At 31.4% G+C, this 57,671-nt stretch carries 49 protein-coding genes (1 of these 49 running past the window's edge); 33 read left to right on the top strand and 16 right to left on the bottom strand.

The features are described from left to right. The 3 genes from EJ01_RS14110 to EJ01_RS14120 all read right to left on the bottom strand — a co-directional run. Nucleotides 1–726 (bottom strand): class I SAM-dependent methyltransferase (locus EJ01_RS14110; protein WP_048192898.1); only part of this gene is annotated, 726 nt, incomplete at its 3' end. A gap of 37 nt (nucleotides 727–763) precedes the next feature. Beyond that, a complete protein-coding gene (locus EJ01_RS14115) occupies nucleotides 764–1,741 on the bottom strand; it encodes a hypothetical protein (protein ID WP_052376230.1) in 978 nt (325 codons plus the stop codon). A 222-nt stretch (nucleotides 1,742–1,963) separates the two neighbouring features. Beyond that, the gene (locus EJ01_RS14120; RefSeq protein WP_084689242.1) at nucleotides 1,964–3,343 is read right to left on the bottom strand and encodes a nucleotide sugar dehydrogenase; all 1,380 of its coding nucleotides are present in this window, start codon (nucleotides 3,341–3,343) and stop codon (nucleotides 1,964–1,966) included. Between the two features lie 577 nt (nucleotides 3,344–3,920). Here EJ01_RS14120 and EJ01_RS14125 point away from each other — a divergent pair. The 16 genes from EJ01_RS14125 to EJ01_RS14200 all read left to right on the top strand — a co-directional run bounded on the left by EJ01_RS14125 (nucleotide 3,921) and on the right by EJ01_RS14200 (nucleotide 24,798). Beyond that, the gene (locus EJ01_RS14125) at nucleotides 3,921–4,298 is read left to right on the top strand and encodes a hypothetical protein (protein ID WP_048082381.1); all 378 of its coding nucleotides are present in this window, start codon (nucleotides 3,921–3,923) and stop codon (nucleotides 4,296–4,298) included. Between the two features lie 321 nt (nucleotides 4,299–4,619). Next, nucleotides 4,620–6,107: an ABC transporter permease gene (locus EJ01_RS17880; protein ID WP_245611223.1), complete on the top strand. Its 1,488-nt coding sequence runs from the start codon at nucleotides 4,620–4,622 to the stop codon at nucleotides 6,105–6,107. Nucleotides 6,108–6,141: 34 nt separating this feature from the next. After that, a complete protein-coding gene (locus tag EJ01_RS14135; protein ID WP_245611224.1) occupies nucleotides 6,142–6,876 on the top strand; it encodes an ABC transporter ATP-binding protein in 735 nt (244 codons plus the stop codon). Nucleotides 6,877–6,920: 44 nt separating this feature from the next. Further along, nucleotides 6,921–8,078, top strand: a complete 1,158-nt coding sequence (locus EJ01_RS14140) for a CDP-glycerol glycerophosphotransferase family protein (protein WP_048082382.1) — start codon at nucleotides 6,921–6,923, stop codon at nucleotides 8,076–8,078. A gap of 98 nt (nucleotides 8,079–8,176) precedes the next feature. Further along, nucleotides 8,177–9,949, top strand: a complete 1,773-nt coding sequence (locus tag EJ01_RS16750; protein ID WP_052376231.1) for a CDP-glycerol glycerophosphotransferase family protein — start codon at nucleotides 8,177–8,179, stop codon at nucleotides 9,947–9,949. A 598-nt stretch (nucleotides 9,950–10,547) separates the two neighbouring features. Next, a complete protein-coding gene (locus EJ01_RS16755; RefSeq protein WP_052376233.1) occupies nucleotides 10,548–13,514 on the top strand; it encodes a CDP-glycerol glycerophosphotransferase family protein in 2,967 nt (988 codons plus the stop codon). Between the two features lie 339 nt (nucleotides 13,515–13,853). Then, on the top strand, nucleotides 13,854–14,558 hold the full coding sequence (locus tag EJ01_RS14155; RefSeq protein ID WP_048082383.1) for an IspD/TarI family cytidylyltransferase: 705 nt from the start codon (nucleotides 13,854–13,856) through the stop codon (nucleotides 14,556–14,558). Nucleotides 14,559–14,560: 2 nt separating this feature from the next. Further along, on the top strand, nucleotides 14,561–15,586 hold the full coding sequence (locus EJ01_RS14160; RefSeq protein ID WP_048082384.1) for a ribitol-5-phosphate dehydrogenase: 1,026 nt from the start codon (nucleotides 14,561–14,563) through the stop codon (nucleotides 15,584–15,586). Nucleotides 15,587–15,828: 242 nt separating this feature from the next. After that, nucleotides 15,829–16,842, top strand: coding sequence for an acyltransferase family protein (locus EJ01_RS14165; RefSeq protein WP_048082385.1), 1,014 nt, complete (start codon nucleotides 15,829–15,831; stop codon nucleotides 16,840–16,842). A 128-nt stretch (nucleotides 16,843–16,970) separates the two neighbouring features. Continuing rightward, entirely contained in the window at nucleotides 16,971–17,981 is a 1,011-nt protein-coding gene (locus tag EJ01_RS16760) for an acyltransferase family protein (RefSeq protein ID WP_052376235.1), read from the top strand. A 128-nt stretch (nucleotides 17,982–18,109) separates the two neighbouring features. Next, nucleotides 18,110–18,796, top strand: coding sequence for a DapH/DapD/GlmU-related protein (locus tag EJ01_RS17885; protein WP_052376237.1), 687 nt, complete (start codon nucleotides 18,110–18,112; stop codon nucleotides 18,794–18,796). A 110-nt stretch (nucleotides 18,797–18,906) separates the two neighbouring features. Beyond that, on the top strand, nucleotides 18,907–19,977 hold the full coding sequence (locus EJ01_RS14180) for an acyltransferase family protein (RefSeq protein WP_048082386.1): 1,071 nt from the start codon (nucleotides 18,907–18,909) through the stop codon (nucleotides 19,975–19,977). A 41-nt stretch (nucleotides 19,978–20,018) separates the two neighbouring features. Further along, nucleotides 20,019–20,978 (top strand): glycosyltransferase family 2 protein, encoded by a 960-nt coding sequence (locus tag EJ01_RS14185; protein ID WP_048082387.1) that lies wholly within the window; start codon nucleotides 20,019–20,021, stop codon nucleotides 20,976–20,978. 622 nt (nucleotides 20,979–21,600) lie between these two features. Continuing rightward, nucleotides 21,601–22,536 (top strand): glycosyltransferase family 2 protein, encoded by a 936-nt coding sequence (locus tag EJ01_RS14190; protein WP_048082388.1) that lies wholly within the window; start codon nucleotides 21,601–21,603, stop codon nucleotides 22,534–22,536. 25 nt (nucleotides 22,537–22,561) lie between these two features. Further along, the gene (locus EJ01_RS14195; protein ID WP_048082389.1) at nucleotides 22,562–23,962 is read left to right on the top strand and encodes an undecaprenyl-phosphate glucose phosphotransferase; all 1,401 of its coding nucleotides are present in this window, start codon (nucleotides 22,562–22,564) and stop codon (nucleotides 23,960–23,962) included. A gap of 104 nt (nucleotides 23,963–24,066) precedes the next feature. After that, complete coding sequence (locus tag EJ01_RS14200; RefSeq protein WP_245611225.1) at nucleotides 24,067–24,798, top strand: DUF4012 domain-containing protein; 732 nt, start codon at nucleotides 24,067–24,069, stop codon at nucleotides 24,796–24,798. A gap of 359 nt (nucleotides 24,799–25,157) precedes the next feature. On the opposite strand, the gene EJ01_RS14205 is transcribed toward EJ01_RS14200, so the two are convergent. Continuing rightward, nucleotides 25,158–25,421, bottom strand: a complete 264-nt coding sequence (locus tag EJ01_RS14205; protein ID WP_048082390.1) for a hypothetical protein — start codon at nucleotides 25,419–25,421, stop codon at nucleotides 25,158–25,160. Nucleotides 25,422–25,890: 469 nt separating this feature from the next. On the opposite strand from EJ01_RS14205, the gene EJ01_RS14210 reads away from it, so the two are divergent. Beyond that, a complete protein-coding gene (locus EJ01_RS14210; protein ID WP_048082391.1) occupies nucleotides 25,891–26,499 on the top strand; it encodes a hypothetical protein in 609 nt (202 codons plus the stop codon). Between the two features lie 91 nt (nucleotides 26,500–26,590). Here the strand turns inward: EJ01_RS14210 and hemL are convergent, their stop codons facing one another. Together hemL and EJ01_RS14220 are read right to left on the bottom strand one after the other, a co-directional pair. Continuing rightward, complete coding sequence (hemL, locus tag EJ01_RS14215; RefSeq protein WP_048082392.1) at nucleotides 26,591–27,844, bottom strand: glutamate-1-semialdehyde 2,1-aminomutase; 1,254 nt, start codon at nucleotides 27,842–27,844, stop codon at nucleotides 26,591–26,593. A 93-nt stretch (nucleotides 27,845–27,937) separates the two neighbouring features. Beyond that, nucleotides 27,938–28,579 (bottom strand): cobalt-precorrin-8 methylmutase, encoded by a 642-nt coding sequence (locus EJ01_RS14220; RefSeq protein WP_048082749.1) that lies wholly within the window; start codon nucleotides 28,577–28,579, stop codon nucleotides 27,938–27,940. 488 nt (nucleotides 28,580–29,067) lie between these two features. On the opposite strand from EJ01_RS14220, the gene EJ01_RS14225 reads away from it, so the two are divergent. Next, the gene (locus EJ01_RS14225) at nucleotides 29,068–29,523 is read left to right on the top strand and encodes a MarR family winged helix-turn-helix transcriptional regulator (RefSeq protein ID WP_048082393.1); all 456 of its coding nucleotides are present in this window, start codon (nucleotides 29,068–29,070) and stop codon (nucleotides 29,521–29,523) included. 139 nt (nucleotides 29,524–29,662) lie between these two features. After that, complete coding sequence (locus EJ01_RS14230) at nucleotides 29,663–31,564, top strand: YhgE/Pip family protein (protein ID WP_048082394.1); 1,902 nt, start codon at nucleotides 29,663–29,665, stop codon at nucleotides 31,562–31,564. Nucleotides 31,565–31,860: 296 nt separating this feature from the next. Here the strand turns inward: EJ01_RS14230 and EJ01_RS14235 are convergent, their stop codons facing one another. Continuing rightward, entirely contained in the window at nucleotides 31,861–33,342 is a 1,482-nt protein-coding gene (locus EJ01_RS14235) for a pseudomurein-binding repeat-containing protein (RefSeq protein WP_052376239.1), read from the bottom strand. A 1,285-nt stretch (nucleotides 33,343–34,627) separates the two neighbouring features. Between EJ01_RS14235 and EJ01_RS14240 the strand changes: the two genes are divergently transcribed. Further along, on the top strand, nucleotides 34,628–36,760 hold the full coding sequence (locus EJ01_RS14240) for an acetate--CoA ligase family protein (RefSeq protein WP_048082395.1): 2,133 nt from the start codon (nucleotides 34,628–34,630) through the stop codon (nucleotides 36,758–36,760). Between the two features lie 205 nt (nucleotides 36,761–36,965). Here EJ01_RS14240 and EJ01_RS14245 read toward each other — a convergent pair whose 3' ends face one another. The 4 genes from EJ01_RS14245 to EJ01_RS14260 form a co-directional block, all read right to left on the bottom strand. Continuing rightward, nucleotides 36,966–38,711, bottom strand: coding sequence for an ABC transporter ATP-binding protein (locus EJ01_RS14245; protein ID WP_052376241.1), 1,746 nt, complete (start codon nucleotides 38,709–38,711; stop codon nucleotides 36,966–36,968). Further along, on the bottom strand, nucleotides 38,702–39,571 hold the full coding sequence (locus tag EJ01_RS14250) for an energy-coupling factor transporter transmembrane component T (RefSeq protein WP_048082396.1): 870 nt from the start codon (nucleotides 39,569–39,571) through the stop codon (nucleotides 38,702–38,704). Before EJ01_RS14250 ends, EJ01_RS14245 begins: the two co-directional genes overlap by 10 nt. Continuing rightward, nucleotides 39,568–40,725 (bottom strand): adenosylcobinamide amidohydrolase, encoded by a 1,158-nt coding sequence (locus tag EJ01_RS14255; protein ID WP_052376243.1) that lies wholly within the window; start codon nucleotides 40,723–40,725, stop codon nucleotides 39,568–39,570. The genes EJ01_RS14250 and EJ01_RS14255 overlap by 4 nt, the downstream gene beginning before the upstream one ends. Before the next feature lie 143 nt (nucleotides 40,726–40,868). Further along, a complete protein-coding gene (locus tag EJ01_RS14260; RefSeq protein WP_048082397.1) occupies nucleotides 40,869–41,507 on the bottom strand; it encodes an ECF transporter S component in 639 nt (212 codons plus the stop codon). A gap of 305 nt (nucleotides 41,508–41,812) precedes the next feature. On the opposite strand from EJ01_RS14260, the gene cbiM reads away from it, so the two are divergent. The 5 genes from cbiM (at nucleotide 41,813) to EJ01_RS14285 (ending at nucleotide 45,527) form a co-directional block, all read left to right on the top strand. After that, nucleotides 41,813–42,511 (top strand): cobalt ECF transporter S component CbiM, encoded by a 699-nt coding sequence (gene cbiM / locus EJ01_RS14265; protein ID WP_048082398.1) that lies wholly within the window; start codon nucleotides 41,813–41,815, stop codon nucleotides 42,509–42,511. Then, nucleotides 42,512–42,850 carry an energy-coupling factor ABC transporter substrate-binding protein gene (locus EJ01_RS14270; protein ID WP_048082399.1) on the top strand — a complete coding sequence of 113 codons (339 nt, stop codon included), beginning with the start codon at nucleotides 42,512–42,514 and terminating at the stop codon, nucleotides 42,848–42,850. A gap of 22 nt (nucleotides 42,851–42,872) precedes the next feature. Then, nucleotides 42,873–43,661 (top strand): cobalt ECF transporter T component CbiQ, encoded by a 789-nt coding sequence (gene cbiQ, locus EJ01_RS14275; RefSeq protein WP_048082400.1) that lies wholly within the window; start codon nucleotides 42,873–42,875, stop codon nucleotides 43,659–43,661. 117 nt (nucleotides 43,662–43,778) lie between these two features. Next, on the top strand, nucleotides 43,779–44,618 hold the full coding sequence (locus tag EJ01_RS14280; RefSeq protein WP_048082401.1) for an ATP-binding cassette domain-containing protein: 840 nt from the start codon (nucleotides 43,779–43,781) through the stop codon (nucleotides 44,616–44,618). A gap of 234 nt (nucleotides 44,619–44,852) precedes the next feature. Continuing rightward, the gene (locus EJ01_RS14285; protein WP_084689244.1) at nucleotides 44,853–45,527 is read left to right on the top strand and encodes a HoxN/HupN/NixA family nickel/cobalt transporter; all 675 of its coding nucleotides are present in this window, start codon (nucleotides 44,853–44,855) and stop codon (nucleotides 45,525–45,527) included. Between the two features lie 524 nt (nucleotides 45,528–46,051). On the opposite strand, the gene hmdC is transcribed toward EJ01_RS14285, so the two are convergent. The 5 genes from hmdC to EJ01_RS14310 form a co-directional block, all read right to left on the bottom strand. Beyond that, complete coding sequence (hmdC, locus tag EJ01_RS14290; RefSeq protein WP_048082402.1) at nucleotides 46,052–47,557, bottom strand: 5,10-methenyltetrahydromethanopterin hydrogenase cofactor biosynthesis protein HmdC; 1,506 nt, start codon at nucleotides 47,555–47,557, stop codon at nucleotides 46,052–46,054. Between the two features lie 239 nt (nucleotides 47,558–47,796). Continuing rightward, complete coding sequence (locus EJ01_RS14295) at nucleotides 47,797–48,201, bottom strand: hydrogenase iron-sulfur subunit (protein ID WP_048082403.1); 405 nt, start codon at nucleotides 48,199–48,201, stop codon at nucleotides 47,797–47,799. A 17-nt stretch (nucleotides 48,202–48,218) separates the two neighbouring features. Next, the gene (locus EJ01_RS14300; RefSeq protein WP_048082404.1) at nucleotides 48,219–49,367 is read right to left on the bottom strand and encodes a Coenzyme F420 hydrogenase/dehydrogenase, beta subunit C-terminal domain; all 1,149 of its coding nucleotides are present in this window, start codon (nucleotides 49,365–49,367) and stop codon (nucleotides 48,219–48,221) included. Then, nucleotides 49,364–50,494: a molybdopterin oxidoreductase family protein gene (locus EJ01_RS14305; protein ID WP_048082405.1), complete on the bottom strand. Its 1,131-nt coding sequence runs from the start codon at nucleotides 50,492–50,494 to the stop codon at nucleotides 49,364–49,366. The genes EJ01_RS14300 and EJ01_RS14305 overlap by 4 nt, the downstream gene beginning before the upstream one ends. Nucleotides 50,495–50,541: 47 nt before the next feature. Continuing rightward, nucleotides 50,542–50,934, bottom strand: coding sequence for a hypothetical protein (locus EJ01_RS14310; protein WP_048082406.1), 393 nt, complete (start codon nucleotides 50,932–50,934; stop codon nucleotides 50,542–50,544). A 614-nt stretch (nucleotides 50,935–51,548) separates the two neighbouring features. On the opposite strand from EJ01_RS14310, the gene hmd reads away from it, so the two are divergent. From hmd to EJ01_RS14345, 8 genes are all read left to right on the top strand, one after another. Then, nucleotides 51,549–52,586, top strand: coding sequence for a 5,10-methenyltetrahydromethanopterin hydrogenase (gene hmd, locus EJ01_RS14315; RefSeq protein ID WP_048082407.1), 1,038 nt, complete (start codon nucleotides 51,549–51,551; stop codon nucleotides 52,584–52,586). A 334-nt stretch (nucleotides 52,587–52,920) separates the two neighbouring features. Further along, nucleotides 52,921–53,907, top strand: coding sequence for a 5,10-methenyltetrahydromethanopterin hydrogenase cofactor biosynthesis protein HmdB (hmdB, locus tag EJ01_RS14320; RefSeq protein ID WP_048082408.1), 987 nt, complete (start codon nucleotides 52,921–52,923; stop codon nucleotides 53,905–53,907). A gap of 14 nt (nucleotides 53,908–53,921) precedes the next feature. After that, complete coding sequence (locus EJ01_RS14325) at nucleotides 53,922–54,401, top strand: DUF3236 domain-containing protein (protein WP_048082409.1); 480 nt, start codon at nucleotides 53,922–53,924, stop codon at nucleotides 54,399–54,401. Continuing rightward, nucleotides 54,398–55,165: an SAM-dependent methyltransferase HcgC family protein gene (locus EJ01_RS14330; RefSeq protein ID WP_048082410.1), complete on the top strand. Its 768-nt coding sequence runs from the start codon at nucleotides 54,398–54,400 to the stop codon at nucleotides 55,163–55,165. The genes EJ01_RS14325 and EJ01_RS14330 overlap by 4 nt, the downstream gene beginning before the upstream one ends. Continuing rightward, nucleotides 55,152–55,862 (top strand): Nif3-like dinuclear metal center hexameric protein, encoded by a 711-nt coding sequence (locus EJ01_RS14335; protein WP_048082411.1) that lies wholly within the window; start codon nucleotides 55,152–55,154, stop codon nucleotides 55,860–55,862. Before EJ01_RS14330 ends, EJ01_RS14335 begins: the two co-directional genes overlap by 14 nt. Before the next feature lie 442 nt (nucleotides 55,863–56,304). Continuing rightward, complete coding sequence (locus tag EJ01_RS18005) at nucleotides 56,305–56,433, top strand: hypothetical protein (RefSeq protein ID WP_269221209.1); 129 nt, start codon at nucleotides 56,305–56,307, stop codon at nucleotides 56,431–56,433. A 163-nt stretch (nucleotides 56,434–56,596) separates the two neighbouring features. Then, complete coding sequence (locus EJ01_RS14340; RefSeq protein ID WP_245611226.1) at nucleotides 56,597–57,259, top strand: ThiF family adenylyltransferase; 663 nt, start codon at nucleotides 56,597–56,599, stop codon at nucleotides 57,257–57,259. A 5-nt stretch (nucleotides 57,260–57,264) separates the two neighbouring features. Further along, nucleotides 57,265–57,671, top strand: the 5' portion of a protein-coding gene (locus tag EJ01_RS14345; RefSeq protein ID WP_048082412.1) for a UPF0254 family protein. Its footprint extends 142 nt past the window's final position; 407 of the gene's 549 nt are visible here — the first part of the coding sequence; it begins with the start codon at nucleotides 57,265–57,267; its stop codon lies beyond the right edge, outside the window.

Below are 57,671 nucleotides of genomic sequence, written 5' to 3' on the forward strand. Positions count from 1 at the left end.
AGAATCTAATTTCTTTTCATATTCAGTTACTTTATTTTTATAAATTTGTTTTTGAAGTTTAAATTCACCAAAGTAACTGTTGTTAAGTTGTTCTAATGTAAAATTGCTGGTATCTATATTTTTGGTATTGGCATAGATTAAGATTAATTGTTCTTTTCCCCAATAACCTCCAGCATCAAAAAATAGTCTATCTATTTCTTTATAATGAACTAGTTTATGATTTTGGATATTTATAGGAAAGGAATTATAATCAAAAGAGTAAAAATGTTCTTTATGGAGATCTTTTTCTTGAAATGGAATTATTAAAATAAAATATTTATCTGCCAAACTTATCATATGACTTAAAAGTTCAAATGGATTTTCAAAATGTTCTAATGTATGTGAAGATATTATTACATCATAATGATTATTGAAGTTAGTGATATCTGAGCGTATAAATGAATTATCAGGATATACTTTTTTAGCTTTTTCTATAGCATAATCAGAAAAATCTACACCTGTAATTTCTGATTTTTTGAAATATTTTTTAAATAAATCAACACCTTCCCCCATTCCACATCCTAAATCACATATATTAAAGTTATTATCATATATTTCATTTTTTAACCAGTCTGGTATATGCTCTAACAAAATATTATAATGAAATAAAGTCTGTTCATTTCCTTTATTTAATTCCCAATCTCCTGACTTAAATCTATTATCCCAATATTTTTTATTATTAATCATATTAACCTCATTTTGTTAATTTAAGATTGTTTTTAGGTTATTTCACTTTTTTAGCTAGTTTATTTTTGAATTTATTAACCATACCTTCATAATTTTTTTTATTTAACAAATAATCTTGATATTCAATGCTTGAACTGACTTCATCTATATTATTTTTACATTTGATAGCATGTTCATTTGTCTTAAAATGATCTTTAATCATTTTAATAGTCTCTTCCTTGTCCATTACGCCATTATGTCCATCTTCACTTTGATATAATACTACATTTACTCTATTATCAAATTTCAGCGAAGGTAAACTATTAATAAAAGGAACAAAATGATCTAATAAATCAATTTCAGAATTCACGTTAAGTAAGTAAGTAATGGGAGGTATATAGTTTTCACGTTTAAACATTTCTATAACATCAAATCTATATTTATATTGCGTTAAAGCTGTTTCTGAGTCCAAATCATCAAAACAAGTTTTTATAATATTATCAAAATGATCTTTCAAATTTTTACAGAATATTTGGGGATTGTTAGCTATAGCTGCGGAATTTTTAATTAAAGTAGCTAAAATAATTGAAGTAAAACCTCCACCTGAACTACCAAAAAATAGTATATTTTCATGCTTAATATTTTTTTTAAGGGCTAAACTATGTATTATATCTGCTATTATTGATAAATACCATTCCTCTGATTTCCCAACACCCCATCCTAATGATAAATTTGTAGCACCCCACTTCAAAGGTACTTTTGGATTAATATACAATGTGGGGTCATTGTAATAAATTACTGACTCATCGAATTGAGTTTGCCAGCTGAATCTATTATAAATTGGGGGTGAAATTTTCTTTGGATCGAATGCTCCCGAACCGAAGCATATTAAATTTTTGTTATTGCTTGAAAATCTAATGAGAAACTCATATTTAACATTATTATGATTAATCTGTAAAGAAAATAACTCATTCAAAGGAAATTCAGCATTTTCTAAATCATACATGTCCAAAATAAACTCTTTAATTCCATCCATAACCGTGAACTCCATATTTTAGCATATCTATTCCTTTTATTTATTAAATTTTCAATATCCCTATTTAAATTCATTATTTACATACTGTATTTAGTATTAATCAACTAGTTGAAAATATAAAGAGTCAAATGAATTTCTATTTATGTATTTTTAAGTGTTAACGTAATGGTTGTAATTATAGCTTATTCGACAGCTAGTTTTGAAAAAATTTAAAATCAAATATTAAGGCTTTTCGGCCCCATCTAATATGATTCTTTTATCTTCAAAATCATTTGAATCTAAAAGAGAATAATTAGGAACATATGGCCGTCCAACTCCTTTAAAGATAATTCCTTCATTTTTAAATCTTTCTGGGTCTAAAATAGGACGAGTACATATAAAAATATGACTTTTTATCATTGCAGGAGTTAAGTCACAGTATTGATCATGGTCAGTTATCAATACAGTGCAGTCACAATTAAGGGCTTCTTCTATTTTTACAGGTTTTGCTCCCATGTTAATAATCACTTCGGGACTAACGTAAGGATCATGAACAAGAACTTCTGCCCCTTGAGAAATTAAATCATTAATAAGTGGTTTGGCAGGAGTTTCTCTGGTGTCTGCAGTATTACCTTTATATGCGACTCCCAATATGCCGATGTTTGAGTGTAAAGTAGATTTTCCAATTTCATCTAAACTATTTTCAACCATTTGGGCCACATGATGAGGCATGTGGTTATTTATATCTCGGGCAGTTTTAATAAGCCTGGCTTCGATGCCCTGCTTTTCAGCCATTTCTATTATGAAATAGGGATCAACAGAAAGACAGTGTCCCCCTACTCCAGGGCCTGGAGAAAGTATATTGACTCTAGGATGGAAATTAGCTGCTTTTATAGCTTCAATGGCATCTATGCCTAATGATTCACATACCATGGCAAGTTCATTTGCTAGGGAAATGTTGGTATCTCGGTATGTATTTTCCATTAACTTAACCATTTCAGCAGTTACTAGATTTTCAACGGTTATAATTTTTCCCTGGGTAATTTTTCCATAAAGAAAAGCTGCTTTTTCAGCGCTTTCTTCATTAAGTCCCCCTATAACTCTAGCATTATGAGTCATTTCATAAAGAGTGTTATTGGGTAATGCTCTTTCAGGTGTATAAGCTACTCCAAAGTCTACGGAAGCTTTAAGGCCACTTTGCTCAAGTATTGGAATCACCGTTCTTTCACAAGTATATGGTGGAACAGTGCTTTCAATTATTACCAGATCTCCTCTCTTTAATCCATGAGAAACAGTTTCGCATGCAGAAATAACTGCTGTGAGATCAGAACAGTTATTTTCATCTATAGGAGTAGGTACTACTATGATCATGACATTAGATTCTTCGGCGGCTTCAATACCGTCAGTACTTGCCGATAATAGTTTTTTGGTTACTCCATCTTTAACTAGCTTAGCTAAACCCGGTTCTAAGATTGGTGAACATCCTGAGTTAATTGAATCTACTATTTTTTGGTTTATATCTACTCCTATTAGTTTAAAGCCATTTTTTGCAAATAAGGCAGCGGTAGGAAGTCCTATATATCCTAAACCAAATAGAGCTATTTTGTAATTTTTTTCTGCCATTGTATCCCATCCCCTTATTAAGAAAATTTATTGATAATCAGTATACTAATATAAATCTTAATTTTTTATTTACTTTATTAAATATTTCGATTATAATAATGCTGTGTGGCCTAATCATACTTTAGTTTGAATATGGGCTAATTTAATTATTATTTAAACTTTGTTTTATCATAAAATGTTGAAAGTAGTTTTTAGTTAACTAATTCAATCTTTTTTTATAAATTAAATTTAATTTGGCACTGTTTTTTTTTTAACATTACGTATAGTTATATTATTTTTTAAATTTTAATTTACAATTTAACTGCATTTTTGGAAAAAAGATAATAATCAAACTTATGTTTATATTAATATGTTTTTGTATACTTTAACTAATTAAAAGTCAAGTATACTGTCAATTTATGAATAGATTAATAAAAATATGTATATTTTGCTAATAAATAACATATTAGGTTAATCATGATACTTAAGTTTGATATTTAATGATTTACTTTAATTTGAGTACATATTAAAATAGAAAATAATAAATAAAATGGAATTATAGATATCTATTTATAAAACTAAAAAAAGAAGGACCTATATGAAAATACAAGATAAAATAATTGTATTATTTGTATTAGTAAACTTTATAGTTATGGGGCTGTATTTTAGCACAGTAATAGCTTCCACTGACGGAAATAACAGCCAAAATACCATAAATACAAGTCTAAATAATAGCAATTCAACTTTAAATCAGAGCAATGAAACAAATGGCACTGAAAAATTGAATAGCAGCAATGTAACATCACAGTATTCTTCAAGCAGAACCTATAGAAGTAGTACTCAGTACAGTCAACGAGACAACACAGGGTATACTGGTAATTATAGAAGTAATTCGGGTGGAACATCTCGAGATAGCTCTGATAGGAACTCTCAAGTTGATACAGGGACTGATGATTCTGGTGAGATTTTACAATAATCAGATACCTATCAATCTGTACTAACTGCTTAATTAGAAATATATTAGATCCATTTAAGATTCAATGCTGGAAATTTGCATATTTTATTTTTAAGTTTTTAAATTAATTAATCTTAGATAATATGAAAAGATATATCACTCTAAAGTAAACATTATATAGGCGATTATTCCATTTAATATAAGAACTGTAATTTAAATTCTGTTTTTAACAGTTGGATATTATTACAAATCTAAACTAATTTAACATGGAAAAAATTTTATATTAAAATAATCTGTTCCTAGTATACAGTGATTACAAATACGAATATTCAAAGGTAAAGCATGAATGAAATTAAAACATCTAATACTGACATTGGAATTGTAGTTATTCTTACTACTTTAAGCATTATTCTATTCAACATTCATGCGCTAAATAATATTGAAATAATGATATTTCTTAAAATTATCGTATTTTTCTTGCTTGGATATTCATTACTAGCTATAATATTTCCATATAACAATATTAGTAAAACTAAATTTTTTTTAGCCAGCGGATTATGGAGTTTAATAATTGTTTTTGCCCTAGCATTAGTACTGGGAGTAGTTTTAAATTTTAGCAGTGAAACATTTATCAATATTTTACTTATAATTACCAATGTCTTTATTGCAGTTGCTTTTATAAGAAGAGCTAAACTGTCAAAGAAAATAGAAAATGAATATATTGTCTGTGAAAACTGCAGAAGCTACTATAAGCTCAAGGAAGGTGAATCATTAGATGATTTTGAAGCTTGCCGCTGTGGGGGTAGGCTGAAGTATGCTGATGAAACATTTTCACCTGCACCTGTAAATAATAATGCTGTAAATATTTCTAAAGGTACCAAAACTAATGAAAATTTCTCTAAACTTAAGTTATTGCTGGCTGCATCACTAATTATAGTTTTGGGGATTATTTTAAACTTTTTGGTTGGTATTCAACTAACTTCAATTAGTTTATCTTTAATTATCTTGTCTTTGGCTGGTTATTTACTTAAAGTGAATTATAACGTTATATCTAAACACAGGTTTATTGCTAACTTTTCAAAATACAGGTTTCTCCTTTTAGAGCTTGTAAAAAGGGACATTAAAATAAAGTATAGAAGGTCTGTACTTGGAATATTCTGGAGTTTTTTAAATCCATTATTAACTATGGTAGTATTAACTGCTATATTTACAGCTCTTTATAAAAGCAATATACAGAATTTTCCTGTTTATGTATTAGTTGGAAAAATAATATTTGATCTATATGCTCAGGGAACTAGTGCAGCTATGAATTCAATTAAAAAGAATGCATCTATCATTAAAAAAGTATACGTGCCAAAATACATGTATACTCTGGGTGTGGTTCTATCCAGTTTCGTAACTTTTGCACTTTCTCTTATAATTCTTTTCTTAGTAATGGTTGTTACAAATGCTCCTTTTACAATATACATATTATATGCAGTTTTACCGATTTTATTACTTCTCATATTTACAGTAGGTATGGGCCTCATACTTGCCACAGTAACGGTGTTCTTTAGAGATATAGAACATTTATATGGAGTTTTTACAATGCTTTTAATGTATGGAAGCGCAATTTTTTATCCTATAACAATTATTCCAGATAACTATCGTTTTATATTTGAGCTAAATCCGGTATATGCATTTATAAGTTTATGCAGGGATTCTTTCTTATATGGACAAATATTTAATCTAAATACTTTGTTATATGCATCAGTTATGGCAGTAATAGCGCTAGTTTTAGGGATTATTTTATTTTATAAATATCAGGATAAATTTATATTATATGTTTAAAAGTCAAATGTAATTATTATTATCAGGTGATAATTTGGATAAAACGATTATCAAAGTTAATGATGTTGGAATGGAATTCAATTTAAGTCAAGAAAAAATAAGTGATCTTAAAGAGTATGTTATTAAGTTTTTAAGAAGAGAACTTTTTTTTCAGGAGTTTTGGGCTCTTAAAAACGTGTCGTTTGACGTAAAAAAAGGGGATAGAGTTGGGATAGTCGGATTAAATGGTGCAGGTAAAAGTACACTTCTCAAAATAATTTGCGGGGTTATGAAACCTACTGAGGGTAATGTTAAAATAAACGGTAAGATCGTACCTTTACTGGAATTAGGTGCAGGATTTGACAGTAATTACACGGGTAGAGAAAATATATTCCTCAACGGTGCTATGTTGGGATATAGTAAAAAATTTTTAGAGGAGAAATATGACGAGATAGTGGAATTTTCAGAGATTGGGGAAAAATTTATTGATGTTCCTATTAAAAATTATTCGTCTGGAATGAAGGCCAGATTGGGCTTTTCTATAGCTACAGTTGTTGAACCTGAAATACTTGTTTTAGATGAGGTTCTATCTGTAGGTGATGCAAAATTTAGAAAAAAAAGCGAAGAAAGGATAATGTCGCTTTTTAAAAAAGGAGTAACAGTTTTATATGTATCTCATTCGGCAGGTGAGGTCAAAAGGCTCTGTAACAAGGCAATATGGCTTGAAAAAGGAAAATTAATCATGCAGGGAGATGTGGAAGAAGTTTGTGCAGCATATGAAAAAAGCTGAAACTGCCTGAATTTAATTATTTTTTTTACTATGGGTTAGATATCATGAAAAATACTAAATACAAACTATTTGCTGCATTTTTTAACTTTTACAAACACATATTCAAAATAAATAATAATAGAGTATCTTTCATAATAATCAATAAGGATAAATTCAGGGGTAATTTGAAGTACATTTACAATGAAATGAATAAAAGAAATGAACATTTAGAATGTAACATTATTTCAAGGGATGAATATAATTTAAGTGGAATGAACTCTGTAAGCGGCGCTTTAAGGAAAATTTTCGTATTACTTAGATTATTTCTGGTTAAATCCTACAGATTAGCTGTTTCCCGTTATATCTTTTTGAATGATAATTTTTTACCCATGGCTTATATGGATTTAGATCTAGAATCTGATGTTGTTCAGGTTTGGCACGGTCCAGGAGCCTTTAAGAAATTTGGTTTATCCTCTGTTACTGATCCTGATTTGATAGATTTGGAGAAACGAATTTCTGAGAAACTGGATTATGTGGTGGTGAGCTCTAAAAATGTAGCCCCGTTTTATAAGGAAGCATTTGGAGTAAGTGAAGAAAAAGTAATCCCTTTAGGAATTCCAAGGACTGATTACTATTTCAGGGAAAATAATCTGGTAGAATTAAGAAATAAGTTTGAAAATTTATACCCTGAATCTAAAGATAAAAAAATTGTTTTATATGCCCCTACTTTTAGAGAAAATTCTTTTCATGATAAAGATATAATTAAAAATTTTAATATAGACTTATTTAATCGTGAATTAGGAGATCAGTATATTTTAGCTGTAAGATTGCACCCTCGAATAAACAGTGCAGATCTATTAGATGATTATAATTTAATTGATGTTACAAATTATAAGGACGAAAAGGAGCTGCTGCTACTTGCCGATATTTTAATAACTGATTATTCATCTATAATGGTAGAATATGCCCTTTTAAATAAGCCAATTATTTTTTATCCATATGATTATAAATATTACACCCATATTGAACGAGGATTCTACTTTGACTATAAAAAAAGAGTACCCGGGCCTGTTACCTGCCATATGGAAGAGCTTATAGATATAATTAAAAATGATGATTTTGACTTAAATAAAATAGAAGAATTTACTGAATTACAGTTTGATTATTTCGATGGGAATTCTACAAAACGTATTGTGGACTATATTCTTGATAATAATAAGTAATTTATTTATAATTTTGAAATAATACTTTATTTAGAAATTACACTTATTTGGCCAGTATTATTACATATATTACTAGTTAATACAAGTGATTCATTATTATGGACGTTTATACCATGTTTCATTCATTTCAGCTAGAAAAATTTTTTATTGAAGAAAAAATACTGACAGTTTCAATAAATGGGACCTTTGATTATCTAAACAATTCTAAAAAGCCTAAACTAAGTATAACATTTGATAATGGGGCAGAAAATAGAAGATTGCCCTTACAAGTAACAAGTTTTTATTTAGATTCAGGTAAATGTTTTATCCACGCAGAATGTGAATATGAACTGGAATATTTGTTTTGGAGGGAAAACTATGACTGTATTTCCATTAGATTTTCATTGATGTACGGTGGAAATTACATCGATAATTTGAAACTGAATTTTAAAAACAGTATTTTAGCATCTGATAATATTTACTATAAAGTTGCAGATAAAGATGAAAAAGTAGTTATTTTACCTCAAAAATCTTTAGAAGAACATAAACGGTTAAACAGTAAGTATGGGCCTTTGATAACTATTTATAGTTATCTATTATTCTTTATGGCCGTTATTTTGATTCCTTTATTTGCTTTAGATGCAGTTCTGGCTCAAAAAGGGATCTCAGAAAAATCTCCTGATTTTAAAAGAACTCATAATAAGTTAATTGCGGTTTTATTCCATATCAACTGGAAAATATATGAGTTTTCAGCACATGGTTTGGGTAGAAGGCGTTTTAAATTGTGGATCATGGGGCGATTATATAATTTACTGCGCAGGCGCAAAGTAAGGGAAAATCAGATAGCATTTGTATCTGAAAGAAGAGAGGATCTTACAGGTAATTTTGAGTTTATTTACCATAAAATAGGAGATGATCCATCTATTTCAATAGTCAAATTCTTAAACACCAAACCTATCAAAAGTTTGAGTATTATGGAAATGATTAATTATGTAAACATTCTATCAACCTCCAAAGTTATTTTACTGGATGATTTCATGCCGAGTATACATACATTTGATCTTAAAGATGATATCACTTTAATACAGCTGTGGCATGCCGTTGGGGCCTTTAAAACATTTGGATTTTCAAGGATTGGGAAAGAAGGAGGTCCACAGCAATTTTCTCCAAATCACCGTTCATATGATCGTGCTATTGTAAGTTCTAAAGAGATATCAAAGTTTTATGCAGAAGGGTTTGGCTTATCCAATGAAAAGGTTGTTGCCACAGGTGTTCCAAGGACAGATGTTTTCTTTGATGAAGAGTACAGGAAAAAAGTAGAATCTTCCTTTTATATGGAGTACCCTCATTTAGTCGATAAAAAAATAATCCTTTTTGCACCGACATTTAGGGGTGATGGAAAGCAGGATGCTCATTATCCAATGGATTTATTCAATCTAAAGCAAATTCATGAAGCCATTGGCGGGGAATATGTGGTCATAGTTAAACATCACCCATTTGTAACTGAAAAAATGAAAATACCTCCAGAATATAAAAATTTTATAATGGATCTCTCCAAAAATTCTGAAATAAATGATCTGTTATTTGTATCTGATTTAGTCATTACTGATTATTCATCAGTTATATTTGAATCATCTCTTTTAAATGTGCCTATGCTATTTTATGCTTATGATTTAGAAGAATATATTGATTCAAGGGATTTTTATTATGAATTTGAAACTTTTGTGCCGGGTAAAATAGTGTTTAATCAGGAACAGGTCATTAACGCAATTTTAAATGAAGATTTTGAAATGGAAAAGATTTCAAAGTTTAAAAATAGATTCTTTGATCATCTTGATGGAAGGTCTACAGAAAGGGTTGTTGACATGATCTATAAAATTTTGAACTCGTGATATGTGTCTTGTTTTATGTAGAAGTGTGAAAAATCATGTTTACATAAGATATTGATAACATTGATTAATTTAAGTTATACTTAACTTGAAAAAATTATTTTAACAGGGGACATATTGCATAAAATGATATGTAATTTCATATTTCATTATTAATTATAAATACAGACAATATTAAAAAGATATTGAAGTTTATTAACTTATTCTTTTAAGGATAATGGTTATTAAAGTGAAAGACAGTTATTAGAATAGTTATTAACCATCGTATAAAATATTAAATAAATGAGAGTTGAGTATTAACTCTGGGAAAGCATATCAACCCGAGGGAAAAGTTTCTCATTTAGGAGTATATGGATATCGGGTTTCAATTAATACTAGAATAGTACTAAAAAGTGTTTAAGATATTATGACAGCAGTATAAGAACAAAAAGACTTTAAAAGGTAATGGGACCATTATAAAAATACTGAAATTGTCAATTATTTGGAAAGTATATAAATTCCTTTTCTCTAATGGATATGATGGTATAAATGAATCATTTAGAAGAAATTAAATTCCAGCAAAATAGTTTGGGATAAAAAAAAATAATTTAATGGTTTAAATATGAGTTTTAAAATATCAGTTATCACCCCTGCATACAATGCAGAGGACTATTTAGCAGAAGCATTAGATTCACTGGTTAACCAGACGTTTCGTAATTTTGAAGTGATTATTGTCAATGATGGGTCTACTGATGGGACACAGGAAATTATTGATGAATACTGCCAAAAATATTCGAATTTCAGATCATTTACTCAGCCTAATTCTGGAGTATCTAAGGCACGTAATAAGGGCCTTGATGAGGCATGTGGAGATTATATTGCTTTTTTAGATGCTGATGATTTATTTGCTCCAAAAGCGCTTGAGAAAATGTATAGAACTGCATTTGAAAATGATGCAGAACTTGTAATAGGTCAAATAAGAGAATTCGATAATTTTAATTCACGACTTTATAATCATCCTCGGATCTTATCTAAAATGGAGCATATAGATAAATTTGATGATAATATTTTATGGAATTTCCTTTTAGGCAATAAACTGTTTTTGAAGGAGAAAATAGATGAATTAGATCTACATTTTGAGGATGTTAATTATTCTGAAGATGGTATTTTTGTAATGAATTACATTTACAACTGCAGTAAAATTACGGGATGTAATGATGAAGTGCTTCTTTACAGGAAAAGGAATTTCTGGGAAACAGCTTCAATTACCCAATCTATTGAAGTAAAATCCATAAATGATTATTTATCAGCTCATAAAATGATATATGATGCTGCAGAAAAAAGCCTTATTAAAAATCTGAACAAAGCCAAGACAAAAAATATAAAAGGAGAAATTTCAGAAGCTAAATTTTTATATTATGGTCATTTGGATTTAATTCTTTATAAAGAGGTAAATATACTGTTGGATCATTTTTATCGGAAGTTCTGGAGGGTAAGTGATGATTCAATTAAGTTAATTACAGATAGTATACTTTCATTTAAGGATAACATGTTTCATAATTCTTGGGAAAGACTTAAAAGTTCCTTTGGAGATTTGAGAGTTGATGAGTTAATTACAGATAAAATGGAAATGGCTTCTAATCCTCTTATAACTATTGCTTTAAACCCTGAAAATATTGATTTGAATGGAATGGAAAATTTATTATCATCAATTTATGCCCAGGATTTCCCTGCTTTTGAATTACTGGTAAATACTAGTTTAAAAGATGTCGTTTCGGATAATTGGTTGAATAATCCAAATTTAAAGTTTTTAGATTCAAAGGATAAAAAGTCATTTAAAAATAATTCTCTTACTCAAGCTAATGGTAATTTTATTTTATTTGTTGAGGATTTAGTTATTTTAGACCCTCGGACTTTAAGACATATGTTCAACGCATTTAACGACACCAAAATTAACATGGCTGCATTTAAAATCAGCAGGTTACATAACCATGAGATTTTAGATTACCATTCCCAGGAATTAGCTTACTCTTATAGAAACACGATAAATACTAGCCGGAAATCTAGATTTAATCATTTGGATCTTTATTTGAGTAATAAACTTTTAGAAGTTGGTTTTTTAAGAAAAGTTGGGTTTGAGTTTTCTAATGATTCTGCACAGGATGTTAAAAGGTTATATGAGAAGGCAAAGTTCAAAAAGGTGTCTAAGAAGTATATATTCAGCACTAAGGATGAAAAAGAATTAACTAAATTCTTGAAAAGTCATGATAAATCACTAACCATTAAAACAAATTCTCTTAATATTCTTAAGGACATTTTTGATTATGGGCTTAAAATCAGGAGATTAATTAAACATGGGCGCCCAAATAACAGTAAAAATCAATCTAATGATAAAAAGTTTAGTATTTACATCAAAATACTGCAAAAATTGCCTTTAAGAAATAGAATATTTTTCTATTCTATCCGCGGTGATAATAAACTGTTAGAAAATAGTTCTTATGTATACAATGGATTAAATTCTAATAAGATTTTTATCAGTAAAATTCTCCCTCATTCTGACAAAATGCAGTGTAGAATGTTATATTATTTAATTACCAGCAAAATAATAGTTACAGATGATTATTTACGTTATTTAAGACAGGTAGAACTTAAAAAAGAACAAAAGGTTATTCAATTGTGGCATGCCTGTGGGGCATTTAAAAAATTTGGTTTGGATCATCCATCTACAGATAGAGAAACTGAGATTAAAACTCATTCTCAATATACTGATGTTATAGTAAGTTCAGAACATGTCCGTAAATATTATGCCAGCGCATTTGGGTTACCTGTTAACAAAATAAGAGCTCTTGGTGTTCCCAGAACTGATATGTTTTTTGATGAAGAAAATAAAAAAACAATGCTCTATGACCTGTATCAACAGTTCCCACAATTAAAAGATAAAAAGATAATACTGTACTCCCCCACTTTTCGTGAAGATAACAACAGTCAACTTGAATATTTTGACACCAAAATCGATTGGGAAAAGTTAAATGCATCATTGAATGAGGATGAACTTTTTATAATTAATAAACACCCCTTGATGAAAGAAGATCTGTTAGAAGGTCAAAAATACAGTAAAATAATTGATTTAAGCAGTATTTCAACATATTCACTTATGGTAGCGTCTTATATGATGATCACTGATTATTCTTCTGTTATTTTTGAGTATGCGCTACTTAATAAACCCATGATATTTTACTGTCCTGATGAATATACTCGGGATTTTTATTTAAGGTATCCTGAAGATCTTCCAGGAACGATGGTGCATAATTCTAATGAACTGATCAAAGAAATACGTTCAATGATTACAGATCCTCATATAAAAAATCTTAAAGAGTTTAAAATGAAGTATATGGGTGCTTGTGATGGTAATTCGACTAAAAAAGTTGTAGAATTAATAGAAAGCTACTTGTCAAAAAATGAAATGCATGATATAAACCCATTAAATTCAGTTAAAAAGGACAATGAAGCATTAAGTCCGGATACAGCTAATATGTCCTTAAATAATGTGGAATTAGATAATTTATCAGCAAAATACTACAGAAAATAAATAAATTAAGTCAAAAATAGGAAACATAGATCATATCTATAAATCTATAATTTCTTTAAAGACTGTAATATGCAAAGAAAATACCAATACTATTTTTATATTTCAATGTATGGGATTTAATGTTTTAGTTTATATTTATTTAATTTTTTAAGACGTTATTGTATTAGATTTAAATCATTGAAAATTATATTAATAATTGGGAGATGTTTGCTAATTATGCAGATTAATGATCATGTTTATTAATGGGAAGTATAGTTAAAAATAATCTAATTAAGTTAACATGGCCCTACATTAAGAATAATTAGATATTATGTATTACGATTATGGAGAAGTATAATTATGATATTTGCAGCTATTTTAGCAGGCGGAATAGGTAACAGGATGGGAAATGTTGAAAAACCCAAACAGTATTTGCTTTTGGGAAATAAACCAATTATCGTCCATACTATAGAAAAATTTTTTATAAATGATAAGTTTGAAAAAATCATAGTTTTATGTCCAAAACCATGGATTAAACATACTAGAGATTTAGTTGATAAATATGTAGGTGAAACTGATCGTATTGCAGTTATAGAGGGTGGAAGTGTTCGTAATGAAACCATAATGAATGCAGTTAAATTCATTGAAGAAAATTACGAAATTGATGGCGAATCAGTTATTGTAACCCACGACTCCGTACGGCCATTTTTAACCCACAGAATTATTGAAGAAAACATCGAATTTGCAGGGAAGTATGGTGCGTGTGATACAGTTGTCCCTGCTACAGATACTATTGTTGAGAGTGCAGATGGAGAACTTATCAGTTCTATTCCAAATAGGGAATGCATGTTCCAGGGACAGACTCCTCAGTCCTTTAAAATATTAAAATTAAAAGAGCTTTACAATAGCTTAACTGATGAAGAGAAGGAAGTTTTAACGGATGCTGCTAAAATATTTGTTATTAAAGGAGAAAATGTTTATCTAGTTGAAGGTGAAGTTAACAATATCAAAATTACATACCCTTATGACTTGAAAGTGGCTAATGGTATGTTAAAAGGGGAATAAGAATGATAAATGCCATATATCGTGTGGTTTCTCCTAAACTTTTGGAAATAGCTTATGAAGAAATAGACCTTAAAGGTAATCATGTAATTGTCAGGCCCACTTATCTTTCTATTTGCAAGGCAGATCAGAGGTATTATCAGGGGTCTCGTGACCCAGAAATACTGGCCAAGAAACTTCCCATGGCTTTAATTCATGAGGGAATAGGAAAGGTAGTATATGATGGGAGTGGCAGTTTTGAACCTGGTGATACAGTTGTTATAGTTCCGAATACTCCTGTTGAAAGTGATGAAGTAATTGGAGAAAATTATCTAAGCAGCAGCAAATTTAGATCCAGTGGATTTGATGGATTTTTACAGGATTATGTAATTTCAACACCAGATAGACTTGTTAAAATTAATGGAAATATTAATTACTGCGTAGCTTCATTTTCTGAACTTATCAGTGTCTGTCTCCATTCTATAAATCGTTTGAATAAGTTTTCTCACAGCAGAAAAAATTCTATTGGAGTCTGGGGAGATGGAAATGTTGGTTTTATAACTGCTGTCCTGCTTAAATTCATATTTCCAGGGACAAAGATCATTGTGTTTGGAAAAAATCCCGAAAAATTGAGTTATTTTACATTTGCCGATGAAATTTGTTCAATAAATGATGTGCCTGATGATTTGAGGATAGATCATGCTTTTGAATGTGTGGGTGGCCAGTCATCGCAATCGGCAATTGATCAGATAATTGATCATATCAATCCTGAGGGGACAATTTCTCTTTTAGGGGTATCAGAATATCCGGTCCCAATTAATACAAGGATGGTATTGGAAAAAGGTTTAAGGCTTTATGGCAGCAGTAGAAGTGCAAAAGAAGACTTTGAAAATACAATAGGTATTTTAGAGAAATATCCTGAGATAGTTAATTATTTGGAAAGTATAATAGCTTCAGTATGCCCCATTAGAACTATAAATGATATAAGTCATGCATTTGAAAAGGATAATCAATTAAATTTTGGTAAGACTGTGCTTATTTGGGATAAATAATTAGCCATATGTTCTAAAAAGGTTAAATCTGAAAATAATTTAGTAATATATTTAAAATGTAGTGCATAAAATTTTAGATTTTAAAAATCATTTAATATTGAAGAAATGTTGCCCTTTGTATGAAGATATTAATCATTTATCTTCATATAAATCTTTTATTTAATATTATTTAGATTATTTATAAGGTATTATATTAATAGTAGGTTATACTAATTACATTGTAACAGATACTTGTGATTACAATGAATAGGGATCTCAAATTAGACAACTTAAGGGGATTGGCTATATTTTTAGTTGTTTTGGGCCATTTTATACAAGAAACTTCATTTAGTGGCTTATTTTCATATCAATTCATTTATACATTTATATATCTTTTTCACATGCCTGTGATGATATTTGTCAGTGGTTATCTTTCTAAAATTAGGCCAGATAATGTGTCAAGAGCTTTTAAAGCTGTTTTAATACCCTATTTAATATTTAACACACTCTGGATCATCGTTGCATTTTTACAAAATGGACACATACCTTCAGCTATGTATATTATACCTGAAGTTGGTTTATGGTACCTGTTAAGTTTATTCTTCTGGAGATCAATGCTGCCTGCGGCAAGTAAGATAAGATATGTCTTCTGGATCAGTATTTTACTGGCGCTATTTGTGGGAACTATTAATTTTAAAACTGGGCTTTTATCAATTTCCAGGACTATATGTTTCTTCCCTGTTTTCCTTTTAGGGTTCTACTTCAAAGATATAAAAGAAAAATTCACCATAAACAAATATCTGGCAGCTGGAAGTTTCATGGTTTTGCTTGTAGGAGCTACGTTATTCCTCATACCGCTAACTACTAAAATTTTATTTTTAAGAGATTCATATCATGTCATGGGAATGGGAAATCTAGAGGGTATAGCTTTAAGACTCATAGTTATGGTCGTGGGAATGGTAAGTACTATCCTTTTATTTAACTTCATGACATCTAAAGAGACTGTTTTAACTAAAGTTGGAAGAAATTCACTATCTGTGTATGTTCTACAGTTCTATTTCATATTTTATTTACCAGATATTCTCAATTACTTTGGTTTAAAGTTTATATTCCACAGTTATCTACTCACTACCGCCTATGTTATCTTAGCCACGGTTATAGTAACATTTATCTTATCACGTGATGTGGTAAATAAAGGCGTGAATACTTTGATAAAGAGCGTTACAAACTTTTTAATAAAGGAATACAATGTAATTTACACGCGGAAGTCAACATAAAGATCAAAATATAGAATAAACAACACCTAAAAACAAAATCATTTATATTAGATGTTTTATACTGAATTAATGGTGATATAAGAACTTATTTAACATTAATATTTATTATAACCATTTTTGTGATTACAATGATTAGAGATCTTAAATTAGACAACTTAAGGGGATTGGCTATACTTTTAGTTGTTTTAGCTCATTTTATAATGGAAAGCAGCATCTACAGTTCTTCTGCTTTTTATTTTACATGTAAATTCATATATCTCTTTCACATGCCTTTGTTGATATTTGTTAGCGGTTATCTTTCTAAAATTAGGCCAGATAATGTGTCAAAAGCTTTTAAAGGTATTTTAATACCTTATTTAATATTCAATACCCTCTGGATTATCGTTGCATTTTTACAAAATGGACATTTACCTTCAGCCATGTATTTTGTACCTGAAGTTGGTTTATGGTACCTGCTGAGTTTATTCTTCTGGAGAACAATGTTACCTATTGCAAACATGGTAAAACACGCCTTTTGGATCAGTATCTTGCTGGCCTTATTAGTAGGAACTATTAATTTAGATTTAAGCTTCTTGTCAATTTCCAGGACTGTATGTTTCTTCCCTGTTTTCCTTTTAGGGTTCTACTTCAAAGATATAAAAGAAAAATTCACCATAAACAAATATCTGGCAGGAGGATCTTTAATCATTCTACTTACAGCATCTACTTTCTTCTTTAAACATTATTCTGATAATCTGGTTGGAAAACTTTCCTATTCTGCTATGGACCTTGGAAATTTAGAAGGAATGGTTTTAAGGCTGCTGGCTATAGCTGTTGGGATGATAAGTGTCATTCTTTTATTTAACATAATGACATCTAAAGAGACGGTTTTAACTAAAGTTGGGAGAAATTCACTATCTGTGTATGTTCTGCATTTCTATTTCATATTTTATTTACCAGATATTCTCAATTACTTTGGTTTAAAGTTTATATTCCACAGTTATCTACTCACTGCCATCTATGTTATTTCAGCCACGGTTATAGTAACATTTATCTTATCACGTGATGTAGTTAGTAAAGGTGTAGATGCCATAATAAAAAGTGTTACAAACTTTTTATTAAAAGAATATAAGCTGATTTATACCCGGAGGTCAACATAAACATATTTAGAAAAGAAAAACTTGAACTAAAAAGTTATATTTTATTCATTAATATCACATCGGGTACTTTTTAAAACTATTAAGATAGTTTTATAAGCAGATTTAATCGTAATTTTGGGGGATTCATTATGAATATATCTGTATCAACGTTTAATAAATATTTTAAGATAATTAAAGAAATTTTGAAGCTTAAAAGTAAATTGGCAGTTTTTAAATCAATATATTACAGTTTTAAATTTAGAGGAAGAGTTTTTATAGGTAAAAATTCAGTATTGGATTTAGGCAGTAACGCTCAAATAATAATCAAGAACAATGGCTGTCTAAAAGTGGGTGTTGATTATGCTTTACCGACAGGAACTATATTATATGTCCAAAACAATGGAAAACTCATTGTAAATGGATGGGCAAGTTTTATGAGGGATAGTTCTATTTCTATAATGAATAATGCAGTATTAGAAATAGGAAATGGTTCTTATATTAATGAACAAGCTAGAGTAAAAGTTCAAAAAAAATTATGGATTGGAAAAGGGTCTTTTATTGCATGGAGATGTAATATAATGGATTCTGATGTACATAAGCATGCTGAATCCTGTGTTGATCTGAATAAAGTTTCTGCTGATGATATCACAAAGGAAATTTATATTGGGGACCATGTATGGATTGGGGGAAACTGTACTATTTTAAAAGGAGTAGCAATTGGAAGTGGTGCTGTAATTGGAGCAGGTTCTGTTATATCGAAAAATATTCCTCCTAAAGTTTTGGCTGTTGGGAATCCATGTAGGGTACTAAAGGAAAATTATCAATGGAAGAGTTAGTAATATACATTTTTCATATAAATATTTTGTTTAATGTTAAAGGGTATATCTGGCGACGTTTATTAATATGGGACTATACTAATACATTGTAAAGAGTACTTGTGGTTGCAATGATTAGAGATCTCAAATTAGATAACTTAAAGGGAATGGCTATAATTCTAGTAGTTTTAACCCATTTTATACAGGAAACTCAATTTTACAATCTCTTTGCGTTTAATTTTACTTATAAATTCGTATATCTTTTTCACATGCCATTATTTATATTTATTAGTGGATATCTTTCTAAAATTAGTCCAGATAGTGGTATGAAAGCATTTAAAGGTGTTTTTATACCTTATTTGATATTTGAAACTTTATGGATTGTATTTATCTTTTTAAAAAATGGAACTATTCCTTCAGCCATGTATTTTGTACCTGAAGTTGGTTTATGGTACCTGCTGAGCTTATTCTTCTGGAGAACAATGTTGCCTGTTGCAAATAGGATAAAATATATTTTCTGGATTAGTATTTTGGTAGGATTATTTGTAGGGGCTGTAGATTTTAAAATAGGATTTTTATCAATTTCCAGGACTATCTGTTACTTCCCTGTTTTTCTTTTAGGGTTCTATTTCAAAGATATGAAAGAAAAGTTCGTTATAAACAAGTATTTAGCTGGAGGAATTTTAATTGTGCTGCTTACAGCAGTCACGTTCTTAGTTAAGCCATACACAGCTAACATTTTAGAGCTAAAACTTTCTTATTCTGCTCTGCACCTTGGGAATTTAGAAGGAATTATTTTAAGGTTTATAGTCATGGTTGTTGGAATGATAAGTGTTATCCTTTTATTTAATATCATGACTTCTAAGAAGACATTTTTAACTAAAATTGGAAGGAATTCATTGCCAGTTTATGTCCTGCAGTTTTATTTCATTTTCAATTTACCTATTATTATTAATTACCTTGGTTTAAATTTTATATTCAAGGACTATCTTCTTACCACTCTCTATGTTATCTCAGCTACAGTTATGGTAACATTTATCTTATCTAGAGATAAGGTGAATGAATATGTAAATACTTTAATTAAAGTTGTTACAGGAATTTTGGTAAAAGATGAATCGCAAAATGATAATGATTTTCCATTTAGCAATATACGTGGATTCTTGGATAAAATATTAAGCTTTAACAGCATTTATAAGAGATAGAAAATTTAAGTATACTTATTAATATAAAAAAAGGAATTTCTATGGATACAAAAATTTTAGTTATTATACCTAATTTCAATGGGAGACACTTCCTTAAGACGTGCCTTGATTCGATTAAAAAGCAAAATTACCTCTTTTATGAGGTAATAATCATAGATAACGCGTCATCTGATGAAAGTGTAAGGTATATCCATGAAAATTATCCTGAATTCACTTTAATACAAAATAAAGAAAATTTGGGCTTCGCAGCCGCAGTTAATCAGGGAATTAGGAGTTCATCTTCAGAGTATGTGTTTCTTTTAAATAATGATGTTGAACTAGAGCCAGATTCCATTTCAAATCTTTTAAAATGTATTGAAAAAGATGAACGTATATTTGCAGTCTCTTCCAAGATGATCCGCTACAACGATAGGCGTAAAATGGACGATGCTGGAGATGAATACACTATTTTGGGCTGGACCCGGAAAGTAGGCGATGGAAAATCTCCGGATCTATATGTTGCAGAAAGAGAAACTTTCAGTGCCTGCGCTGGAGCTGCTCTTTATAGAAGAAGCATTTTAGATGAACTGGGCTGCTTCGATGAAAACTTCTTTGCATATATGGAAGATGTGGATATCAGCTATAGAGCAAGAATTCAAGGATATAAATGTGTATATTGTCCTGAGGCGGTTATCTATCATTTTGGCAGTGGAACCAGTGGTAGTAAGTATAATGAGTTTAAAATCAGATTAGCTGCAAGGAATAATGTTTATGTTCCATATAAGAATATGCCATGGCCTCAACTGGTAATAAATGGTATTTTTTTACTTGCAGGCTACTTCATAAAGTATATATTTTTCTTTAAAAAAGGACAGGGCAGTACCTATTTAAATGGTCTAAAAGAGGGATTTAATTCTTTAGGGAAACTTGAAAAAACGAAATATGAACATAAAAATATTACCAATTATTTAAAGATAGAATGGCTTTTAATTAAAAATACTGTAAAATTTATTTTTTTTTAATACAAAGCCTTTTAATATACTGTGAAAATATTACCAATTACTTAAAGATAGAATGGTTTTTAATTAGAAATACTGTTAAATTTATTTTTTTTATACAAAGCCTTTTAATATACCTTTGAAAATGTAAGATGTATTATTTAAAGATAGAATGGCTTTTAATTAAAAATACTGTAAAATTTATTTTTTTTTAATACAAAACCTTTTAATATACTGTGAAAATGTAAGATGTGGTATTTGATATGATCTATAATTATAAGTACCTGTAAATTAAATTTTTTAAATAAAAATACAAAATTTTTACTAATTATATTTAACTGGATATTATTAATTATATTTATTATTAGACTTAATTTTTTCTAGATAATGTACTATTTTTTTATAAATATTGCATTTTTTTTTAATTATTTGACTAAAATATGTTTTTTTATTAAAAATATTATTAAATTTATTATTATATGAAAAATGTATAGTAAAGCTTATCTTTCTTATTTTAATATAATATTATAACCTCCTGAAATGTTAAATAACTTTTCAATCTAGTAATCAAAAAATTAAAGAAAGTATTACTTCAGATTGAATGTTTCAATTCTCAAGTAGAATATTTTATATAGAGGCGGAGTTTATGGACTTATCTATAATAATAGTGAACTATCGTACATATGATTTAACAAAACAAACCATAGAATCTGTAATCAACAAAAACCACCCTTTCAGTTATGAAATATACGTGGTGGACAATGCATCAGCTGACGGCAGTCTCGAAAATCTAAAAAAAGATTTTTCCAGAGAATCAGAAAATGGTCTAATTAAATTTATTGCAAATGAAGAAAATAAAGGCTTTGCCCACGCAAACAATTTGGCCCTGAATCAAATATCTTCTAAATATGTACTGTTACTTAATTCTGACACCATAGTTGTTGACGACTGCATTGAAAAATGCATAGACTACATGGAAAATGATAATACATTAGGTGCAGTGGGATGTAAAGTTGTTCTACCAGACGGCACGTTGGATAAAGCATGTAGGAGAAGTTTTCCCAATTTCAATGTTTCATTTTATCGAATGACAGGATTGTCACATATTTTTCCAAAAAGTGAACGTTTTGGAAGGTATAACCTCACATATCTTGATGAAAATGAAACTTATGAAGTTGATTGTTTAGTTGGAGCTTTCATGCTGCTAAGATCTGCTGCTATCCGTCAAGTAGGGCTTCTAGATGAAACATTTTTCATGTATGGGGAAGATATTGACTGGTGCTATAGAATTAAAGCAGCTGGCTGGAGAATAGTGTATTACAGTGATGCTGAAATAATCCATTACAAGGGAGCAAGCAGTAAACAAAAAAACAAGCTCATATATGAGTTTTACAGGGCAATGTATATCTTTTACAACAAACATTACAAAGATGAATATTCTAGAATTATAACCGCAATTACATATGCAGGAATATGGGGAATGTATGGATTAAAACTATCTTTAAACACATTAAAAACTAACTATGGCATGATTATGCCCAATAAACCTCCAAAAGAACCTGTTTCGCAACTATCTAAATGAGATATATTGATGAATTGGTGATGGAATGATCAGGCAAAATCAAAGATTTTTTAATCTGGCTCAAGTAATTATAGACATAATGGTAATCGCATTTTCACTCATATGCGCATGGTTTGTCCGCTTTCAGAGTAATTTATTTATTCATGAGTCTAATTTAGGTTTTGGATACTATATGTTATCCCTTTTAGTCATTATACCATTATATATTTTATTATATTCTGTTTTTGGTTTATATACACCTCAAAGGACTAAAAGCGTTAGATCATTGCCTGTAAATATCATTAAAGCAAATGTTATGGGATTATTAATGCTTGTGACATTCCTTTTTATAATTGAACAAATTGATTACTCCAGGTATTTACTTGCATTATTTGCCGTATTCAGTACAGTATTTTCCAGTATTGAAAGAATCATATTCAGACAATCACTTCGATTTATACGCAGCAAGGGTTTTAATATTAAATATATTCTAATGGTAGGGGGAGGAGTACTAGGTGAACAGGTTGCAACTAAACTCAATCAGCGTGAATATCTTGGATATAATATAATAGGATTCTTAGATGATAATATTGAAAATGGACATAAAATTGCAAATTCCCAAATAATAGGAAACATTGATGACTTATGTGATGTTATTTTAACAAATCAGATAGATAAGGTAATTATAACAATATCACCAAGACATTCTGCTCTATTGGAATCTATAATAGATTTATGCGAAAGGTATGGTGTAAAAGCAGAAATTGTACCTGATTATTATAGATACTTCCCTGCAAAACACTATATCGATATGATAGATGACATTCCAATTATAGACATTAGATACGTTCCTCTGGATAGTTCGTTTAAAAAAATTGTTAAAAGAATTTCAGATCTTTTATTTGCTATAACAGGCATTATACTTCTTTCACCTGTTCTGCTTTTAACCGCGGTTATAATAAAATTAAGTTCTCCAGGACCAATTATATTTAAACAGGAAAGGATAGGGTTTAACAGGAGAAAATTTGTGATGTATAAATTTCGTAGTATGAAAATTCAGGACGAAGAAGCAGAAAAACATCAATGGACAGTTAAAGATGACCCCCGTACCACTAAATTTGGTTCATTTATCAGGAAAACAAGCATTGATGAACTTCCACAGCTTTTTAACATATTAAAAGGAGATATGAGCTTAATAGGCCCTAGACCTGAGCGCCCTTATTTTGTAGAAAAGTTCAGGGAGGAAGTTCCAGATTACATGATTAAACATCATGTACGTCCCGGGATGAGTGGTTGGGCTCAAGTACATGGGTGGAGAGGAAATACTTCCATCAAAAAGCGGATAGAATTTGATATCTATTATGTGGAAAACTGGACTTTAATTTTAGATATAAAGATATTTCTAATGACTTTAATCCAGGGTTTTGTTAATAAGAATGCTTATTGAATGATTTTTGAGCATATTGAATCATACCAATATTTACCAAAGGTTATATGGTATGAATTACTATTACTATTTTTAAATTCAAGATTTGATTGTAGGTTAATAATATGTCATTGAAAGATATGTCGTGGAAAAAGAAAATTGCTATCATAATTCTAGTCATTTTCATTGCCGGCATTTTATTTGTAGCTTATGAATATGAAACTACAACTTCGGATGAAAATGTACTGCAAGGAGACCATAACATACTTATTCTCTGTGCAGACCCTTCAGAAAAGAGGCCGGGTATTGGGGCTGTAGATATGGCTTTTGTAGTCCATACACATGATGGAAATATTGAAAATGTAACACCAATATATCCTGGCGGTATGGCCCATCCAACTGCTTCACCTCCGGAGTATCTAAAAGAAACACAGGGCGTAAATAAGCTTTATCTCCATGATTCCCTATGGGATGCTAATGTAGAGACCGGAACTAAGCTAGCTCAAGAGATTGTTCAGTATAATACTGGTTATAAAACGGATGTTGTTGTAGTGGTAACTCCTGATGCTATAGATGCGTTGATAAATTCTATTGGGCCGATATACGTTAATGGCACAGATGTTACTGGTAGTTCTATAGCTTTCGTACGAAATGAACAGTATAATGAAAATATGAGCAGGGGTGAAGCCGTAAAATCGGTTATGAATCCTATGATAAATGCTATAAAGGATAAAAGTAAATTTTCTGCATTTTTACAGACAGCTACTGCCCAATATGCTCAAGGGAACATAATAGTTGTCCCAAAAGATGCATTTGTAAAGATAGCTATTGCATATGGGTTTAAATCTTTACTTTAATTTGTTGAATCAAAAATCTTTCAGAAATTCCATCAGAATCCCTCAAATTTTCAATTTTCGAATGTTTACAAAATCAAAGATTTTGTAACTGCAAACACAACGTGTTTCGTGTTTGTTGGCTTTGGTTTTTGAGAATTTCTGCAGGATTTCTTTTTTTATTAGTTAATAGGTAGTATCCACTCTAACTAGGATAATACACATCATCAAGTATTATAGTAAAAACAATACTTATATACATTAAATCCACTTCAAAGTATGTTAAACAAAGGATATTTATTTAAATGCGGTATCAGCTGATTTAAGTGCAACAACTTAATTGTTTTTTATTTTTAAAATTAAAAGTTAGTCAAATCTATGGTTTATTTAGTATTCCATACGTCTTCAATTTCATTTAATGAAAATTCACCTAATTTACGATGAAATTGAGTATTGTCCCAGTAATTAAACCATACTTCTGAATTTATAAGCTCAATATAGTTTGTATTCACTTTGTAAATATTAAGTCGTAATTTAACACTTAATAACACACCTTCAGTAATTCTGAAAATTTCTTTATTTTTTTCAGACTTATCTTTTATAAACCCAATGTCTTTAATTTTTTCTATAAATTCTGTCTTTTCCAACCATGATTCTCCTTTAAAATTTGTATAAATATCTGTTTTTTTGTAATAAATAGTTTTTTTAAGTGGGCTTTATAACCGTGCCAAATCCAACAAGATTAATTACAGTTATAACGGTAAAAGAAGGATATATTGAATTACAGTTTAATCTTTATAACTGGATATCAGCATGTTTCTATGGAAATATAAAAGTTTGAGAGTAGTTTTAGTTAGTGCAATTTTTGCACAATACTCCAGAGCGTTTTTTTTTTCAAATATATCTTTAATTTAGAGTATTGCATATTGGCATACTTATCACAAATAGAAACAATAAATTACCTGAAAATATTTAATATCGTTTAAATTATAATCATAAATTATGCTTTGAAATTATGTAAAAATCTGCTTAAATAGTAGTATTATTTGTGCAATACTACTAGTATTATATAATACGTTAACAAATTTAACTAATGTATAATAGTAAGGTGTTTTGATGTCATCAGACAGTAATACGGGCAAGCCATTTGATCTAAATTTCTTTGAAAATCTAAAAAGATCAAATTATGACAATGGATATTTAATATGTCATAAATGCTATGGATATTATCCTCTTAAAGAAAATGAATCACCAGATGACTTTTTAGAATGTGAATGTGGTAGTAATCTGGAATTTTATGAAGATATTGATGATTTTATAAAGATCAAAGATTCAAAAGACTTAAATGGTGGTAACTCCGGAACAGTGAACAGTAATTATGATGAACTGCAGGAAATAGAAAATGCCCTTAAAAGCAAATCTGAAAAGAGAAAAAAGTTTTTTGAAGATTTATCAATGCGTATTAAAATGCAGGAAGACATATTGACTGAGATTAACTATGGAGAAAACGGACTATGGGATACACTTGAAGAAAAAAGTTTAGATGAAGGTATCATTGAAAACGCTGCTGTAAATATGGCTGTACAGGAAAATAATTTTTTATCTCATGTTAAAAAGCAGCGGTCAAGAGCAGAACGTGCGGAAAGCCATTATTTTACAAAAATAAGTGCAACTTTATTTATTATAACTGCGTTGGTGCTTTTATTCTTATATGCAACCACTTAAAATCATTTTCTTTATTTCAAACAATTATTTAAAATTTAGAAATAGGGGGGGGAGGGTAAAACCCCATAACGGATATAAACACTAAAAAATTTTAAACTTTTATTGCTTTTTCTACTGCTTCCAGTGTTTTTTGAATATCTTCCTTGTCATGCATGGATGATATGAAGCAGCATTCAAACTGTGATGGCGGAATAAAAACTCCATTTTTAAGTAAAGTCTGGAAGTAATGGTTGAATTTTTCAGTATCTGCAGATTTAGCACTGGCATAATCATATACTTCTTTATCTGTAAAGTATAACTGGAACATAGAGCTTAAACCAGCTATTTTAAAGTCCAGATTATTATCGGAGAGTATATCTTGAATTCCAGTTCTTATCAACTTTCCTTTTCTCTCTGATTCTGCATAAAAATTATCATTAAGCTGGTTTAACATTGCAAGTCCTGCAGTAATTGATACTGGATTTCCATTAAATGTCCCTGCTTGATAAACAGTGCCTGCTGGAGCTATCATTTCCATAAACTCTTTTTTACCAGCTAAAGCACCGATAGGGAATCCTCCACCAAGAATTTTACCGAAAGTTACAAGATCGGGAGTTACACCAAAATATTCTTGAGCTCCACCTTCAGCTATTCTAAAACCAGTGATAACTTCATCAAATATTAAGATAATATTATTTTGGCCTGTAATTTCACGTAAAAATTTTAAATAGTCTTCTTTCGGCGGAATAAAACCTACATTTCCCATTATAGGTTCTACAATTATGGCTGCAATGTCATCCCCTTCTCTTTCTATTAAATCTACCACAGCTTCTTTATTGTTGAAAGGTATTAAAACTGTATTTTTTGTTGTATCTTCGGGTACACCTGGTGAATCTGGCAATCCTGCAGCTCCAGAACCTGATTTTACGAGAACGTAATCATGTGCCCCGTGGTAGGACCCTTCAAATTTGATGATCTTTTTTTTACTTGTAGCTGCCCTTGCGAGTCTTATGGCACTCATAGTTGCTTCTGTACCTGAATTTACAAACCGAACCATTTCGGCACATGGTACTTTTTTAATTACAAGTTTTGCAAGCTCAATTTCATTTTCTGTAGGAACACCATATGCTGAACCTATTTTAAGCTGTTCTACAACTTTACCCATTATTTTTTCGTTTGCATGACCTAAAACGAGAGGCCCATATGCGAGGCAGTAATCTATATATGAATTTCCATCAACATCTATTATTTTAGAACCTTTTGCTTCTTTTGCAAAGAAAGGATATGGTTTATAAGCTCTAACAGGAGAATCTACTCCTCCTGGAAGATAATTTTTGGCTTCTTTGAATAATTCTTCAGATTTCATATTTTTAACTCCGTATCTTGTTAGCTAATTGGTAAGTTTGGAATAATTAAATGTAATTTAGTTTGGATTTACACGTATAATATGGCTTACTGTTTAATCTAATTTTTCAAGTCCAATAAGCGAATTTGCAATGGCCACTGCAACTGGTGTCCCGCCTTTTGGCCCTTGAGTTATAATATTAGGTATTTTGGTCTTTGTAAGTGCTTCTTTAGATTCTGCAGCACCAACAAATCCGACTGGGACCCCTGCAATGGATCTAGCTTTCATACCTTCATTTTCAACCAGATTTATAGCTTCAAAAAGTGCTGTGGGGGCATTTCCAATTACAATAATTCCATCAAAACCTTCTTCATGTGCAATGCGCATTGCAGCGGCTGCTCGAGTTATCTGTTCTTCTTTTGCAAGTTTAATGGCATCTTCATGGCTGATATAACACTTTATTTCACCTTCATATTTATTTATTCCAACTTTGACCATATTTATGTCTGTAAGAATGTCTTTCCTGGCTTTAATTGCTTTTATACTTTCATCAACAAAATTAGAAGATATTTCAGTGATATCTGCATATTCCGGATCTGCTGTAGAATGAACTATTCTCTCAACTATCCTTTGCTCGGCTGGAGAAAGATCCTTTATTTTATCTGCAATTAATGATCTTACTATTTCTCTACTTTTAGAAGCTATATCATAGCCCTGTTTTGTTGATGCACCCATGAAAATAGAATCGTTACCCATTTTTTCACATCTTAGATTTTTAATTTTAATTATTGTTACTATATTTAAAGAAGACATTGGATATAAGTCTGCAATCTGATTTAATATCTCTTACGCTCAGTCTATGACACGCGCAAATTATGCATGTTAAATTATAATTTTAATAAGGAATTATCTTTAAATGTAATTCAACCATATTCGCATGAAAATTACATTATTTATAATTACATTATTTTGCACAACTTCTGGCTCATGAACGTTTCTCAATTTTTAATTGGTGGTGAGAATTTATATTTTTTTGCAGTTTGCATCTGGTTGTACATAATCTTAATTTCTGACACTTTGATTTTTAGTTATGGTTTAATTTCCAAATTTTGTTATGCTAATTAGTTAACATTATCAACGTAGTCAAATTACGTCAGAAATGCTGCTTTGATTGATAAGTTTACACAAAGTTTTTATAATATAAATATATAATAGTTGCCTAAGCAACGATTATGAGGTATTTCATGGAAAAAAGTGAATTAATTGATCTAGATGACTTTCTGATCTATCAAATTTATGGATCTGCACGATTGTTACGATTTCAACTTCAAAAGTTGTTAGATGAGAATGAACCTAATTTTACACCAGAACAGGCATTTTTACTCTATAAACTATATGGGAATGATGGTCAATCACAGAGACAGCTTGCAGACAAAATTTTGAATGATTATCCTAATATAACCCGGCTTATTGACAAGCTGGAAAAGAAGGGATATGTACGCAGAGAAGTTGATGAGAACGACCGCAGGATGTTTAAAGTTTACATGTCAGAGGAGGGTAAATCTCGTTTTAATAGTTTTATTCCCTTGATAATGCATCAAAGAGGAAAATTATTAGAGAACATCAGTTCTGATGAGGAAAAAATAGTTAAAGATGTATTAAAACGTATAGAACAAAATGTACAGAAATATTCTTTATAATTTTTGTAGTTTTCCAGTTTAAATTTACTTCAATAGTTGCTTATGTAACTATTATTAAAGCAATTATTGCTGGGGTAATTAAAAATAAAAAGTTTAGTAAAATCCGTGAAAAAGTATATAAACTGTTTAGGTGGTTTTAATGATAAAAGAATCAATTAAAATATTTAAAAATGATATTAAAACGATTAAACAACTTCCAATACTCGTGGTCTTTTTGATAGTGATTATCTGTTTACCTTCACTGTATATTCTGTTTACCGTTCCTTCTGCATGGGATCCCTATTCTCAAACTTCAAATATGAAAGTTGCTGTAGTTAATGAAGATATGGGTTATAGTACTAATGGAACGCACTATGATATTGGAAACATGTTAGTTGATGAGTTAAAAAATAATACCAATTTTAGCTGGCAGTTTGTTGACAAGAGAACGGCACTAGATGGTGTTAAAAATGGAAAATATTATGCAGCTTTGATAATTACAGGTAATTTCAGTGAAGATTTACTTTCCATCGAAACTACAACTCCTCAGCAGGCTAAAATACAGTACATAGACAATGAAAAATTGAGTCCGATTGCAACAAGGCTTACCAGTGCTGGGGCTAATGAGATACAAACTAAAATTAATGGTGAAATAGTTAAAACCATTGATGGGATTATTTTTGGTAAGCTCAGCGATGTAGGGAAAGTGGCTAAAGAAAATAAAGCACAATTCATTAAGTTAAGATCATTTGTAAATGAGTTAAATGGAAAAATAGGCGTTATAGATTCTTCAATATCTGAAGCAAATTCAGATATGGGCACAGTACAGAAAATATGGCCTAAAGTTAGTGATGCACTGCCTGAAATACAAAAATATTCCAATTATGCAAGGAATAGTTATGATTCTCTGTACAATCAAATTTTAGCTGATCCACACAAATCTTTAACTAAAGTTCAGGACATGGAATCACAGGTCAGCACAACCATAACTGGTCTTAAGTATGTCGACGCGATTTTAACCAGTTTATACAATGCGACAGGTGACGCTCAGCTAGAGCCTGTCATTACACAAATTGAAACTGATATCGGCTATGCAAATCAAGTTCTCACAGTTTTAAAACATATAGAAACTGATATAAAAGATGGTAAAAACCCTAAAGGGAAATTAACCGAGTTAAAATCTTTAATTGACCAGATGGACGATGGTGTAAATACCCTCGTAGCAAACAAAGCCAGAATAAACCAGAAAATTAACAAAGCTGCGGCCACATTAAATATGGTTAATTCAAAATGGCCTACAATTAAAAATGTTATACCTATAGCTGCAGCTAAGCTTAATTCGATAAATGAGGAGGATATAGATAAATTAATTGCATTCTCAGATACTAACCAGGGTGATGTTAAAAATTATTTTGAAAGCCCGGTAGAACTAGAAAAAGAAGGTATGTATCCTGTGAATAATTATGGATCTAGTCTTGCTCCATTTTATATTGCTTTATCGCTATGGATAGGGTGTCTTATAGCTATAGCTATGGTAGCTGCGCGCGTGAAATCAAATATATATTCTGTTAGGGCTGCTTATTTTGGAAGAATGAATTTATTTTTAGTAATAGGCTTTTTTCAGTCATTATTGATCGCATTAAGTGTATTGCTCTTAAATGTACAAAATTCATCAGCAGCCCTAATGACATTAACCATATTGATCATAGGCATGTGTTTTATGATAATCATGTATTCAATAGTTTCAATCTTTGGAAGTCTGGGGAAAGTAATAGCAGTTTTACTGTTGATTTTGCAAATTGCGTCTTCGGGAGGAATTTATCCTGCAGAACTCCAGTTCACTTTTTTCCAGGTTATACAGCCATATTTGCCCATGACATATGCTATTAGAGCTCTCAGGGAAGTAGTTGCAGGAGTTTTATGGAACAGTTACTGGTACAATTTAGGAATATTATTTATATCCACAAGCATGATCTTAGTGCTGGCATTGCTAATTACAGGAAAAATAAAAAATTCACAAGATCTAGAAGAAAAATTAAAGGACAGCGGGTTAGTTGGATAATTCTTAAATATTTAGTTAGCTATTGCAGGATAATTCTACTCTATTTTTTATTAAAATAGATGTTTTACGTTGGACATTAATGGGATACGCTTAATGCCCAATGAAAACAATCTTAATGCAAATTAAATAGTGATTTTGTACTTATTTATAATTTCATTTTTGTGATTGTGTGTTTTTGTGCATATTTTATACGTAAAAAAGCTTAAAATTATATGCCATGTAAATAGGTCTGATAATTGAATTTAAGAAATAAAAACAAAAGTATCTATTATTTTAAAAATAAAAAGGAAAGGACATTATGTCCCTGTTACAAATCTAAATGTATATGCAGTACCTAAATTGTTACCCGCACTGTCTTTAACAGCAGATGCTGGAATGTAGATCTGATACACGTTGTAAGCGTATCTTTTTAAATCCATTTTGATTGAGAGAGTGTTGCCGCTTATTGATTTGCTGATTACCATTGTTTTTCCAGTACTCAGATTTATCATGTATATTTTAGACCAGTTAACACTTGATTTGATGTTTTCACTGAATTTGATGGTAATAGTAGATGTCCTTGAAACTCCAGTAGCACCATTTTGGGGAGTGCTTGAAGTTACTTTTGGAGCTGTTGTATCCGGTGGTGTGTTTCCAGTTGATGCGCTTCCAACTTTAGTGTCTAACGCGTTTATAAATGTGTTTGCATCACTGTTTTTCTTAGCTGTTGAATCACTCATGTAAGTTTCATAGATTATAGTGGGTATTCCTTTATTAGCAATAGGCACTGTAACGTACTGTGTACTTGTTGGATTTGGTGGGCTGTATGTCACTAAAAAAGGCATAGCACTGATTATCTGGTTAGCATAGGTTTTAGTTATGGCAGTACTTGAAATTGGATATAAAAATCTGTAGTATTCATATCCACTATCTGCACCGTGATTTTCGTGAACATCTACCACTAACATTGGATTTTCTTTAGAAACAGCAGGTACCACGAATTTTTGGGCTAATAACTGTCCATTCATTCTTCCTTTGCTGTAATCATCTGCATCCTTGGTTACATGAACCTTGTAGATGACGTACCTTTTACTGAGAGTCGCTGATTTACTTGCCAGAGCATTTGCAACAGCGGTATGAATTCCATTTTCCTGTGGATGTACACCTACTATAATTACTATGGTTTTATTGGAACTTAGATTCCCGTAAACTTCTTTTTCCACATAACCATAGCTTGTACTGCCTATTACATTTGCGCTATTTGGTATACTAATTGTTGACCATGCATTCACTGAAACGTAGTTTGGTAGCACTTTATTTGTTTTGTAGTAGTTGAGTACCTTTGAATACATATAAACCATAGATTCAAAGCTGATGGTGTCTCCAGTACTGGTTTGTGTGGCGTAATTGGGTGCTCGTCCATTGGAATCCATGTAAGACTTAACGCGGTTTGCAATATCTAAATATTCTGCTTTAGTGATATTTCTGCTTGTAATGTTTTCTGATGGAGCAGTTGCGTTACCATAGTCTTTAAGGCTAATTGTTGCATTGGACTTGTTGTTGTTGATATTTGACACTGCTGTAGTTGAAATTTCTAAGAATTGCTGCATGTTCACCTGTTTTCCAGATACATTTACAGTACTTGGAAGTGTGTGATTTGTTTCTACGTATGATTTCACCGCAGTCGATGCATTAACAACCTGATCTGTTGTGACGTTTGTAGAATTTGCTGCAGATACGTTGTTGATACTTAAAAAAAGTGCCATAACAACTATCCCTGCAAAGAACAATTTCCGCATTTTTCCGCCTCCTTATTAATCTAAATAAAATCTAAATTAAATCTAATCAAAGGTTTTTAATTTAAAAATTATTTACAGATCTGGATAGTTATCCATATCTTATAAATTATTTGGTTTTAAATCAAAAATAAAGAATTTAAATAACGTATTTTATCATTTAAAACATTCTAGTCATGTTTCATTAACCCTTATTTCATGTATCATTTATTTATTATCAATTATAATATTTTAAATAATTTTTAATGATATTTTAGAATTGATTAGATTTTTTAGAAATTATTAACCATTTATATAAGCTTAAAATAAGATAATAAAGAATATAAAATCGAATTGTATATTATAAAATTAATGTCTATTTTTTTTGTAGTTTAAACCTTTAAATTGGGATATAGTGTAAATTTAAAGGATTATATTTAACTGATTTTATCTTTTATTGGACAAAATGATACTCTAATTTACATATATTGCATTAGGAAGTTATTTGTGAATTAATACTATTTAATTTAATCTTAATTAATTATTAAAATTGTATTATGTTATTAAAATTTAAATAAATTTATTACAAATAAAGGAAATAGCATAACTGCTTTTTATGAAAATATTTAAATAAATAAAGCTCCTTAAACTTTATAGATATTATAAAAAGAAGTTACTACAAGAATATAAAGATCATTAAATCAAAAATATTAATACGTGATAAACACAGTTCATGTTCAAACTATCTGCTATTAATAAATAACTGTTTTTATAATGAAAATGTAATATGTAATAAAGGCAGTACAATGAAAATAGGCGAAATTAACGTGTGAAAAATCTTAGACTTGCATAATATGATACTTATGAAATGAAAATAAGATAAATAGTTATATATTTGTTGGATTTTAAAAAAAACAGAAGTTCTGTGAAGATATTATTTTAAAACTTTTTTTAGAAATATATTTAAGGTTTAAAATAATAAATAATGTAAAATTCAAATAATTTAAATAATAAATAATGTAAAATTCAAATAATTGAAAACGTAATATGATCGCTTTATAATGAGTAGGTGAGTTTTATAATAAAGCGAAAAGGTAGATACAATAAATTCAAGTTATAAAAGAAAAGTTACAGATCTATTAAAATGTAATATTTAAAATGAAGCCAGCTAAAACTTTAAACTCTTTTTAATAATTTTAATTTCATAATTAAATAAAAATAATCCGTAAGGATACAACTGTGTAATAAAAATAAAATCAAGATTCCGTAAGGATACAATGTGTAATAGAATGTGTAATAGGTGATAGACATGCGTGATATGTTCGATGCAAAATCAATTGCAGTAATAGGTGCGTCAGAGACGAAAGGTAAAATCGGGTACGATATAATGAGATCCCTTGTGAATTATTATAAAGGAGAAATCGTTCCGGTTAATATTAAAGGCGGCGAAATACTTGGAATTCCTGCCTGTACATCAATAAGTGAACATGGTCCTGTAGATCTTGCAGTTATAACCATACCATCACATTTAATTCCAGCAACAGTTGAAGAATGTGGTGAAATTGGAATTAAAAACATTGTTGTAATTTCAGCAGGATTTAAAGAAATTGATGAAGAAGGGGCCAGACTTGAAAATGAATTAGTGGAACTATGTAAAAAATACAAGATCAAACTGGTAGGTCCTAACTGTTTAGGTATAATGAATACATATAACGATATGAATGCATCTTTTTCTTCTGATATTGCTCATAAAGGTAAAATATCTTTTATGAGTCAATCTGGAGCTATCATGGCAGCTATTCTTGATTATGCTGATAAAAAGAATATTGGATTTTCCAGAATTGTCAGTCTTGGAAATAAAGCTGTGATAAATGAAAATGACTGTATGAAAGACTTTATGGAAGATGAAAACACAGAAGTTATAACCGCATATCTGGAAGGTATTGTTGATGGCCCGGGTTTTATAGAAGCCAGTAGAGAAGCTTCCAGGAAAAAACCTGTTCTTGTTATAAAATCTGGAAGAACTTCCAAAGGATCTGAAGCAGTTTCTTCACACACAGGTACAATTGCCGGTTCTGACTCTGCATATGAAGCAGCATTTTCACAGTGTGGAATTATACGTGTAAATTCACTTGACGAGATGATGGATTACAGTAGTGCTTTAGCATTCTCCCCACTTCCAAAGGGAAATAGAATTGTTATAATCACAAATGCTGGTGGTCCAGCGATTATGACCACAGACGTTGCAATAAAAAATAACCTTGAAATTGCTGAACTTACATGCGAAACTAAACAAAAATTAAAAGACGGATTACCTGCAACTGCAAGTGTTAAAAACCCTGTTGATGTTTTAGGTGACGCAAGTCCAGAAAGATATGCATTTGCACTTGAGACTGTATTAGCAGACCCTAATGTAGACGGAGTAATTTATCTGGTTACACCGCAGTCTGTCACCGATGCTGAGGGAATTGCTAAAGTTGCAATTGAACACGCGAAGAGTTCTGAAAAACCAATTTTATGCAGTTTCTTTGGAGGAACCAGTTTCGAAGGCGCTGAAAAACTTCTAGCTGAACATCAGATCCCAAACTACCTGTATCCTAAACGGGCTGTTAAAAGTTTGAAAACTTTATACAATTACAGTATTATCAAAGATCAGGAATATCCAGATTCCCCTGATTTTGATGTTGACAAAGAAATTGTTAAAAACATTATTCAAGAGGCACAGGAAAAAGATATGTATACGCTTGGTCTGGAATCCTTTGATATACTTAAAGCATACGGAATTCCAACAGTAGGCACTGCAATTACAAAGAACCTTGAAGATACACTAAAAGCAGCTGAAGAAATTGGATACCCTCTGGTTATGAAAATAGTTTCTCCTCAAATTTCACATAAATCCGATGTGGGTGGAATTAAGCTTAACCTGAACAATGCAGATGACGTTAAAGCAGCTTATGAAGACATGATGGAAAACATACCTAAAAAAGAACCTAATGCAACTCTTGAAGGCGTTCAGTTACAGAAAATGTTGTCTGGCGGTAAAGAGGTTATCATAGGTATGGTACAAGATCCTACCTTTGGTCCAATGATGATGTTTGGACTTGGTGGTATCTACGTTGAAATATTAAAGGACGTTAAATTTGCAATTGCACCTGTAAATGAAGAAGAAGCAAGGGAAATGATAGCTGGAATTAAAACTCATGAACTCCTTGAAGGAACTAGGGGAGATAAAGCAATGGACACTGAAGCCATTGCAGATATCATACTCCGAATTTCACAGCTTGTTACAGACTTCCCTGAAATCAACGAGTTTGAAATCAACCCGTTAATGGTCTTTGAAGAAGGAGCATTAGCTGTTGATATGAGACTGATGTTAAAAGAAGGAGGATCTGGTCCTGTATCAGAACTTTCCCAGAGTGCAAGGGTAAAATCAAGTGAATAATTTTAAAGAAGGTTTAAATCCTTCTTAAAATATTTTTTTATAGATGTTCTATCTTTTTATCTTAAATTGATTCTTTTTAGAAGTATTAAAGTTTCACCTTAAATTTATAATTCAAAAAGATAAGTTTAGCATTTTGAGTTAGATCATTTAAAATTAATAAAACAGAAATTGCTTAAATAAATCTTAAACTTGGAAAAAATCCAAATCAACCGATCCATTTTTCTTTTACATCATTTAAAGTTATGCTTTCAGGTAAAAAATTTTTCACCATCCTGTTTACAAAAGTGGTATAGAAATTATTGCTGGAAAATACAGCTTTAGGAGTGTTATCAATTTGGATTTTCCCGTCAAATAAGATCATGCATCTTTTGGAGTATTCCGCCGCAAACTCAATGTCATGGGTTGCCATTACGATAGTTAAACCGTTTTCCTGCATTTTTTTTAATTTATACGCAAGATGTAATTTGGACACGGGATCTAAACCCTTTGTAGGCTCGTCTAAAAATAAAATATCTGGTTTAGTGAGTAATGATTTAACAATTGCTATTTTTTGCTTTTCCCCACCACTACAGTCATAAGGATGTTTATCCAGTAGATGAGATATTCCAAAAAATTCTATGAGTTTTTCCTTTTCAGAATCCAAAATGATTTGATTGTTATTTGAGTTAATGTTTTCATGACTATTTTGAGGCATATATTTTTGCAGTCTCCTGAATTTAGACGAGTTATTATCTTCTAATTTTTCCAAAAAGTTCAGTGATAACTCTTCTTGGACAGTATCTCTCCAGAAATGAACCATAGGGTTTTGATGAACGTAACCTACTTTAATTCCTTTTTTAAGCTTAATTTTGCCCTTTTGTGGTTTGATTATTCCAGATAAAATCTGCAGTAAAGTTGTTTTTCCAGTTCCATTGCCTCCAAATATGCTTATAAATTCTCCCTTTTTAATATCCAGAAAAACTCCTCTTAAAATGATATGGTCATTTATATAACCAAACCAGATATCTTTGCATTTAAGCAGAATATCACTTGAATCTAAATTCTCTGAGTTTTTAAATAGATTTACATTTATATCACGCCATAAAGCAGTGCCAGACTCTTTTAATTTTTCATCCAGAAAATTTAATTCCTGCATGCCTTCACGTATGTTCAGAGGAATTTTACATTTATTCAAAAAAGAATATTTAGATTGTAATAAGAAATGTACTCTAGTAACTGAAGGTAAATAATTGCGGAATACTGGATTTTGGTATGCTTTTGAGCATATTGTTCTAGGTTTATTAATGTATTTTATGTGTCCATCCTCTAAAAAAACTGTTTTATCTGCAAAAGGAAAAATATTATCTATTCTGTGTTCTGTAGCCATTATAGTAATTGAAAATTCTTCATTCAATCTCCTTAGCATTGACAAAAAATTATACGCAGCTATAGGATCCAGCTGTGAAGTTGGTTCGTCTAAAAGAAGTAATTTAGGTTTCAAAACCAGTAAAGAACATAAATTGACCAGCTGTTTTTGCCCGCCGGATAATTCCTTGATATTTTTGTATAAATATTTTTCCAGGCCAAAGAAAGCTGCCATTTCAGCTATTCTGTTTCGGATATCTTCGGTTGGCAAACCAATGTTTTCTAAGGGGAAAGCTATTTCTTGAAGGACATTGTCAGATACAAACTGATCTTCAGGATTTTGAAATAAAAAGCCGATTTCACATGCTGATTTTTTATCTTCAAGCATTTCTATATCTTCATCATCATAATGAATTTTTCCCTCATAGACTCCTGCAGGTCGTATTTCTTTTTTTAGGTTAGTAAGTAGCGTTGTTTTTCCAGATCCAGATGGACCGCAGAATAAAACAAATTCTCCGGGAAGTACTTCTAAATTGATGTTAGAAAGAACATTTCTGTCTTTTTCATTATATTTAAAATAAAAATTTTTAAAGCTGATTAATGCCATATCAATTTCTCCTTGGATTCTAAATAGATTAAAGGTAGTAAAAGAATTAAAAACGCGAAATAGAATATGTTGAATATATTTTCTGAAAATGAAAACTGCAGTTGTGGATAAATGCTTATCCTGCCGTGGCCCTGTAAAAGTCCAATTATACATACTGCAGCTGAAATAATGATGAGTGCAATAAAATAATAATCGATTTTTCTAAATTTAAAGGATAAATAATTAGTTCGCTCAGTAATTCCATACCCTCTACCTTTCATTGATTTTGCAGCTAGCATTGATTCTTCTAATGACCATGAAACAACAACTGCAAGCATTTGGGCTGTATCTTTAATTTTATTTATCTTTGTTTCATTTTTTTTACCTGAACTTTCATGATTAAGCCTGAAAACTTTATTTACTTCACTTAGCCTATAGTTTAACAATGGAATAAATCTCAAAGCCATTATAATTATTATAGAAATATTTGGAAACCTTTTTGAAAGAATATAAAGCATTTCCTGGTAAGAAACTGTGTTGTTATATGACGCAAATAGCAGTAATATGATTAAAAGGGATAAGCTCATTAAAATACCATATACCAAAGCTTCCAGCGTAATAAAGTAATTTCCTATGATGTATATTTTTATGGCCCCAATGTGAGATACCAATGGGTTTAAAATGATAATTAAGAACGCCATGGGGATATAAAACTTAATTATATTCTTAAATTCGCTGTTAATACCTTGAAATGTGGTTAAAAGAACAATACAAATTAAAAAAGATGTCAGATAATAGGGATCATTGAAAAAGAATGCAAATAATATCAAAATCAGGTAGTAAACCATATAAGTTGCTGGATGGATCACTGTAAATTTCATGGATTCACCATTTTGCAAATGTACCATGAACTAAGCCTCATCCACTTTTCAATGATGGAATCATTTTCCTCAAGCAATTTTTCAGTTATTGAAAATTCTTCATTTAGGATAGTGGGAATTGTTTTCATAATTGAAACTGCCGCTTTTTTGCCAGCAGTTTCAGGAATTAAACCCCATTCAATTTCATCAACGATATGCAGAATAGACGAAACCATAGCCACAATCAATGGGTTTTTAGAAAAATTATGGAGATTCTCTATAAATTCTTTCTTTTGTTTTGTTCCTGGAATTGATTCTGCAGTTTGCCAGTATTTTTCTTCATCGATCCCAAAACGGTTCAGCCTGACGAGCATGTCACGCTGTGAATCCGGTGTTAAATTAGTCTGGTTTGCAAGTGCTTTTGTAGTAGCTTCAATTACACATTTTCCAATTAGTTCTCCTAATTTGGAATGTTTGCCTGCATTTGTGAGAACGTTTTTACTTTCCATGTTGGAAATTACAGAAATTCCATCTGTTCCTGAACCAGTGGCTATACCTGTTGAATATTTGCTTGGTGCCATAAGCTGTTGAAGCGCCACTGTTTTTGCTTCTACAGCTACTATCATAGCTTTTAACAGTGTACTTTCATTTAATTTGGAATTTATTATTAAAATGGTGTTAATGGTCCCTAGTTTAAATTCAAATTTACCATTTTCTTCGTAGTAGGATGCAGGATCTCCGGCACGCCCCCCATTAACATTAATCCCACCAGTTACTACTGCTGTAACCTCGATGTTTCTGAAAATTTTAGTTGATATGGCTGCATGTTCCATATCAGCAGAAGTAATAAGCCCTGATGTTTTTTCAGGATTCAAACCAAGTTTTTCAGCGGTAATTATCATGTAATCTTGAACATTAAGTCCTTCAAGGCCATCTGGATTACCTTCACATGGTTCTTTTAGTTGATGGTTAAATATTGCTTCAATATTTTCTTTGTAACCTCCATTTATCCATGAAGTGGTTATTGAATTTCTGTTTTGTGGTAATTTTACAACAATAGAGTCTTTGCATCGGTAAATATTTTCTCCTGAACTTGTTTTAAAAACTAATTTAGGTTTATAACTTGAATCTATATTTTTCCCCTTTTGATCATATATGTTCTGTGATAAAGTCATTAAAATCTCCTATGCAATTAATTATAATTCGGCGTTTAAGCGTGTAATACCAAGTATCGGGCGAATTTGGAATAATGTTAGTTATATATGCAAGTTAAGCATTTACGTATCCAGTACTTTATTTTTGTAATATAGTTCGGTTTTTATGTGTTTGCACCTTTATTCAATGGTCCTGTTTGATTGGAAAGGAACTTATCTTTAGCCCGGTTAAATATCCTTTTAAACAGACCATATAGTAAAACTAACAAAATAACATTTGTAACTCCATGTGATAAGTCAAAGGGCACACTAGCAGCGAAAATACCTAAAAAAGCATTTAAATCTATGGTGCTAAGGAATGGCAACATTGAAAGATCGGTTATCCATCCATAAAAGAATCCCCATATAAAACCAAATCCTGCTCTTATGTATACATTTTCAAGTTTGGAACTGAATATTCCTGCAGTTAATCCCATAATGCCCCAACCAATCATCTGGAAAACTGTCCAGTATCCAATACCTAAAAATAGATCAGTTACAACAGCTGTCAGAACACCTGTTATAAAACCGATTTCCTTTCCAAAAACTAATCCTGCCATTATAATTATGAAAGAAGAAGCTTGAATGCTGAGTAATGCCGCTGTGGGAAGTCTTCCTAAAGAAGCAATAGCTACCAAAATTGCAATTAGTACTATTGACTCGACACTGGGTTTTGATTTTTCGAAATATCTAAAGATACAGAGTATGACTCCAATTATTAGTATTACAAATATTATTAAACTGGTTAAAGTTAAAGAATCCATATTTTTCACTCCTATTTTAATAAATGCACTGTTCAAATATGTTTGAATAAAATTCAACTATATCTGATATTTAATACTTTCTATTTTTTCAATTATACTTGAAAAAAAATAAAGCAAGATTTATATGTCCTTAGTTTCACACATTAACTGTGGAATATGAAAAAAAAGGAGATGGGGATAATAATAATACTTTCTATTTTTTCAATTATACTTGAAAAAAAATAAAGTAAACTTTATATATCTTAAATTCATCAAATTAAATTGACGAAAGGTGTATATGTACTAAAAATGGAGGAGAAATTAATATGCATATAATGGAAGGATATTTACCATGGTACTGGTGCGTTTTCTGGTATGCGGTTGCGTTACCAGTCGTTGCCTATGGTATAATCCAGATAAAGAAAGTAACGGACGAACATCCGGAATCAAAACCACTTTTGGCAGTTTCAGGGGCATTTATGTTCATTTTGTCATCTTTAAAAATGCCATCTGTAACTGGAAGCTGCTCTCACCCTTGTGGTAATGGTTTAGGTGCAGTTTTATTCGGACCTGCTGCAGTAAGCGTTTTAGGAGCAATTGTGCTTCTTTTCCAAGCATTACTCTTGGCTCATGGAGGTTTAACAACTTTAGGTGCTAATATTGTTTCAATGGGTATTGTGGGTCCATTAGCAGCGTGGTTAGTATGGAAAGGAACTAACAAATTAGGTTTGTCTGCTTCAATAGGAATATTTCTAGCTGCACTTGCAGGGGATTGGTTAACTTATGTAGCAACTGCAGTACAGCTTGCAATGGCATTCCCAATACCAACTGTTGGATCTGCATTTGTTAAGTTTATAGCAATATATGCTTACACCCAGGTGCCTCTGGCAATAGCAGAAGGTCTTTTAACTGTTGTAATATTTGATTACATTATGAAACTTAGACCTGATATATTAAGAAAGTTAGGTGTCATAAAAGCAGAAGACACTGAAAAAGCTTCAGAAAAAGTACCAGAGGTGGCTTAAATGGTTGATAAAAAGCCTATAATTCTGTTAATTTTAGTAGCTGCAATTGTTATATTTCCACTTGCAATTTATAACGGCCTTGGAGAAGATCAGGGCTATTTCGGTGGATCCGATGATCAGGGCAGTGAAGCAATAGAAGAAACAGGTTATGAGCCATGGGTCCAACCACTGTGGGAGCCACCAAGTGGTGAAATAGAGAGCTTATTATTTGCAACGCAGGCAGCTATTGGAGCTATTATAATAGGTTATGTTTTAGGATACTACAGTGGCCAGGCTAAAGCAAGAAAAAGAGATGAAATAGAAGAACAGGTTATAAAAACTACTAAAATAAGTAAATAAAGAAATTCTGACTGGTGATACAATGTTTGAAAACACTCTGGATAGCTATGCTCATTCCAATGGTCTAAAAAACACAAATACATACTTCAAGGTGCTGTTTGCAATATTGACCATGCTGGTAAGCTTGGTATCCACATCACCAGTTATACCTTTTATTGTATTTTTGCTGTTAACGTATCTAATTATTTTCAAAGCTAAAATTCCATATAAGTTTTATTTGAAGTTCCTTTTGGTACCATTCATCTTCGCATTTATAACATTTGTTTTCATGGCGGTGTTCTTTGGCGTTGGTTTTCATGTACTGGAACTTGGAATATTCAACTGGGCAGTAACTGCAGATGGTTTCAACTTAGGGTTCCTTGTTTTTGCAAGGATGCTTGGTGGTTTTTCATGTCTGGCATTTTTGGCCCTTACTACGCCAATGACAGAACTATTTTCTGTATTAGAGCGTTTAAAAATCCCAAAAATTGTTCTTGAATTGGCTATGTTGATGTACCGTTATATATTCGTGTTCTTGGATGAAGGCATTAATATGTATCACTCTCAGGAAACACGTCTTGGATATTCGACAATTAAAAAATCATTCAAATCCATGGGTATGCTGGGTAGTAACCTCTTCATAAAAACATGGGTAAAAGGAGAACAGGTGTATCTTGCAATGGAATCGAGGTGCTATACTGGTTCAATGAAAACAATGGGAGAATATGGAAGTATCCGAAGTATTGGAACTCGTAATTTAGCATTACTTGTGGTGTTTGAGGTAGCACTCTTCCTCGGCACATGTTTAACAGGGAATTTTAACATATTTTAATTTTTTTAAAGTAGTTAGCTGATGATATTTCATCGAAGGTAGGTATTACTGAACATATAAACAAAGTGTAAAATTGTATTACAACATAAATTCGTTTAAGGAGTTTAAGGAGATAACATGAATATTATTGAAACAAAAAATGTTACTTATCAGTATCCAGACGGAACTAACGCTTTAGAAAACATTAATTTCAGTGCTCCAACTGGCAAAATTATTGCACTTCTTGGTCCAAATGGAGCAGGAAAATCAACATTATTTTTACACTTCAATGGAATACTGCAGCCTACATCTGGAAGTGTAATGGTAGATAATGCCTGTTTAAACTATAAAAAAGAAGATCTTATGAATTTGAGGCAGAAAGTTGGGATAGTATTTCAAAATCCTGATGATCAGCTGTTTGCCCCAACAGTGGTGGAAGATGTAGCTTTTGGCCCTGTGAATTTAGGTTTATCAAAAGAAGAAGTAAAAAAACGAGTTGATGAATCTTTAAGAAGGGTAGAAATGATTGAATTTAAACATAAAGCGCCACATCATTTAAGCGGTGGCCAGAAGAAAAGGGTGGCTATTGCAGGCATCCTGGCAATGCACCCCAAGATCATGGTTCTAGATGAACCAACGAGTGGTCTTGATCCGAGGGGTGCCTCGAAAATTATGAAACTACTTTATGAGCTTAACCGGGAAGGAATTACTATTATTATATCCACCCATGATGTTGATCTGGTGCCCCTATATGCACATAGTGTTTATATAATCAGTAAGGGGAATATAATCAAAAAAGGAAGCCCTCAGGAAGTTTTTGAAGATGCTGAAACCATAAGAAAGGCTAATTTACGTCTTCCAAGAATAGCACACCTTGTGGAAATACTTCAAAAGGAAGATAAGGTGCCGTTTGATAAGCCGTATCCTCTTACGATAGGTGAAGCCAGGAAAAGGATATATAATCAAATTAAAGATTGAAAATACTTAATTCTTACTGAAATACCACTTAACTCCTTATTTTTTGATTTTTTTGAGTTATTAGCACTTCAGTGCTTTTAGGTATTACTCATCTTATAAATAAATTGGAAAATTGTATTACATATTTGTTAGCGGTTAAATGGAGGGGATATTCCATTGATCATGTGTATTACTTGTTATATAAATAAAATTAAAAATTGTATTACTTAAAGTCAAATTATAGAGGTGGTTTAAATGAATTTAATATCAGGAATAACAGCGGTCACGTCAGAAATGAGTTTAATGTTTATAATTTCTGCATTTATACTTGGTGCGCTGCATGCACTGGAACCAGGCCATGGAAAATCAGTCATGGCTGCATTTGTTATAGGTACTGATGCCGAATTAAAGGATGCTTCATTACTAGGGCTTACTGTAGTTTTTTCCCATGTAATTGTTGTAGTTTTGCTTGGAATAGTTTCAATATTTTTAATAGGGGCTTTAGACGTTAATAGAACCCATGAAGTCATGAGTTTAATAGGTGGAATTATACTGGTGGGAGTTGGTTTATGGATGGTGAGAAAATATTATCACCCACATCACCACCATGAACACAGTATCGATACTAAGAAAGGAGTTGTTGCTATTGGATTATCTACTGGTTTAATACCCTGTCCTGCAGCCCTGGCAGTACTGCTTTTCAGTATTGCAAATAACCAGTTATACAACGGCCTTGTATATGTTTTGATATTCAGTGCAGGGCTTGCAATATCCATAACTATTCTTTCAGCGCTTTTTGTTAAAGGGAGAGGATTTATCCAAAGTTACATGGGTAGCAGTGCCATAAACAAGATTCCACTGTTAAGTGGAACTATTATCATTGTAATAGGATTATTTACACTATTACAGCCTGTATTTGAATCTATTTAATTTATGTAAAGGGTATTTGATTGCTTCAATCTGGCCATTTTCCTTTAATTTTTCAGTTAAGTATTATAACTTTTCTTAATTTAGCCCCAAAAGTAATAATATAAAATAAATAGAAAGTATTATATACAAAAAGCACTAATTCTTCTTTGTAGTGGCAAAGCTGGCAAAAACTTTCGAAAATCATAGATTTTCTTTGTTTTTGCGGCTGCAAAAATTCTATGAATTTTTGCAAGAGTCAAAAAATATTATTAATAGTTAAAAATACCTATTTTAATTATTAATTACGACCTTGCCATTTATTTCCCCCTAGAAATATCGGTTAGGATATATAAAAAAATTATAACCATTAGAGACCTATACAATTCAAGAATTATGGGGCATTTAATTATATTAAACAAAAGTTAAATGCCCTATAAATTGAATTATTGGTTCACAGTATTTCTATAAGATTTAAATAGCGAATAAAAAAATTTAGTTAATATCAGTTAACTCTTATCCCATGTTAAAAAATGGTTTTTAAACGGTTATATCAATTTGATGGTGCCGGGTATCTTTTTTGAAATTTTATCTGCAATTTGTGGAACCGTTGAAGTTATAATGCTGTTTTTTGAATTTTCCGCAGCATATTTATCATTAGATCCAGCGCCAGTAACGTTTGTATTTAGTTCTTCACTTAGGTTTTGAACTGTAACTTTTTCTACCCATGGATCCATGTCGCTGATAATAATATCATCCACTAATCCATCTAATTCTTTAGCTATAACCCATGAGACAAATCTGCCACCTAATAAAGACACATTATCTCCTTTTAAATCATTTACTATACTTTTTGCAGTTTTATCTATATTTATATATTTATAAAGGTTTGAATTGGCTAAAGTAACCCAATGAGCATCGCCAACCTCAAAAGATCCAATTTTATGGGGATATATGTTGTGGGGCCCAGCTATCTTTACAGCCCTTGTCAGAGCTTTTAATTCTTCTCTTTGTACTGGAATGCTGGCCGATTCACATTTAACTTCTTCTTTTATCATTTTTATAACTCTGGGGAGCCCAAAAATACCTCTTCTAGCAGTCCCTGGGGAGTATCCACACATATATCCGTGGTGATTATTAGGGAAGCCTGTTATAATTGCATTAAGACCTGCTCTTAGACCTGCCCTGCATTCATCTTCATATGCGCCATTGGTTGCAACTACTTTGCCTGGAACTAAAATTCGGGCCATAGCAACTGCTTTAGCAAATGCATCAAGTCTATTTTTGGAATTGTTAAAAGGGCCTCCTTCTAAAACAAAAACATCAGCACCTATATTCAAGGCTTTCTCAAAACCAGTAATCAGGTCATCATATCCGTCACCAATGAACATGATGGTTTCTAGTCCTTTTCCATGTTTTTTAGCCAAGCCGGCAACTTCCTCTGCTTCTTCTATGGGAGCTGCATGGCCTTCTCCACCCTGTTCACTGGTTAAATTAACAGCTACCGAAGAAGAAAGCTTAATCCATTCCTCTTTATTTATTTCTTCTCTTTTTTCCTTATCAAAAAGTCTTGAATGAATTCTTCCCCTTGGACACTCTTCAAAATAGGGCCCTTGATAATAACACTGCCCTGAACACTTAACTATTTCTTTAGGAAATCTCATAGGACCATAGCGGCCAAAATGATCAAGATCTAAAGGGACATCAGTTATCGCGCTGACTTCTTTGATAATGTCAATTCCTTTCATTCCATGGGCTTCTGCAATATCTGCGAAGGCGTAAGCACATATATGTATGGGGGCCCCGATCATATTTGCTAGAATACAATTGCCAAGAAGGTCTCGTTTTTCCAGATCGGATGCACAGGTTCCTACAACGATTTCTGTCAGGTCGCAACCCAGGGGAAACTTTTTAAAATTCATACCTAATTTCATAGCTTCTTTTGTATTCAGTTCTGATACTGCATTTACTACATCAACAACGTTTTTTTGTGATTTACAAAGTTCTAATGCTGAATCCATATCATTAACGGCTTCTTTTATTATTTCATGCATTTATGTCACCTTTCAGACTTTTGGAACGCTAAAAAAGTATATAAAAAATACTGTTTTGTTTTATTTGTATTAATTACTGGTTCTAAAGTTCTATTAATTTAGATAAGTGTATTTTATATTTAAATATTAGTATTTAAGCCGGATTTTGTATTACTTTTTTCTTAAATTGCTCTGTATAATTCATACCTTCATTTTAGAAGTGTTCCTCTTCAAAATAAAAGAAAAAAATATAAAAAAAGTTAATTGGATTTTTGAATAGGTCCAATTGATTTTATACAGTTATAAAATTCTTTCATGGTTTTTTGGAATTTTTCACCCTCTGAAGCAGATATCCATTCAAATCTAAACCTTTCTTTATCTATTCCAAATTCTGGAATGAGATCTTCAATGAATTTAGCCCTTCTTTTCCATTTATAGTTCCCTGAGTCATAATGACAGTCCCCAATATGGCAGCCGCCTACAAATACACCGTCTGCTCCTTCCTTAAATGCTTTGAGTATCATTTCAGGATTGATTCTTCCAGAACACATGACCCTTATAATTCTAACTCCTGGAGGGTACTGCATACGGGCAGTCCCCGCGGTATCTGCCCCTCCATAACAACACCAGTTACAACAGAATCCCACTATTTTTGGTTCAGACATTTTATCACCTTAATTTTTTACTCCTTTTCTGGGCTGTATAACGGAGGTAATTCATCATTTACTCCTGCTATGTACCCTGATTCTTTTTTATACTTTTTTTGCATTTTTTGGTAGATTACAGACAGCGGAATTTCCATAGGACATACATCTTCACACTGGCCGCAGTTTATACAGCTAAAACTCATATGGGATAGCCTAACACCCTGGAAAGTAATTGGATTAGGAGGGATCTGGTCTTCTTCTACATAACATTCTTTATCCAGTGCACATTCTTTACAGTAACAGATAGGGCAGACATCTCGACATGCATAGCATTTTATACATCTATTCCAGTATTTTTCCCGGTTTTCGGAAGATGGATAATTTTCTTCTAGATATTTATCCTGGAAGTTCTGGGCTAGCTTTATCATTGATTCTTCAATTTTGCTTCGTATCGATATAGACTTTTCAGAAGGAATTTTAACTTCAATGTAACCTTCTTTTTTGGCATTTTCTACTAATTCTTTCCCTTTTTCTGTAATTATTTCTATAAATGTCCATCCTGGTTCCGCCCCCCAGTTACCGCAGGCTATATCTGCGTTTCTAGGAACCATAAGATCACATCTCTGGCAGTTTGCACGCCTTCCATACCCTTTTTCTTCGAGTTCATCTATTTTAACAGATTTGTGGCTCCCGTCTTTAAGTTCAATTATGAACTGCCCTTTGTCTATTTCTTCTTTGATCACATCATCTGGATCAACATTATAGAATATGTCTATCATTTTCCGGGCGGTTACAGGCATTACGGTACCTCCACAGTTTAAACCTATTTTGTACAGTTTATCTTTTTCTAACTGGCACCGCTTTTCTAATTCATTAATTGCCATAGCGTCACATGGTTTCACAGCCACAGCAAGCTTCATGTCATTCATGTGTTTTTTTATTATATCTCCTAACATGGTAGGTGCACAGTGCAGTGAACCGCATGTTTTCAGTACATCTTCTGATTCTTCAATAAGTGAAGGAATACCGTCATAGATATCTTCACCTCTTGTTAAAGTTAGAACACCTTCTACAAGCTCTTTGTCAAGTAAATACAGAAAAATAGAACTTACAGCTCCACCGCATTCACCTTCATCCAGTATTTCAGGACTTTTTGATCTGGCGAGTAAATATTCAGGATTCATTTTATCACCTGCAGTTCAATTCCCATCTTTTCTGCGATTTTACCGATGATTATTTGATCCTCAAGTGCATTTCCTGGCGCTGGAACGGTTTTTGAAATTTTCTGTACATCTCCCATGGTACTCGTAAAAGTTCCGGTTTTTTCCGCCCAGCAGGAAGCAGGAAGTACTGCATCTGATAATAAAGTGGTTTCGTTCACTGAACTATCTTGAGTAATTAAAAAATCAAGATTATTTAATGATTCTTCTACATAGGATGCAGGATTGTCTCCCACCACATAAAGAAGTTTTACATTTGATATTAATTCAGATATTCCTTCCTTATCTAATGCGGGGAGAATTTTCATAACTCCCCTTGCATTGCACTGTTCCATTACAGGGAGTATTTTAGATTTGGTGTTTTTTGTAAGGTTTAATATCTTTTCAAATTCTTTTTTATGATCTAATTTGTTGAATATAATGGTTGATGATTCATTTAGCTTATTAAGCACGTCTGGATCAATATTATCCAAAAATTCTGAAATTGTTTTGATTTGAATGTAATTATCTGAATTTAATCCGGTGAAAGTCCTATCTGGAGAGTCTACAGATGTTATTTCTGCACCATTTTCACTGGCAATAATTATTCTTCTGCCCAGTAACGGATTTTCTTTAATTACATCCCCTATTATCAAAATGAAATTTGAATTATCTAAATCTTCAAAAGTGGCAGTTTTTATGTCAAACGCGGGAAAATTTCCTGTGTAATACCCTATATTTTTTATATTTAATGTTTCAGCAAATTTTTTCAAAGTTTTCATGTCTTCATTTGTATAGTTCCCTGAACCTATTATCCCAATTTGGGAAGGAGGATAAGATTTTATTTTGGAAACTATTAAATCTAAAGCTTCTTCCCAGTTAGATTTTGATAAATTACTATTTTTCATTATAAGGGGGTTTTTTAATCTATTTTTAGCAGTTATTAGGTTAAAACAGTTTTTTCCTTTTTTGCAATTTTTTCCTTCATTTATGGGGTGTCTTTTATATGGATAGGTATCCACTACTTTATTTTCTTTAGTTATCAGGTTTATTCCACAGCCAATACTACATTGTGGACATATGCTGTGAGCTACGTTTAAAATTACTTTCATATTTTCACCTTTAACGTTTTAATAAAAAAATTTAAAAATTAATTATTTTAACAGTATATACTTGGGTACATGTCAACAAAATTTTTCTTAGGTGAGCTGTTTTTAGTAAATGTTGAGTTTGAATCTTCTAATTTGGTTTCTATGTTTAGATCAATGCTTTTTGTTAAATTTAACATAGTTAACATTATTTTTAAACTATTATCAAAGATCGCGCTGGGTAAAATATCTGCTGGATCTTTTAGATCTTCTAAATCTACTGTGCCATTGATTCTGAAGGTTATAGGGTACTTATCCGATGTTTTAATTGTACATGAATATTCTAATGAAGAATTACTCTTTTCTTTAAAATCTACATACCAGTTAACATCTAAATCTATGTTGGGTTTTTTGGGATCTTTTTCCGGACGAATTATTTGTAGTTTATTTACAGAAATTTTCATTTTTCCTCCACCTCCACTTGATCAAACAACAAATACTTAGTATTACTTATATAAAATTTATGATTATATAATGCTCCTTAAACAGCTTCATTCATGCTTAAAGTGAAGGATTATGTGTTTTAAACCGAAAAATGTGTGTACAATATTATGTTATTTAATAAACGTATTCTATGATACTATTTTAAAAAAAATTATTATTTATTTTAGAAAATTCACGGAAAAAATGGGAGTTTCAAACTATTAAAGCTAATATTAAACATTATAATCATCTATAAATCAAAATAATAGGTTATATATTTGTTTAGAAGTAAATATGGGCTTAAATAGTAAGAATAAATAAGATGAGTAATTGAATTTAATATCATTAATAAAGTATTATTTATTACTCAATATTCTGGACTAAAAAGGTTATTTTTTATAAAAAATGCTTAAGATTATCCAAAATTAATTCGTTATACTTACCTAACTTTAAAACTTAATACTTCCATACCATCAGAATTATTACGCGAAAAAAACAAATCAAAAGATTTATATTTTTTATGATATCAATTCTCAATCTGTACTACATAGAATTAAGGTAGTATTACTAAATTAGCAAAAAAAGGAGTGATAGTATGAAGATTGCAATATTGGGAGCAGGATGTTATAGGACACACGCCGCGAGTGGAATTACAAACTTCACAAGGGCATGTGAAGTGGCTGAAATGGTAGGAAAACCTGAAATAGCTATGACTCATTCCACAATGACTATGGGGGCAGAATTAATGGAACTTGCAGGAGTTAAAGATATAGTAATTGCTGATCCTGTATTCGACAACGACTTTAAAGTTATCGATGATTTTGATTATGAAAACGTTATAGAGGCCCATAAAGAAAACCCTGAAAGCGTAATGCCTCAAATAAGAGAAAAAGTCAATGAAGTTGCTAAAGACCTGCCGAAACCCCCAAAAGGAGCTATTCACTTTGTCCATCCTGAAGACCTTGGATTTGAAGTAACAACTGATGACAGGGAAGCAGTTGCGGATGCAGACTTTATAATGACATGGTTCCCTAAAGGAGACATGCAGCCAGCAATAGTTGATAACTTCTTAGATGATGTTAAAAAAGGTGCAACAATAACCCACGCATGTACAATTCCAACCACAAAATTCAGCAAGATATTCGCAGAAAAACACGGTGACCTTGTAACCTCACCTGAAACACTCAACGTCACATCCTATCACCCTGGAGCTGTTCCAGAAATGAAGGGACAAGTATACATAGCTGAAGGCTACGCTGCAGATGATGCAATAAACACTCTTTTTGAGTTAGGTCAGAAGGCAAGAGGTAACGCATATAAAATGCCCGCAGAACTCCTTGGACCTGTATGTGATATGTGCTCAGCATTAACTGCAATTACATATGCTGGATTATTAGGTTACAGAGATTCTGTAATGAACGTTCTGGGAGCTCCTGCAGGATTCGCTCAGATGATGGCCAAAGAATCACTTACACAGATTACTGATCTGATGGATAAAGTAGGCATTGATAAAATGGAAGAAAGTTTAGACCCTGGTGCTTTACTGGGTACAGCAGACTCTATGAATTTTGGATCAACAGCAGAATTACTGCCTACAATTCTTGAATCATTAAATAAAAGAGCTGCAGAGTAAAATAATTTTTTTTATTTCACTCGAAAATCGAAGCTTACAAAAACCAAGGGTTTTCGTGCATTCAAAAGCTTCGCTTTTGATGCCCTGAACATCCATGTTCAAGGGCTCCAAAACCTAAGGTTTTGAGAGATTTTCAACCGTAAAAAATCAGAGATTTTTTACATGCAGGAGAAACTTTCGTTTTTTCTGCCACGAAACAGAGCTAGCGGAACTTTGTTTCGCGCCATGAAATCGAAGATTTCGAAGATTTCGAGGGCCCCAAACACATTTCATGTGTTTGAGGGTTTTATTTTTAGAAATAAAGTATTGCATATTAACAGTTTATGGTGTTAAATTGATACAAAATATCCTAAAAAAAGTTCAAAATGGAAATGAACTTGAAAAGAATGACATAATAAGTTTATTTCAGACAAAAAGTGCTGAAGATCTTTTATATCTGTTACAAACTGCCTGTGATTTGAGAAATAGTAAAATAAAACTCACATCTACAGTTCATCTAACTAATGTTTGCAAGGTTACTCCCAAATGTAAATACTGTGGGTTTGCTGCTGGAACATCACACGATGGATATTACCACCCTTTCTTTAAAGCAGATTCTGAGATATTAAATGCAGCTAAATGTGTAGAAAGGTCCGGTATTCCTAGAATAAGCTGTTCAGGTGCTCACGGGTACAAAGGTTCCCACGCAGTTAATGCTGCCAAGTTAGTTAAGGAAAATACTTCCTTAGAACTTTTGGTTAATGTAGGGGCCGATTTAAATAAAAAGTCGTTGAAAGAACTTGGTAAATATGAAACTGATACAATATGCTGTAATTTGGAAACTGTAAATCAAAACCTCTTTAATGAACTTAAACCCGGCGAAAAATTAGAAGATAGAATAAAAATATGTAATAATATATCTGATTCTGGAATAGAACTCTCTTCAGGACTTTTAATTGGATTAGGTGAATCCTATATGGATCGGGCTGATCACCTGCTTTATCTTAAAAAGTTCAAGACACTTGGAGAAATTCCGATAATGGGATTCAATCCATACAGAGATACTCCTATGGAATATTATCCCCCATGTTCTTTGATTGAACAGATTAAAACAATTGCAATAACCAGATTAATCTTCCCTGATCTTAGAATAACTGTTCCCACTCCAACAATCGGCCCAAAAAATGTTAAATATCCATTAATTGCTGGAGCTAACAATTTAGCTACTGTAATTCCTGAAGATTATCCATCTAATGTTAAAGGCGTTGGATCTTCATCTTATGGAAACCTTAAAGATGTGGTAAGCACTGTTAAAGGGCTTGGATTGAAATTAGAATCATAAAAAGAGAGGTAAAAATGAAACTTGAAAAAATAATTAAAAATGCATGTGAAGAATCAATCAGCGAATCGAGAACAGGCGATACAGAAGATGAAATTAATTTTATCCAGAATTATCTGAAGTCTGCCCGCAAAATTATAGTTCCAAGCAAAAATGCTGTGAAATTAAACATTATAAATAACGTATTAAAAGAATTTGGACTTCAAGAAGCTGAACAACTGTGTATAAATACCAGTGCAGCTGATTTAAACAGATTACCTGCACTTTCAAAGGCTATTATGGCTCTTGATCAGTGTGAGTGTGATCTAATAATTTCTAGAGGTCGTCTTGGTGTTCCGGGTTCAGGTTCAATGCTTGTAATGATCGATAAGAAGGGTAGAATTCTCACTGCGGCGACTTCTCCTTCCCATGTTGTGCATAAAAAAGAGGTGAAGGATGCAGTCCGTGGTGAAATCGTGCATGCGCTGGAAAGAATTGGGTTAAAGAGGATAAAATGAAATACGATACTGGTATTACTTCAGAAGTTTTCACTGTTACTTCAAGGATGAGAATTGAAGATATCATTAAAAGAATAACTGAAATAAAGTGTAATGCTGCGCTTGACTGGATAAACTCTTTAAATGTAAATATGGAGAATTCTGTTGTAGTAGGGGCATATCTTACAGGAATTGAATTATCCAAAAGGCTTAAAAGGATTTCAAATGTTACAGTTATTGATATTTATCCCCACCTGGAAAAATTTGTTGAAAATGATGTTGAATTCAATTCAGATTTAATGAAGATTAAAGATGCAGATCTGGTTGTGGATACTACTGGTTTAGGTGGCCTTAGACCTAAAATAGCTAAACTTATTAATGGTAACGTTTTTCTAGTTGAAGATCCAGTATCAGACGGTAGTGACAGTCTAATACGCCAAAAAAATAATATAATAAATAGATTAAGGTTATCTAACTCAAATTATAGGGGAATTCTAAAAACAGGAGGTTTAAATTCCAAAACATCAGGCACAATGACATTAACTGTAGAAATTTTAAGGAAAAGTCTTGAAGATGTCTTAAAAAGATATGGTGTTTTGTATGGCATAGCAGGTATGGAATTCTATGAGGGGGTACTTTTTAAAGAAAAGGATGTTGATAAGTTTTTGAGGCTTATTAAAAAACCTGCACTTACAGTTTCAACACTTGAACCCCTTTCGTGTGATGAAATAATCGAAAAGTATCTTAAAGAAATATGCAGCGAGGTAGAAAATGTTAGCCTCTGAACTTTTTAATGCTATTAACAAAATAGCACCTCCTTATTTAGCCCTTAAAAATGATAAAATAGGTTATTTAGGTCCTGGGAACCCTGAAGAAATGGAAATAGATAAAGTTCAAGTAAGAATGGATATTCTCCCGTGGGAAGATCCATCTAATTCTAATTCAGATCTTGTGGTTTGTCATCATCCTCCCCTATTTGAGCCAGATTTTCCGGTATATGTTGTTCACTCAAATTGGGATATTGTAAATGGGGGAGCAAATGATGCTCTTGCGGAGTGTTTAAATTTATGGGTTTTGGATGTTTTAGATGAAAAAACAGGCATTGGTAGAATTTGCTCCACAGTTACAACCATTGAAAAATTTATCAAAAATATATCAAGAGCCATACCTACAGATCACATTAAGATAGTAGGTAATCAACAGAAAATAATTAAAAAAATTGCTGTTGTTTCTGGATTTGGCCTTAATAACCTTGAATATATAAATTTAGCATACAAAAAAGGCGCAGATGTCTATATATCTGGAGATTTAACTCATCAAAGTGCTATACTTGCAGAAAAATTGGGGCTACGCGTTATTGATGCTACTCATCATGCTACTGAAATTCCTGGATTGATAAAACTATGTGATTTCATATCTAAATTAGGAGTTAAAGTTGAATTTGTAGATGAGGAAGTGCCATGGAAAACCATTAAAATTTAGAATAATAATTATGCATTTATTTAAATCTGGAGTAATATTGGTGTTTACTGAATATTTAAGATAGTTTTAGGGATATATTCTATTTAAAAAGCTGTAAAAAATATTTATATTTATTACAAAAAATTAATTAAAGCCATTAAATGTAATACTATTATATAAAAAAGTATTTATAGGAGATACTACTTCATTACTTTGAGGATGATTTTTTCCCTTCATTAGAACATCATTGGTAAGTAATAAAATATTAGGTATTTATATTAACCTAATTGAAAAAAAATGGGACATTCAAAACAACTAAATATGTCACATTCGCTCAAATGTATCATTTAAAATTGTTTGAATGTCCCACCAACAATAAGATCGATAGATAATATTCATTAACTTATATTAAATAAATTTTTCCGTAACTTTTATATAAAAAAGTCATTTGGAAGGTGTGAAAATGAGTATTGATAAATTAAAACCTGATGAGAACCCTAGATATGTTACATTGGCTGGTTTTGCAAAATCAGGGATTAAAATAGATATAACTTATCATGTTGACGAAAATGTGACATTTGAATTGTTTTAAGGTTCCTTAGTTGCAGTTATTAATTTGCAAATGGAATATTTGAAAAAAATTCAAACGGTTCAATATTATTTTTTTTAAATTAGTTTGGAATTATAATTAGCAAATCTTTTAAAATACATAACAATTGTTACTTAACTAATTGGTAAATATGGGGAATAGGAAAATGATGAGTGAAGTTCTAGAAAACAAAATACGGAGTATTGGTGAATTAGAAAATAAGAAAGTATCTAAGGGACATGTAACACTGGTTGGTGTAGGTAGATTGGGGTTAAGGATAGGTATAAATTTAATACAGGTACATAGGGGAGGTCCAAAAGAGATCAGTGCTTTTGACGGCCAGAAAATTTCAGGGTCAGATATAATATTTAATATCCTTGGAGGGAATTTTGGTGATTATAAAGTGGATTTTCTAAAAAGTATTTGCACACATCCTGAGAGTTTAAGGAAAGTAACTGCATTTAAAGAGGACATAACCAAAAATAATCTAGATCTTATAAAGGGAGATGTTGTTTCTATACAATCTGCAGGCGGGAATACTATCCCTACTACAGCAGCTGTTATTAAAAGAGCCCATGAAATTGGAGCAAAAACAATAAGTACTGCAGGTGTTTTTGGTATTGGGGAGGAAGAAATAAGTGTTATGGATATATCTGAAGTAAATGATAGTAATCCGGTGGTTAAAGAACTTAGAGCGCATGGAATTGAAGAAAATCACAAAATAGTAACTACTGGAAGGTTCATTGAGGACAATATGCCAATTACACCTTACGTTTTAGATGCGTATTCTATTATAATGACTAAAGAAATTTTAAAACTATTGATGTGATTATTATGATTAAAGTAGCAACTGCAGAGTGTTTTACACACGGGCATATTGCAAGGGAAATACATGCAATTTCTCAGGGCTATGAAGGTAAATTTGGCCCTAACTACCCTTTATTAAAGAATATTACTCAAGATTTGACTGTAGTGTGTGGAATTTTTGCCCCTACATTATCAGCACTTCAAAAAGTTTTAGAAGTGGATCCTCCTGAACCTTTAAAATTAATTCGCGGAATAAAAGTTTACAATGAAGAAAATGACAAAAAAGTGGCAGTTATAATGGCTGAATCTGTGAAAAATCTTTCAGGGGCAGATATTGGGATTGGAACAACTGCAGGTATTGGAAGGGGAGGTGTTGCTATATCAACTGGTGAATATACTGTAGTGGCCAGTTCTGGATTTTATGCCGATCTTAC

The organism is Methanobacterium veterum, from assembly GCF_000745485.1.
GTDB lineage: Archaea > Methanobacteriota > Methanobacteria > Methanobacteriales > Methanobacteriaceae > Methanobacterium_D > Methanobacterium_D veterum.

What these genes read in the sequence shown, in the direction of transcription:
- EJ01_RS14255 (WP_052376243.1), bottom strand. Translation starts at nt 40,725, where the DNA reads ATGACTTTATCACAGAACATATATGATCAAAAGGGGAAAAATATAGAT.
- EJ01_RS14330 (WP_048082410.1), top strand. Translation starts at nt 54,398, where the DNA reads ATGAAATACGATACTGGTATTACTTCAGAAGTTTTCACTGTTACTTCA.
- EJ01_RS14155 (WP_048082383.1), top strand. Translation starts at nt 13,854, where the DNA reads ATGATATTTGCAGCTATTTTAGCAGGCGGAATAGGTAACAGGATGGGA.
- EJ01_RS14235 (WP_052376239.1), bottom strand. Translation starts at nt 33,342, where the DNA reads ATGCGGAAATTGTTCTTTGCAGGGATAGTTGTTATGGCACTTTTTTTA.
- EJ01_RS14210 (WP_048082391.1), top strand. Translation starts at nt 25,891, where the DNA reads ATGTCATCAGACAGTAATACGGGCAAGCCATTTGATCTAAATTTCTTT.
- EJ01_RS14115 (WP_052376230.1), bottom strand. Translation starts at nt 1,741, where the DNA reads ATGGATGGAATTAAAGAGTTTATTTTGGACATGTATGATTTAGAAAAT.
- EJ01_RS17880 (WP_245611223.1), top strand. Translation starts at nt 4,620, where the DNA reads ATGAATGAAATTAAAACATCTAATACTGACATTGGAATTGTAGTTATT.
- EJ01_RS14195 (WP_048082389.1), top strand. Translation starts at nt 22,562, where the DNA reads ATGATCAGGCAAAATCAAAGATTTTTTAATCTGGCTCAAGTAATTATA.
- EJ01_RS14310 (WP_048082406.1), bottom strand. Translation starts at nt 50,934, where the DNA reads ATGAAAATTTCTGTAAATAAACTACAAATAATTCGTCCGGAAAAAGAT.
- hmdC (WP_048082402.1), bottom strand. Translation starts at nt 47,557, where the DNA reads ATGCATGAAATAATAAAAGAAGCCGTTAATGATATGGATTCAGCATTA.
- EJ01_RS14220 (WP_048082749.1), bottom strand. Translation starts at nt 28,579, where the DNA reads ATGGGTAACGATTCTATTTTCATGGGTGCATCAACAAAACAGGGCTAT.
- EJ01_RS14140 (WP_048082382.1), top strand. Translation starts at nt 6,921, where the DNA reads ATGAAAAATACTAAATACAAACTATTTGCTGCATTTTTTAACTTTTAC.
- EJ01_RS14295 (WP_048082403.1), bottom strand. Translation starts at nt 48,201, where the DNA reads ATGTCTGAACCAAAAATAGTGGGATTCTGTTGTAACTGGTGTTGTTAT.
- EJ01_RS14280 (WP_048082401.1), top strand. Translation starts at nt 43,779, where the DNA reads ATGAATATTATTGAAACAAAAAATGTTACTTATCAGTATCCAGACGGA.
- EJ01_RS14185 (WP_048082387.1), top strand. Translation starts at nt 20,019, where the DNA reads ATGGATACAAAAATTTTAGTTATTATACCTAATTTCAATGGGAGACAC.
- EJ01_RS14240 (WP_048082395.1), top strand. Translation starts at nt 34,628, where the DNA reads ATGCGTGATATGTTCGATGCAAAATCAATTGCAGTAATAGGTGCGTCA.
- EJ01_RS14125 (WP_048082381.1), top strand. Translation starts at nt 3,921, where the DNA reads ATGAAAATACAAGATAAAATAATTGTATTATTTGTATTAGTAAACTTT.
- cbiM (WP_048082398.1), top strand. Translation starts at nt 41,813, where the DNA reads ATGCATATAATGGAAGGATATTTACCATGGTACTGGTGCGTTTTCTGG.
- EJ01_RS14335 (WP_048082411.1), top strand. Translation starts at nt 55,152, where the DNA reads ATGTTAGCCTCTGAACTTTTTAATGCTATTAACAAAATAGCACCTCCT.
- hemL (WP_048082392.1), bottom strand. Translation starts at nt 27,844, where the DNA reads ATGAAATCTGAAGAATTATTCAAAGAAGCCAAAAATTATCTTCCAGGA.
- EJ01_RS14270 (WP_048082399.1), top strand. Translation starts at nt 42,512, where the DNA reads ATGGTTGATAAAAAGCCTATAATTCTGTTAATTTTAGTAGCTGCAATT.
- EJ01_RS16750 (WP_052376231.1), top strand. Translation starts at nt 8,177, where the DNA reads ATGGACGTTTATACCATGTTTCATTCATTTCAGCTAGAAAAATTTTTT.
- EJ01_RS14180 (WP_048082386.1), top strand. Translation starts at nt 18,907, where the DNA reads ATGATTAGAGATCTCAAATTAGATAACTTAAAGGGAATGGCTATAATT.
- EJ01_RS14230 (WP_048082394.1), top strand. Translation starts at nt 29,663, where the DNA reads ATGATAAAAGAATCAATTAAAATATTTAAAAATGATATTAAAACGATT.
- EJ01_RS14305 (WP_048082405.1), bottom strand. Translation starts at nt 50,494, where the DNA reads ATGAAAGTAATTTTAAACGTAGCTCACAGCATATGTCCACAATGTAGT.
- EJ01_RS14165 (WP_048082385.1), top strand. Translation starts at nt 15,829, where the DNA reads ATGAATAGGGATCTCAAATTAGACAACTTAAGGGGATTGGCTATATTT.
- EJ01_RS14120 (WP_084689242.1), bottom strand. Translation starts at nt 3,343, where the DNA reads ATGGCAGAAAAAAATTACAAAATAGCTCTATTTGGTTTAGGATATATA.
- EJ01_RS14285 (WP_084689244.1), top strand. Translation starts at nt 44,853, where the DNA reads ATGAATTTAATATCAGGAATAACAGCGGTCACGTCAGAAATGAGTTTA.
- hmd (WP_048082407.1), top strand. Translation starts at nt 51,549, where the DNA reads ATGAAGATTGCAATATTGGGAGCAGGATGTTATAGGACACACGCCGCG.
- cbiQ (WP_048082400.1), top strand. Translation starts at nt 42,873, where the DNA reads ATGTTTGAAAACACTCTGGATAGCTATGCTCATTCCAATGGTCTAAAA.
- EJ01_RS14160 (WP_048082384.1), top strand. Translation starts at nt 14,561, where the DNA reads ATGATAAATGCCATATATCGTGTGGTTTCTCCTAAACTTTTGGAAATA.
- EJ01_RS14190 (WP_048082388.1), top strand. Translation starts at nt 21,601, where the DNA reads ATGGACTTATCTATAATAATAGTGAACTATCGTACATATGATTTAACA.
- EJ01_RS16755 (WP_052376233.1), top strand. Translation starts at nt 10,548, where the DNA reads ATGAGTTTTAAAATATCAGTTATCACCCCTGCATACAATGCAGAGGAC.
- EJ01_RS16760 (WP_052376235.1), top strand. Translation starts at nt 16,971, where the DNA reads ATGATTAGAGATCTTAAATTAGACAACTTAAGGGGATTGGCTATACTT.
- EJ01_RS14260 (WP_048082397.1), bottom strand. Translation starts at nt 41,507, where the DNA reads ATGGATTCTTTAACTTTAACCAGTTTAATAATATTTGTAATACTAATA.
- EJ01_RS14200 (WP_245611225.1), top strand. Translation starts at nt 24,067, where the DNA reads ATGTCATTGAAAGATATGTCGTGGAAAAAGAAAATTGCTATCATAATT.
- EJ01_RS18005 (WP_269221209.1), top strand. Translation starts at nt 56,305, where the DNA reads ATGAGTATTGATAAATTAAAACCTGATGAGAACCCTAGATATGTTACA.
- EJ01_RS14300 (WP_048082404.1), bottom strand. Translation starts at nt 49,367, where the DNA reads ATGAATCCTGAATATTTACTCGCCAGATCAAAAAGTCCTGAAATACTG.
- EJ01_RS14245 (WP_052376241.1), bottom strand. Translation starts at nt 38,711, where the DNA reads ATGGCATTAATCAGCTTTAAAAATTTTTATTTTAAATATAATGAAAAA.
- EJ01_RS14340 (WP_245611226.1), top strand. Translation starts at nt 56,597, where the DNA reads ATGATGAGTGAAGTTCTAGAAAACAAAATACGGAGTATTGGTGAATTA.
- EJ01_RS14325 (WP_048082409.1), top strand. Translation starts at nt 53,922, where the DNA reads ATGAAACTTGAAAAAATAATTAAAAATGCATGTGAAGAATCAATCAGC.
- EJ01_RS14250 (WP_048082396.1), bottom strand. Translation starts at nt 39,571, where the DNA reads ATGAAATTTACAGTGATCCATCCAGCAACTTATATGGTTTACTACCTG.
- EJ01_RS14225 (WP_048082393.1), top strand. Translation starts at nt 29,068, where the DNA reads ATGGAAAAAAGTGAATTAATTGATCTAGATGACTTTCTGATCTATCAA.
- EJ01_RS17885 (WP_052376237.1), top strand. Translation starts at nt 18,110, where the DNA reads ATGAATATATCTGTATCAACGTTTAATAAATATTTTAAGATAATTAAA.